Here is a 56,019-nt window from a genome sequence, read left to right on the forward strand (position 1 = left end):
GTTCAAGAAAGCCCCTCCGTGGGAGCGGGTCGCCGCGTACGCGAAGGCTTGCGTCGCCGTCGGGCGCCGTACAGGAGGTCTGCGACCAGGTTGGCGATCACCACGCTCGCCGCGATCACCACCAGCCAGCCCATCAGGACCTGGGGGTCGTTCTTGTTGACCGCCTCGACCAGCAGCGTTCCCATGCCGTGCCAGTTGAAGACCGTCTCGGTGATGATGGCGCCCGTCACCGTGGCGCCGAAGTTGACCGAAAACAGGGTCATCACCGGGATCAGGGCGTTGCGGAACGCGTGGCGCCAGATCACGCGGGTGTTCGACACGCCCTTGGCGCGCGCTGTGCGCACGTAATCCGCGCCCAGGACCTCCAGCATCGACGCCCTCTGAAACCGGCTGTACGCGGCGAACGTGATGGCCATGATCGACAGCGTCGGCAGCAGGAACGCGCCGACGTACTTCGCGAGTGCGTCACCCACTCCGGTGGCCGTGAGGCTCTCCGGGCTCGTCGTCCGGAGCCACGGGTCGCCGAGGACGTCGGACAGGCCGAGGTCGCGGACCCAGCTGTTGGCGCGGATCGCGTAGCCCTTGAGGACGATCGCCACGCAGAAGATGGGCATCGAGAACATCAGGAACGCCAGCGTCGTCGCCAGGTAGTCCCAGATCGAATACTGCTTCACCGCCGCCAGGACACCCACCAGGACGCCGAAGATCAGGGCCAGCACCGACGCCGTGAGCACCAGCTCCAACGTCACCTTGAACGCGGCCATCACCTTCGGCTGGACCGGGGTGAACGCGTTGCCCTGGGCGATCGAGATGCCCCAGTCGCCGGTCAGGAAGTGGCCGAGCCAGCTGAAGTAGCGGGCGATGACGCTCTGGTCCAGGCCCAGCTTGTGCTCGGTCTCGGCGATCGCGGACGCGCTGATCCCCGGTTTGCTGCGGAGCTCGCCGAGCGGGTCGCCGGTGTTGGCGACCATCACGAAGCAGAGGAACGTGCCGATCAGCAGGACCGGGATCGAAATGGCCAGCCGGCGGAGCACGTACAGCACGAGATTCATCCGAAACCCCCAGGTCCGGCGATCCTCCCGGAAAACGGACGCGGGGGCGACCGGAACCGGTCACCCCCGCGTCGCGCGTTCAGGCCTTCATTCTCCGCTGGCGCGGGTCGAAGGCGTCGCGAAGACCGTCACCGATGAAGTTGATCGTCAGTGAAATCAGCACGAGCACGATGAACGGCCCGAAGAACAACGCCGGCCGGGTCTGCAGCTGGGCGTAGTTCTCCAGGATGACGCGGCCGAGCGAGGTGTCCGGCAGCTGGACGCCCAGGCCGATGAACGACAGCGCGGCTTCCGCCAGCACGGCCTGCGCGACCGCGAGGGTCGCGTTGACCGTGATGCTGCCGACCATGTTCGGCACCAGGTGCTTGAAGATGATCCGGAACGTCCCGGCGCCCGACGCGCGGGCCGCGTCGACGAACTCGCGCTGGGACAGCGACATCGCCTCGGCGCGGGTGATCCGGGCGATCTGCATCCAGCCGAACGCCGCCAGCACCAGCGCGACGATGTACCAGGAACCGCCGCCGAACACCTTGGCGAGGATAGCCGCCGCGGCGATCTGCGGGATGATCAGGAACAGGTCCGTCACCCGCGAGATCGCCGAGTCGGAGAACCCGCGCAGGTAGCCGGCGACCGCACCGAACACGACGCCGATCACGGTGGCCAGGATCGACACGGTGAGCGCGATGAGGAGCGAGTACTGCGTACCGCGCAGCACCTGCGACACCATGTCCTTGCCGACCTGGGTCGTCCCGAGCGGGAAGTCGCCGCTGGGCTTGGCGAACGACGGGAACGAGCTGTCCTCGTAGTTGTGCTTCCAGAACAGCGGCATCAGGATGCTGATCAGCACGATCAGGATGAGCACGCCGGTCGACGCCATCGCCAGCTTGTGGTGCAGGAACTTCCGCAGGACCAGCTTGCCCTGGCTGCGCGGTTCCGGCAGCGCGTCCGGAGGCAGCGTGCCTTCGGCCGAAGCGGTTTCGCTCGCGAGAAGAGAGTTCAAGTCAGCCAACGCGAATCCTCGGGTCCAGGATGCCGTACATCAGGTCGGCGATCAGGTTGGCGACGATGACACTGCTGGCGATCACCACGAGCCAACCCATCATCACCTGAGTGTCGTTCTTCGTGACGGCTTCCACCAGCAATGTGCCCATACCGTGCCAGTTGAACACCGTCTCGGTGATGATCGCGCCGGCCAGGACCGAGCCGAAGTTGACCGAGAACAGCGTCGACACCGGGATCAGGGCGTTGCGGAACGCGTGCCGGAAGATGACCCGGCCGTTGCCGAGGCCCTTGGCGCGCGCGGTGCGCACGTAGTCCGAGCCCAGCACCTCGAGCATCGAGGCGCGCTGGAACCGGCTGTACGCGGCGAAGCTGATCGCCATGATCGACAGCGTCGGCAGCAGGTACGCACCGATGGTGCTGGTGATGAAGTCGCCGACGCCGTCGGTCTTCAGCTGCTCCGGGCTGGTCGTGCGCAGCCACGGGTTGCCGAGGACGTCGGACAGGCCGAGGTCGCGGACCCAGCCGTTGATCTCGATCGCGTAGCGCTTCAGCACGATCGCGACGCAGAAGATCGGCATCGAGAAGAGCAGGAAGGCGAGGGTGGTCGCGATGTAGTCGATGATCGAGTACTGCTTCACGGCGGCCAGCACGCCGACGATGATGCCGATGATCAGCGCGAGGATCTCGGCGCCGACGACCAGCTTGAGGGTGACGCCGAAGGCGGCCATCACCTTGGGGGCGACCGGCGCGAGGGCGTTGCCCTGCGCGATGGAGATGCCCCAGTTCCCGGTCAGGAAGTCACCCAGCCACGTGAAGTAGCGGGGGACGATGCCCTGGTCGAGACCGAGCTTGGCGGCCGTGGCGGCCAGCGCTTCCTTGCTGATCGTCGGGTTCTGCCGCAGCTCGCCCAGCGGGTCACCGGTGCCGGCGACCATGACGAAACACAAGAAAGTCCCGACCAGGAGGACGGGAATCGATATCGCCAGACGGCGAAGGATGTAGATCACCAGGTTCAACGAACTGCTCCTCATCCGGGCCTGGTCGTCAGAAGTGCGCTGGACCGCTACCCGGTTGTCTACCGTAGTGGCGGTAACCCTACGGTCAACAGCTACTTCCGGTGGGTACCGGGGCCCGGCTTGTGGCCGGACCCCGGTACCTCCCAGGTCATCTGGAGCGAGGGGAAAGAAGAGGCGGGGCGAGCCCTACTTCTTCTGCTCCCACTCGCCGACGTTCCACAGAACACCGTCGTACGACTGCATGTAGACGCGGTCGATGCCCTTGAACGCCCACATGCTCGGCGTCTGGAACAGCGGCAGGGTCGCGTAGTCGTCGGCGATGGCCTTGTCGGCCTCCTGGTACTTCTGCAGCTTGACCTGCTCGTCGGTCGCCTTCACCGCGGCGTTGTAGGCGTCGTCGATCTTCGGGTCGCAGAGGTTCTGGTAGTTCTGCTCGCCGCCCTTGTCCGGGCAGACGTAGATCGACTTCGACTCCGCCTTGAACGGCTGGGCGGACCAGCCGAACAGCGCCACGTCGTAGTCACCGGTCGAGACGCGGCCACCCTTGAGGAAGTTGGCGTCGGTCTCGTCCTTGACCTCGATGCCGGCCGCCTTGGCCTGCGAGATGATGATCTCGACGGTCTGGCTGCGGCGGGCGTTCTGGTTGTGCGTGATCTTGAACGAGGCGCGCTGGCCGTTCTTGGCGAAGATGCCGTCGGCACCCTTGGCCCAGCCGGCGTCGGTCAGCGTCTTGGCCGCCGCTTCGGCGCCCAGGCCGGCCTTGCTGCTGTACAGGTCGGTGTAACCGGGCTCACCCTGGAAGAACACCACGCTGTTCAGCGGCTCCGCGTCCGCCTGGACCTCCTTGAGCAGCTTGTCCGTGATCTCCTTGCGGTTGACCGACTCGAGGAACGCCTTGCGGAGGTCCTTGTCGGCGAACATGCGCTTGAAGTTCAGGTCGAGGTGCTCGTAGGTCAGCTGCGAGGCCGAACCGTAGGTCACGCCCTGCGCCGCGAGGCCCTTCATCGTCTGGGCCGCGGTGGCGTCCGGCTGGGTCGACGCCGCGACGTCGATCTCACCGTTCTGCAGCGCGGTCGCCATCGCCTTGGTGTCTTCCATGGCGCGGACGATGATCTTCGACGGGCCACCCTTGCCACCCGCCCACTGCGGGTTCTTCTCCAGGGTGACGGCCTTCTGGTTGGCGTCGAACGCGGTGATCTTGTACGGGCCCGACGACGGCATGATGTCCGCCTTGAAGCCCTTCCACTCGTTCGACCAGAAGTCACCGGCGGCCTTGATCTGGGCCGGGTCGCCGGTCGGGGCCAGCTTGGTGATGTCGGCGATGCCGGTCTTGGCCTCGAGGACGTGCGCGGGCATGATCGCCGGCGCGTTGAACAGGCCCTTGTAGTCCAGGTAGGGCTCGCTGTAGTCGGTGACGAAGGTCAGCGCGTCCTTGCAGGTGGCCTGCTTGATCAGCGAGTAACCGGTGGTCGACGCCGAGTTGAACGGGTTCTTGCCGTCCGGGCCCTTGGCCAGGCCGCTCTGCGACAGCCACGCCAGGTACATGTCCTTGCAGTCGTAGGCCTGACCGTCCGACCACTTGATGTTCGGCTTGATCTTGTACGTGACCTGCTGCGGGTCCTTCTGCGTGACGTCCCAGGACTCGAAGACGTCGTTGTTCAGCAGGATCTTGTTGTTGCCGTCGAGCTTCAACGTACCGGAGAGCACCGCGGTCAACACGTAGTTGTTGTACGAGCTGTTGGTGTCCGGGGTCTGGTTGTTGTACCCCGAGTACCCGTCGTCGATACCGATCGTGACCGTGCCGTCGTACCCCGGGGTGTCCGCGAGCTTGAACAGGTCGCCGGTCTCGGCCTTGCCGACAGCCATCGCCTTGACGTCGGTCGACGATCCGTTCTGATCGGTGTTGCCCGAACCCGAATCACCACCGCTGCAGGCGCTCAGCAGCAGCGAAGCGCCGGCGACGAGCGACAAAGCGGAGACTGCTTTGGATCTCCTCATGAAGTGTGCCCTCCTAGCACTGAGCCCTTGAATATCGGGACAAGGGCCCACACCGCTCCGGTTGGATGGGCCGGAGCCTACGACACGCCAAGCGACACTCAACTGGCGCACTGCGGGAGCACGCTAGAAAGGAAAAGCACCGACAGTCACCAGTTCCGGGTCGATCGTGACCAAAGGGTGACTTCCAGTCGACATCCAGAAATACGACGGTTACCTCATGGATTCACAACGTCCCACTCGAAGGCGTTGGTAAAGATCACCCGGTAGTACTGAATGCGTAGCCAACCGATTACTTCGGGCCGCGAGTCCAGTTCACCGCCGACCCGAACGGGCCCACCATGGGGGGACCTGGCGTGACGCCCGAGATGCCCGAACCGATCGCCAGGGTGTCAGCCAATTGGAACAGCGGAATCACCACGTTCTGACGCCAAAGTTCAGGCTCAAGAGTGGTGAGCGCTTCGCCCGTCGGAGTGGATCCGGACAGCGCCGCGTCGATCGACGGCTGCAGCGCCGGGTCGCAGAACCCGGCCGCGTTGCCCGGGACGACGGGCTTGGTCTTGTCGACGCCGGCGGCCGTCTGCTCCGGGCGGCAGCCGAAGGTCGACGCGAGCACCGATGCGGTGTCCCCGCCGACCGCCTGCGGGACGACGGCGATGTCGACCCCGACGTTGCCGGCCGAGTCGCCGGTCGGCTGCTGGACCCCGCCGACGACCGGCATCGCCAGCAGGCCGCTGAACAGGTCCCGTGGCGGCGGCGTGATCGCGTTGACCTCGATGCCCTGCGCGGAGAGCTGGCCGGCCAGCTCCTTGGCGATCGACGCGTACGGCTCCTGGGCGGCCGGCGAGGCGATGACCAGCGAGAGCGCCCGGCCGTTCTTGCGCCAGGTGCCCGCGGTCTTGGTGTAGCCCGCCGCCTGGAGCGACTGCTCGGCCCTGGCGACGTCGGGCGCGGTGGGCGGCCCGGGCGGGATGGTCGCCGCGTAGCCCTTCACCGACGGCGCGATCACCTGCGCGTCGGCGTGCAGCGTCGACGACGGCCCGCCGTTGACGCCCTCGGTGATCAGCTTGGTGCGGTCGATCAGCGCGGCGACACCGGCGCGGACCTGGGCGTCCTGCAGGGTCGCGCTGACCGGGCGCAGCAGCACGTCGGCCACCAGCGGGCGGGCCACCGTGTGCAGCTTGACCGCCGAGCCGAGCTCGCCGAGCAGCTTGAGCTCGTCGCCGCTCGTGCGGGCCAGCGCGAACTGGTCGTTGCCGCTGCGCAGCGCGGCCAGCAGCGTGTTCTGGTCCGACCGGCGGAGCACGATCCGGTCGATCGCGGCGGGCTTCTCCCAGTAGCGTTCGTTGCGCTCGAGGATGACCTCGCCGCGGGCGGTGTCCAGGCTCTTGATCGAGAACGGGCCGGCGACGGCCGGGAAGTTCGAGGCCAGCGCCCCGCGCCAGCCGTCGGGCGCGTCCTTGAGCAGGTGGGCGGGCAGCAGGTCGGAGAACAGCGTCTGCCAGCCCGGGTACGGCTTTGCGAAGGTGACCTCGACGCGCTTGCCGCCCTCTCGCGACTGCAGGTCGGTGATCTGCCGGTAGCCGGCGGGCTCGATCACGCCGGGCTGGTCGCGCAGCTGGGTGCGCAGGTAGTCGAAGTCCTCGGCGGCGATGGGCGCGCCGTCGGACCAGGAGGCGTCCGGCCGGATCTCGTAGGCCACCACGAACGGCTGCTGCGAGATCACCTCGGCGGACTTCATCAGGTTCTTGTCGAGCTGGGTGGTGCCGTCGTCCTTCTGGCGGAACACCGAGGGCAGCAGCAGCTGCGAGAGCGCGGAGGTCACCTGGGACGAGTCCGCGAGGTTGTGCGGGTTGTACCCGCCGAGCACGTCGTCGACCCCGACGACGATCTGCGACGGCGTCTTGCCGGTGGTGGACACGGGTGCGACCGACGACGACACGACCGGGGGTGGCGGGGTGTTGGAGCAGGCGGTGAGCAGCACGGCCGCGAGTGCCAGCACCGGCACCGCCTTGCGATTCACCCGCACGCCCCGTTCCTCCCCGTTTCCGCCGATCGGGTCAGTCATGCTCCCACGACCGCCTCCGCCGCCGGAACCGAGATTCCCACACCCGGATCGGGCGGCCTCGCCGCCCCTGGGTGCCACTACGGGAATGGACGCGCGGCACACCGTCCGGGTTCCCGGACCGTTCCGGAACGGCGGAACGAACACGGGCCGGACACGAAAAAGGTTCACGCCGGTGGTCGGCGCCAGGCGATGAGGCCGTCGCGACACCTATAAAGATATAAGGAGAAGAACGGCGGAATTCCTGACGCTGGGTTCGCCACCGACCGACCCAGCGTAAGGGATCGGGCACGAAAAAACCTCCCGATGACGAGCACCGGGAGGCTTTTCGAAGCGGCGGATCAGCCGTTGTCGCGGCTCTTGGCGCGCGAACGCTCCTTCGCGCGGGTGTTGACGTCCAGGGTCACCTTGCGGACCCGGACGACCTCGGGCGCGACCTCGACGCATTCGTCGACCGAGCAGAACTCCAGGGCCTCTTCCAGGCCCATTTTGCGCGGGCGGGCCAGCGTCTCCATCACGTCGGCGGAGGACTGACGCATGTTGGTCAGCTTCTTCTCCTTGGTGATGTTGATGTCGAGGTCCTCGAAGCGCGGGTTCTCGCCCACGACCATGCCCTCGTAGACGTCCGCGCCCGGCTCGACGAAGAACGTGCCGCGGTCGGCCAGCTGGATCATCGCGTACGCGGTGACCGGGCCCGAGCGGTCGGCGACCAAGGAGCCGCTGTGCCGGGTGCGGATCTCGCCCGCCCACGGGAAGTAGCCCTCGAACACGTGGTTCGCGATGCCGGTGCCGCGGGTCTCGGTGAGGAAGTCGGTGCGGAAGCTGATCAGGCCGCGCGACGGGAGCACGTACTCCAGCTTGATCCGGCCGGTGCCGTTGCCGCTCATGTCCTCCATGCGGCCCTTGCGGGCGGCCAGGAGCTGGGTGATCGCGCCGAGGTGCTCCTCCGGCGAGTCGATGTAGAGGCGCTCGAACGGCTCGTGCAGCTTGCCGTCGATCGTGCGCAGCACCACCTGCGGCTTGCCGACGGTCAGCTCGAAGCCCTCGCGCCGCATCTGCTCGACGAGGATGGCCAGCGCCAGCTCGCCACGGCCCTGGACCTCCCAGGTGTCGGGGCGCTCGGTCGGCAGGACGCGGATCGAGACGTTACCGATCAGCTCCTGGTCCAGGCGGGCCTTGACCAGCCGCGCGGTGACCTTGTCGCCGCCGTTGCGCCCGGCCAGCGGCGAGGTGTTGACGCCGATGGTCATCGAGATCGCGGGCTCGTCGACGGTGATCCGGGGCAGCGCCACCGGGTTGTCGGAGTCGGCGAGGGTGTCGCCGATCGTGATGTCCGGGATGCCGGCGATGGCGACGAGCTCGCCCGCGCTGGCCTCGGTCGCCGGGACGCGGGTGAGCGCCTCGGTGACCAGCAGCTCGGAGATGCGGACGTTCTGCGTCGTGCCGTCCGCGCGCATCCAGGCCACGGTCTGGCCCTTGCGCAGCTTGCCGGCGTGGATGCGGATCAGCGCGATGCGGCCGAGGAAGTTGGACGCGTCGAGGTTGGTGACCAGCGCCTGCAGCGGCGCGTCGAGGTCGGCGGCCGGCGGCGGCACGTGCCGGAGCAGCGTGTCGAACAGCGGGTCGAGGTTCTCGCTCTCGGGGACCTCGCCGTCGGCGGGCTGCTCCAGGCTGGCCTTGCCGGCGCGCGCGGAGGCGTAGACGACCGGGAGGTCGAGGATCGCGTCGTGGTCGGCGTCCTCGATGTCGCTGGCCAGCTCGAGCAGCAGGTCGTGGGTCTCCTCGACGACCTCGGCGATCCGGGCGTCCGGCCGGTCGGTCTTGTTGACCAGCAGGATCACCGGCAGGCCGGCTTCGAGGGTCTTGCGCAGCACGAACCGGGTCTGCGGGAGCGGGCCTTCGGACGCGTCGACCAGCAGGACGACCCCGTCGACCATGGCCAGGCCGCGCTCGACCTCGCCGCCGAAGTCGGCGTGGCCGGGGGTGTCGATGACGTTGATCGTCACCTGGCCCTCGGGGGTCTGGCGGTGGATCGAGGTGTTCTTCGCGAGGATCGTGATGCCCTTTTCGCGCTCCAGCTCGCCCGAGTCCATCACGCGGTCGACGACCTCGGCGCGCTCGGCGAAGGCGCCGGACTGGCGGAGCATCGCGTCCACCAGCGTGGTCTTGCCGTGGTCGACGTGGGCGACGATCGCGACGTTGCGCAGGTCGGGCCGGGTCTTACCGGTCGGCCGGCCGGTTTCGACGGTAGCGCTGGCTGCGGGCACGCGAGAACTCCTGAACTTCAAGGGTTGGATGGCCGCGCACGCCGTTCAGGCATCCCGTGACCGGCTCTGGTCACACGCGGACCTCACCCAGGATACCTGCCGCCCCATTGTGAGCGGCCCCACGCCCCCCTGGCGGTTAGGCTGACCTAACGTGGAAACCCGGTGGAGGTCGCCGATCCGGAAGGTGCGTGCGCGTGGGCAAGAAGCCGAAGGACCCGCGGAAGGTCGTGCGCAAGCTCATGAAGGCCGGCAAGGTCAAGAAGAAGTGCTGCCGGTCGAAGCCGCGCTGCAAGAAGTGCCCGGTATTGGCTCTGAAGAAGGCTAAAGAGGACCTGGCTGCTTAGTGGGGCACAGCCTCGTTGACCTGCCGCAGTTCGGGTGCGGTCTTCGTCGGCGAGAACTCGATGACCTCGTAACTCGCCAGGTGCTTCACGCAGAACGGGTCGGACGCCAGGATGGCGTCGAGCTTCCCGCGGGACATCGGCCGCGTGATGATCACGCCGCCGGTGCGCGGGTTCCGCCGCCCGGACGCCAGGAAGTGGCCGTGCTCGTACTGCTTGTTCAGCCACTCGGCGTGGTCCGGGAGCGCGTAGTCGATTTCCTCGATCGGGGCCGTGTAGTTCAACAGGACGACATACATGGTTAGACGGTAGACCCGCACGCCACTTCGCGCCTATGCTCGCCGCATGCACGCGCAGACGTCCAGCTGGTGGCCGCCCTCGGCGGCCGTTTAGACCTGCGCTGATCACCAGCGGCCGCCCCGGGACGGGCGGCCTTTTTCGTGCCTTCTCCGGGGTGGCCCCACCTCGGGAGGAACACATGAGCAAGCTGTCCGGCATCACCCCCTCCGGTCACGTCCACCTCGGCAACTACCTCGGCGCCGTCCGCCGCTGGGCCCTCGAGGGCGGCGCGGACGACCTGTACTTCGTCGCCGACCTGCACGGCATGACGACTCCGCACAACCCGGCGAAACTCCGATCCCTGGCGCGCGAACAGCTCGCCGTGCTGATCGCCGCCGGCATCGACCCCGAGCGGGTGTTCGTCCAGTCCGACCTGGCCCGGGAGCTGGGCGCGCTGACCTGGGTCCTGGAGTGCACCTGCAACTACGGCGAAGCGGCGCGGATGATCCAGTTCAAGGAGAAGTCGAAAGGCCAGGCCGGGGTCAGGCTGTCCCTGCTGACGTACCCGGCGCTGATGGCCGCGGACATCCTGCTGCAGGGCGCGGACGAGGTCCCGGTCGGCGAGGACCAGCGCCAGCACGTCGAACTGACGCGGACCCTGGCCAAGCGCTTCAACGGCACGTACGGCGAGGTGTTCACCATCCCGCGCGCGGTGCTGCCGCCGGCCGGCGCGCGGGTGAAGGACCTGGCCGACCCGACGCGCAAGATGTCGAAGTCGGCCCGGGACGCGGTGGGCGTGGTGTTCGCGCTCGACGAGCCCGACCAGATCCGCCGCAAGGTCCGCCGCGCGGTCACCGACGGCGGTTCGGTGCCGGTGCACGCCCCGGAGACCCGGCCGGGGATGGCGAACCTGCTGGAGATCCTGGCCGCGTGCCGGGGCGGGTCCCCGGCGGAGCTCGCCGACGAGTTCACCTCCTACGGCGCGGTGAAGGACGCCGTCGCCGACGCGGTGATCGAGGAGCTGCGGCCGGTGCGCTCAAGGGCGTTGGCGCTGCTGGACGACGTCGCCGAGCTGGATCGCGTGCGGAAAGCGGGTGCCGAGCGCGCCCGCGAGCGCGGTTCGCACCGGCTCGACGCGGCGCTGCGGATGATCGGGGCTAACTGAGCAGGGCGCGGAAGGCCGGGAGGAGGATCCGGTCCGCGGGCAGCCAGTCGACGTCGTCGAGGTCGTCGGGTCCGAGCCACCGAACGGCTCGGTGCTCGACGGCCCGCGGCTCCTCCCCGGGCGAAACGAGCGTCGCGGCGTAGATCCGGAGGACCTTGCCGCCGGGCAGCGGGATGTCGTCGCCGACCCGCGCGCCGACCTCGACGACGACGTCGAGTTCCTCGCTGCACTCGCGGGCCAGCGCGAAGGCTTCGGATTCCCCGTCTTCGACCCGGCCGCCGGGCAGTTCCCACTGCCCCGCGTGCTTCGGCGGCCAGGCCCGCTGCTGGGCCAGCAGCTTGCCGTCCCGCACCAGGGCGGCTCCCACGATCACAGCGTTCACAGTCCCGGAACTTACCCGGAAGCCCCGCCCGCGGCCGCACGCCAGACGACCACGAACCGCGCGCCCCCGTCCGGGGACTCGCCCACCTGGACGCGGCCGCCCCGGCGGCGGACCGTCTCCGCCACCATCGCCAGCCCCAGCCCCGTGCCGCCCGAGGACCGGGCCCGGTCGTCGGCGATCCGGTAGAACCGGTCGAACACCTTCTCCCGGTGCTCCGGGGCGATGCCCGGGCCGTCGTCGTCGACCACCACCCGCACCGACGACCGGGACGCCAGCACCGACACCACGATCTGCCCGCGCGCGTACCGGCACGCGTTGCGCAGCAGGTTGTCCAGCACCAGCTCGACCTCCGCGTGCGCCGAAGACGCCCACGCCTGCGCCACCGCCGTGCTCACCCGCGTCTCCGGCGCCCCCGCCGGCAGCCGCGCCACGGCCGACCGCACTTCGCTCACCAGCTCGACCGGTGACGCCGGGGGCACCTCGCCGGCGTCCGACCGAGCCAGGGACAGCAGCCCGTCCAGCAGCGACGACAGACGCTCGGCCTCGGTCAAGATGTCCGACAGCGTCTCCTGGGACAGCTCCGGATCCGGGTTCGTCACCGCGACCTCGGCCTGCACGCGGATCGACGCGACCGGCGACCGGAGCTCGTGCGCCGCGTCGCCGGTGAAGCGGCGGAGCCGTTCGGCCGCCTGCTCCTGCCGCTCCAGCAGCGCGTTGAACTCCTCCGCCAGCGCCCGCAGCTCGTCGTGCGAGTCCGGCAGGGCCAGGCGCGCGCCCGGTGGCAGCGAGCGCACCGACCCCCGCATGCGCGCGACCGGCCGCAGCGACAAGCGCACCACCAGCCACGTCGCGAACCCCGCCACCAGCGCCCCGACCGCCGCGACCACCACCAGCCACACGCCGCCGTAGTGCACCGCGGCCGCGAAGCCGACCAGGCCGGCCCCCGCGACCACCAAGCGCTGCGACCCGTCCGGCGCGCTGACGACCGTGCCGAGGTACCGCGCGCCGTCGCGCTGGACCGGCTGCCCGGCCTTGAGCGTCGAAACGTCGGCAGGGGAAAGACCCGCCGGGGTACCGCCGTCCACCGGCGTGCCCGCGATGTCCAGCACCCGCAGCGTCACCGGCGCCGCACCCGACAGCGGACGGCCGGCGCTCACCTCGGCGCCCGCCGGGCCGAGCGCGGACGTGAGCTCCCGGTCGACCGAGCCGATGAGCAGCGGCGAGAGGTTCGACGCGGCCAGCGTGGCCAGGCCGAGCAGGCAGGCCAGGGTGATCGTCGCGGCCAGCAGGGTGATCCGGACCTGCAGGGACCGGCCCCGCCACCAGGAGATCACGGCGTGATGACCTCGTCGAGCTGCGCGTCGGACGCCAGGTAGCCGTGCCCCCGCACGGTCCGCAGCAACGCGCCGGCCCCGACCGCGTCGAGCTTGCGGCGGACGTACCCGACGTAGACCTCGACGAGGTTGCGGGTCACCGCCTGCTCCTCGCCCCAGACCGCGCGCAGCAGCTCGTCCTTGGTGACGACCGTGCCCGCGCGGCCGACGAGCACCTCCAGCAGCGCGAACTCCCGCGGGCTCAGCCCGACCTCTTCGTCGTGCCAGTGCACCTGCCGCAGCCCGCGGTCGACGGCCAGCGCGCCGAGCCGCAGCGTCCCGCGGCCGGACTCCGGCCCGGCCCGGCGCAGCACCGCGCGGACCTGCGCGACCAGCACCACGAACGAGAACGGCTTGACGAGGTAGCCGTCGGCGCCGAGGTCGAGGCCGTCGGCCTGGTCGATCTCGCCGTCCTTGGCCGAGACGAGCAGCACCGGCGTGGTGACGCCGTCCTTGCGCAGCCGCTCCAGCACGCGGTAGCCGGACAGGCCCGGCAGCATGATGTCCAGGAGGATGACGTCGAACGAGCCCGTGCTTGCCAGCTGCAGGCCGGTGGGCCCGTCCGCGGCCGTGACCACGTCCATGTCCTCCGCGCGCAGCCCGCGCTGCAGGGCCTTGCGCACGCCCGGTTCGTCGTCGACCACCAGCACCCGAGGTTTCACGAGACTCATCATGGCCGGTTTCCGCAGGTCGTGCGTCAGCTCTCAGCACGATCTCAGCGTCGGGGAGAGAACCTTCAGGGGTATCTCAGCCTCGAGAGGGAAGCGTCGTGGCCAGGGAGCCGGGCACACTCGAGCCCGGGAACACCACAGGGAGAGACGCATGAAACCGAAGACGAAGGGCATCACGGCCGCGGTCCTCGGCACCGCGCTCGGTGCCGGCGGGCTCGCGTTCGTCGCGATGCCAGCCAGCGCGGACGACAAGCCGGCGCTGCCGCAGGTGAGTGCCGAGGACCTGGTGCAGTCGGTGGTCAAGGCGAAGCCGGGCGCGTTCGACGGCACGCTGAAGGTGAGCAACGACCTGGGCCTGCCCGCGGTGGGGAACGCGGTGCCGGGCGCCCAGGCGCTGAACATGGACTCGGCGCACATCTTCAGCGATGGCGCGGGCAAGAGCCGGCTCGCCGTCACGCAGGGCGCGAGCCAGGAGACCGTGGTCCACGACGGCACCACCGTCTGGGACTACAGCTCCAAGACGAACACCGCGACCAAGCTGACCATCCCGGCCGACGTGGCCCAGCGGAAGGGCGCGGGCAGCGACAAGACCGCCGACCCGCTGGCGGCGTCGACCGAACTGCTCACGAAGGTCCGCGAGAGCAGCACGGTGTCCGTCGACGGCACCGCGACCGTCGCCGGCCGCCCGGCCTACGAGCTGGTCCTGACGCCGAAGCCGACCGAGCGGACGCTCCTGCGCGAGATCCGCGTCGCGGTCGACTCGCAGACGCGGATGCCACTGCGGATGTCGGTGCTGAGCAACGGCACGGCGACCCCGGCGCTCGAGGTCGCGTTCACCGAGATCGAGTTCACCCAGCAGCCGGCCGACCTCTTCACCTTCACCCCGCCGAAGGGCGCCAAGGTGCAGGAGAAGACCCCGCAGGTCGACCAGCACGCGAAGGACCTGGCCGAGCAGGCCAAGCAGGACGTCAAGGTCGTCGGCGACGGCTGGGACACCGTCGTCACCGGCAAGGTCCCGGCGGACGCGCTGAACGCGGCGCCGAAGCAGCAGTCCGGGCGGGAAGGCCGCAACGCCGACCCGAAGGCGCTGCTCGAGCGGTTCGGCAAGAAGGTCAACGGCTCCTGGGGCAGCGGCTACCTGTTCACCACGAAGGTCGGCAGCGCGGTGCTGACCGACGACGGCCGCTTCGCCGCCGGTGCAGTGCCGGAGCAGGTCCTGTACGAAGCGCTGGGTCAGAAGTGACGAGCACGGCTGTCCAGTCCGGGGCGGAGGCTTCTGCGGAGGCCTCCGCCCCGGCGGTTCCGCTCGCCGCGCGGACCCGGGGATTGCGGAAGGTCTACGGCAGCACGGTCGCGGTGGACCACGTCGACCTCGACATCCCGGCCGGCGCGGTCGTGGGCATGCTCGGGCCGAACGGCTCGGGCAAGACGACCACGATCCGGATGCTGCTCGGCCTGGTCCGCCCGACCGAGGGCGAGGTCGAGCTGCTCGGCCGTCCGATGCCGGACGCCGCCGCGCACGCGCTGCCCGACGTCGGCGCGCTGGTCGAGGGTCCGGGTTTCCACCCGTTCCTCTCCGGCCGCGACAATCTGCTGCGCTTCGCCGCGGCCGAACCGCGGCTGTCCTCGGCCGGGATTCCGGCCGCGGTGGACTCGGCGCTGGAGCGCGTCGGGCTGACCGGGGCCGCACGACGGCGGTACAAGGGGTATTCGCTCGGCATGAAGCAGCGGCTCGGGCTCGCTTCGGCGTTGCTGGTGCCGCGGAAGATGGTCGTGCTCGACGAGCCGACCAACGGCCTCGACCCTGCGGGTACCAGGGAGATCCGCAGGATCGTCGCCGAGCTGCACGCCGAGGGCGTCACCGTGCTGGTGTCGTCGCACCTGCTGGCCGAGGTCGAGGCGACCTGCACGCACGTGGCCGTGCTGCAGAGCGGGAACGTCGTCGCGCAGGGCGAGCTGGCGGAGCTGCTGGAGTCCGGGAACGCGGCCCTGCTGGTCCGCACGCCGGACGCGGAGAAGGCCGTGGAAGTGCTGCGGGAGAACCGGATCGGCGCGCGGCTGACGCCGGAGGGCGTCCGCGCCGACCTCACGGCGGCCGAAGCGCCGCGGGTGCTGCAGGTCCTGGTGGGCGCGGGGGTCGCGGTCCACGAGGCGACGCGGGCCCGCACCGGGCTGGAAGACCTGTTCGCGCGGCTCACGGAGGGGGCGGAATGACGGCGGTCCTGGAGGCACCGGCGGCCCGCACGGGCCACGACACGGTGCCGTTGCCGCGGCTGCTGGCCGCGGAGCTGCGCTGGATCTTCCGGCGGCCGCGCACGCTGGCCGTGCTGGGGCTCCTGGCCTTGATCCCGGTGGTGATCGGCATCGGCCTGACGCTGGTGGACGACGCGGGTGCGCAGGGCGGCGGCCCGGACGACGGCGGCGGAGCACTGCTGGCCTCGGCGGTCAACAACGCGTTCGTGCTGCCGATCGCGGCGATCGTGATGTCCCTGGCCCTGCTGCTGCCGCTGGCGTCGGCGATGGCGGGCGCGGACGCGATCGCGGGCGAGACGTCCCACGGAACCCTGCGCGGCTGGCTGATCGCGCCGGTCGGGCGGGGGCGCCTGCTGGCGGTCAAGGCGTTCGGCGTCGCGACGGTGTCGGTGGTTTCGGTGCTGGCGATGTGCGTCACGGGTGTGGTCACGGGCCTGATCATCAACGGCACGGATTCGCTGTTCACGCTGTCGGGCACGACGTTGTCCCTCGGCGGCGCGCTGGCCCGGATCCTGCTGGTGGCGGGCTGGGTGGTGCTGCAGCTGTGGGCGGTCGGCGCGGTGGCGCTGGCCATCTCCAGCTGGACCGAGCACCCGATGCTGGTGGTGGCCTCCGTGCTGGCGGCGGACATCGTGTTCACCATCCTCGGGTTCCTGACGTCGCTGGACTGGCTGCACCCGTTCCTGCTGACGCAGAACTGGTCGATGGCGCCGGCGGAGGTGCTGCAGGACCCGATGGGCACGCAGATGCTGGGCGAGGGAGCACTGCGGGCGGCGTGCTACATCGTGATCGGGTTGTCGCTGGCGTACGCCCGCCTGTCGACCCGCGACGGCTGAGGTTCTTCCCGGACGGCTAGCCGACCAGCGCGACGCCGTCCGGGTCGAACTGCAGCTTCACCGCATCTCCGGCGCGCAGGTCCGCCGCCGCCGGGGCCACTGCGTCCACAGTGGACTCTTTGAGCCGGACCACCAGCCGCACGTGCTCGCGCCGGTGCACCGCCGCAACGACCTCGCCCGGCACACCTTCCGCGGCCACGCGCAGCGCGTGCGGCCGCAACCCCAGCCGCACCGGGCCGTCGCCGACGTCCGGGAGGTCCAGGTCGCCCAGGTGCGTGTGCACGTGCCCGGCCGCCGCGGTGCCGTCCACGAACGTCGTCACGCCCAGGAACCGGGCCACGTCGTCGTCCGCCGGGTTCCGCCACACGCGACGGACCGCGCCCTCCTGGCGGACCTCCCCCGCGTCCAGCACCGCGACCCGGTCGGCCAGCGTGAAGGCCTCCTCCTGGTCGTGCGTCACCAGGAGGGCAGTGATCTTGCTGCGGCGCAGCAGGTCCGCCAGGTCGATGGCCAGCTGCTCGCGCAATCCGGCGTCCAAACCGGACAGTGGCTCGTCCAGCAGCAGCAACCGCGGCTTCGGCGCCAACGCCCGGGCGAGCGCGACCCGCTGCGCCTGGCCGCCCGACAGCTCCGTCACCCGGCGCTTCTCGAAGCCGGAGAGCCCCACCAGCTCCAGCAACTCGGCCACGCGCGGCGCCCACTGCGCGCGCGGCACCCCGTGCATCCGCAGGCCGAACGCGATGTTCGCGGCGACGTCACGATGGGTGAACAGCTGGCCGTCCTGGAACACCAGGCCGAAGCCGCGACGGTGGACCGGGACCGCGCCGAGGTCCTCGCCGTCCCAGCTCACCGAGCCGCGGGCCGACGGCTCGAGCCCGGTGATCGCGCGCAACAGCGTCGACTTGCCCGACCCCGACGGGCCGAGCAGGGCCAGCACCTCGCCGTCGGCGATGTCCAGGCGGGCGTCGCGGACCGCCGCGAAGGTTCCGTAGTGGACGGTCAGGTCCCGTACCGACAACGCCATCAGAACTCTCCCACCCCGCCGCGCCCGAGCCGGTCGATCAGCGCGACCGCCAGCACCGTCACGAGCATCAGCAACGCGCACGCCGCATACGCCATCTGGTTGTTCAGCGCTCCCGGGCGCGCCATCAGCGTCGCCACCGCGACCGGCAGCGTCGGCGCCGTCGGCCGGGCGAGGAAGCTCGTCGCGCCGAATTCGCCCAGCGCCACGACGAAGCCGAAGCCCGCCGCCGCGACCAGCGGCCGCAGCGTCAGCGGCAGGTCGATCTCCCGCCACACCCGCAGCGGGCTCGCGCCGAGCGTCGACGCGGCCTGCCGCAGCCGGACGTCGACCGAACGCAGCACCGGCAGCACCATCCGCACGACCAGCGGGATGATCACCAGCGCCTGGGCCAGCGGCACCAGGTAGGGCGACGTCCGGAGGTCGCCGGGCAGCGCGTCGAGCGTCACCAGGTAGCCGAAGCCGACGGTCACCGCGGACACCCCGAGCGGCAGCATCAGGACGGCGTCCATCGTCTCGCCCAGCCCGCGCGCGGCTCTCGCGGGCGACCGGCGCAGCGCCACCAGCACCACCGACGCGAGCACGCCGACGACCATCGCGAGCAGCGTCGCGTCGATGGCCACCTTCAGCGAGTTCAGCGCGGCGTCCCAGCCGGACACCTGGAGCGCGCCCTTCTCGCCGGTGCTCGTCAAGGCGCGGTACCCGGCGAGGCTCCAGCCGTCCTCAGTGGACACCGACTCGGCGAGGAGCGCGACGATCGGCGTCACCAGCAGCGCGAGCACGACGCCCGCGGCGCCGACGACCCACCATTCGCCGCCCCTCGGCCGGCGCGCCCCGCCGGACCCGGTCCGCGCGCCCTCCTTGCGCCGCCGCGCCAGCCCGCCGACCACCAGCGCGGCGACCACGGCCGCGAACTGGACCAGCGAGAGCGCGGCCGCGCCGGAGAGGTCGAGGAGGTCGACGGTCCGCAGGTAGATCTCGGTTTCCAGGGTCCGGTAGCGGGCGCCGCCGAGGATCAGGACGACGCCGAAGCTGGTGGCGCAGAACAGGAACACGACGGCCGCGGCGGACGCGACCGCCGGGGCGAGCGCGGGCAGCGTCACCGACCGGAACGCCCGCCACGGCGACGCGCCGAGCGCCCGGGCGGCGTCGGCCGTCCGCGAATCCAGCCGCGCCCACAGCCCGGCGACGGTCCGCGCGACGACGGCGACGTTGAAGAAGGCGTTGGCCAGCACGATCGGCAGGACACCGCCGTCCGGCCAGAGCGCCCGGAACGCGAGGCCGACGACCACGGTCGGCAGCACGAACGGCACGAGCACGAGCGTCCGCGCCAGGCCGACGCCCGGCAGGCGCACCCGGGCCAGCAGGAACGCCACCGGGAGGCCGGCCAGCACCGCGACGACCGTCGACGCGGCCGCGCTGGCGACGGTGAACAGTGCCAGCTGCCAGGTCCGCGGGTCGCCGAGGACGACGTCGAGGCCGCCCGCGGCGAACCCGCGGCCGATGATCGCCAGCACCGGCCAGGCGAAGAACACGACGAGGAAGCCGATCGGGGCCAGGCCGAGAAGGGCCAGGCCGAAGCCGCGGGCGGTCCGGGGTGGGGCTAGCACTGGTGCTTTTCGGGGGTTCCGGGTGGCGGAGCCCCCGGCCCGAGGCGGAGCCTCGGATGTCACTGCACGAGCGTGCGCCATTCGCCGATCCACTTCTCGCGTCCGGCCTGCACCTGGTCCGCGGGCAGCGTCTGCGGCTTCTGCGGCAGCGGTGCGGCCTGCGCCCAGCCCTGCGGCAGGTCGACGCCCTGGCGGGCCGGGTAGACGTACATGTTGGCCGCGACCGTGGCCTGGAACTGCTGGGAGAGCAGGAAGTCCACGACCTTGCGGGCGTTATCGACCTGCTTGCCGTTCGCCAGCACGCCGGCGTACTCGACCTGCCGGTAGCAGGTGTCGAGCAGCGCCTTGGTGCGCGGCTTGCCGTCGTCGCCGATCTCCGCGGCGGGCGACGACGCGTACGAGACGACGATCGGCCGCGGGCCCTTGCCGGACGAGCCGGAGAACTGCTTGGTGTAGGCCTCTTCCCAGCCGCTGACCACCTTGACGCCGTTGGCCTTCAGCTTCGCCCAGTAGTCCTTCCACCCGGCGTCGCCGTACTTGGCGATGGTGCCGAGGAGGAACGCCAGGCCGGGGGACGCGGTCGCCGGGTCCTCGGCGACCAGCAGGTCCTTGTACTTCGGGTCGGCCAGGTCGTCGTAGCTCGACGGCGCCGGGATCCCCTTGGCGGTGAAGTAGTTCGTGTCGACGTTGACGCAGACGTCGCCGACGTCGACCGCGGAGAGCCGGTGCTCGGGGTCGACGGCGTAGCGCTGCGGCCCGCGGTCGGCCTCGGGGCTGGTGTAGGGCTCGAAGACGCCCTCGGTCAGCGCCCGGGACGCGAAGGTGGAGTCGACGCCGTACGCGACGTCGCCGATCGGGTTCGCCTTCGTCAGCACGAGCTTGTTGGTCAGCGAGCCGGCGTCGCCCTGCATGAGCACGGAGATCTTGATGCCCGACTGCTTCTGGAAGGCGTCGAGCACCTCCTGCGGCGCCAGGAAGGAGGCGTGCGTCACGAGGGTGACGGTGGGCGTCTGCTGCGTGCCACCGTCACCGTCCGACAGCGAGCACCCGGCGGCGACCACGCCGACGACGGCAACGGCCGTCGCAGCCCTGCGTTTCATCTACCCTCCTGCACTTCGCCGGACGCGGAGGGAAGCCCTCCCGTCGCCGGCATGATCCGGTCAGGTGCGAACGGTCGCGGGTGACCCGCCTCTCAGCCCGGCTCCCCGGACTCCCGTGGCAACCGTGCAGCGTAGTCCAGGACGCAGGACGATGGAGACATGACGGAAATCTTGAGCGACTCCGAGGCCGACGCACGATTGGGCGCGGGCTGGACGCGGTCCGGCGCGGTGATCTCCCGCGAGGTGGAGCTGGCGAGCTTCCCCCGGGCGATCGAGGTGGTGAACCGGGTGGCGGAGCTGGCCGAAGCCGCCGACCACCACCCGGACATCGACATCCGCTGGCGCACGCTGACGTTCCGGCTCTCCACGCATTCGGCGGGCGGCCTGACGGCGAAGGACTTTTCTCTCGCGGCCCAGATCGACGCCGTCCTGGTGTGACCCTGGTTACGCTCAGTGCACCTTTGCCTGCTTCCGACGTCTCTCGGTTACCGGAACCTTCAGGAGGGAGAACAGAGATGACGCAGGCAATCGTGGTCGGAACGGCAGCTTTCGCAACGATGGTGGCGGCGGCCGGCGGGGTGCTCTGGTTCACCGTCCGCAACCGCCGTCACCTGGACAGCTGAGAGTTCGATCACAGCGGCTAACGCGGAGCATGATCGAGGCGCTGTTCCTGCGGAAGCATCGGTTTTCGCCCGTAGGGAACGCCATGAACAGCACCGCTCTCACCGCCGCCCAGCGCGCTTGGATCAACGCCCTCGCCCCCGCGGTGGTGCTGATCGCGATCGCCCTGCTGGGCCTGCTCGGCTAGTCCGCTCCGAGCTCGATCTGCCCGGGCGGCGGGAACTCGGCCGGCGGCTCGTCTTCCGTGCCCCAGTACTCGAGGCACGACAACCGGCCGTCGGCGACGAACACGATGAGACCGCCACCGGGCACGCCGGCTTCGACCGCGACCGGGGTGTCGGCGACCTCCGCGAGCGGGAGCGTCCGGTCGACCTCCAGGTTGATGCTCGGGCACCCGCAGCCGCACCGCCCGGTCACCCGGGCGGTGGCGGCCTGCGCCCGCAGTTCCACCGCCCCCGGGAAGTCCGCCGCGAGCAGCGTGTCCAGCGTCGTGCGCTCGGTGGCGGTCAGCGGGCGGGCCGCCATCAGTAGCGGGCCATGTTCGGGATCGTCTTTTCGGCGACCCCGATGAGGTCTTCGACCTTCGCCACGTCGGCCGTCACGTCCTCGGCCGTCACCGCAGGCGCCTCGGAAGAGCGGTAGGCGACCTCGTTGCGCCGCACCCGCATCCGGTTGAAGGGACGCAGAAGCGGCCCCAGCGGCGGATCGAGCTGCGCGAGAACCGCTTCGTAGACGGCGATGTGGCCACCCCGGCTCGTCGCGCGCAGGCCTTGGTTCTGCAGGACCGCCGCCAACGCCCTCCGGGCGCCGTCGTACGCCAGGGTGTAGGCACCTTCGGGGTCCGAGTTCAGCAGCTGCCGCGCCGAAACGACGTGGGTGCGGGCCCGGGCGATCTCCGCCTCGGCGGCCTCCCGCGAAGCCGGGACGCGTTCGAGGGAGCCGCGCGCGAGGAGGGCGTCGATCGTGGCGCGGCCCTGGTTCCAGCGGGTCATCCTGCCTCCTGAGCGAGCGGCAGCGGGACCAGCGGACGCTCGCGCACGCTGGTGAGGAACGGATCGGTGCCGCTCTCCGCCGCCCACGCCGACGGCGAGAGCCGATGGACGTTGACCTCCCGGTCCAGCCGCCGGGACACGCCCTCGGCCAGGTCGAACAGCGCATCCGGGTCGGGTGAGCCGACGACCAGGACATCGACGTCACCGGGCGGCGGCCCCGGTTCACCGCTGTAGCGTGCGGCCCAGGACCCGTAGATGTAGGCCTCGCGCACGCCGGCCAAGCCGGACAGCGCCTCGGCCAGCAGCGGCAGCGGCCCGAAGGTGACCGAGATGACGTCGCTGAGCGGCCGGTAGAGCGGGGTGTCCGTACGGGCTTTGACGAGCCGACTCCGGCCCACCCGCCGGTCTTCCAGGATGCCGCCGCCGACGAGCCGTTCGACCTCACGCAGCACGGTGGTCGCCGAGACCCCGAACGCCCTGGCGAGCTCGGTGATGCTGTACTCGCGCTCCGGGTGCAGGAGGACCAGCGCGAGCAGCTCGCCCTGCATGCGCGAACGCAGTAGGGGCAGCAAGCTCGGCGAAGCTTTCATTGGACGCAGTATATCCTGCGTCCAACGAAAACAACAGTCAGTAGCTGACGCTCACACGTTGAAGCGGAACTCGACCACGTCGCCGTCGGCCATGACGTAGTCCTTGCCCTCCATGCGGACCTTGCCCGCCGCGCGGGCGGCCGCCATCGAGCCCGCCTCCATCAGGTCGTCGTAGGAGACGATTTCCGCCTTGATGAAGCCGCGCTCGAAGTCCGTGTGGATGACGCCCGCCGCCTGGGGGGCCGTGGCGCCTTGGGGGATCGTCCAGGCGCGGGATTCCTTCGGGCCCGCCGTCAGGTACGTCTGCAGGCCGAGCGTGTGGAAACCCGCGCGGGCCAGGGAGTACAGGCCCGGCTCCGGCTGGCCGACCGACTCCAGCAGCTCGCGCACCGACTCCTCGTCGTCGAGTTCCAGCAGCTCCGCCTCGACCTTCGCGTCGAGGAACACCGCGTCCGCCGGCGCGACCAGCTTGGTCAGCTCCTCGCGGCGGGCTTCGTCGGTGAGCACCGACTCGTCGGCGTTGAAGACGTACAGGAACGGCTTCGTCGTGAGCAGGCTCAGCTCGCGCAGCGCGTCGAAGTCGACTTCTTTCTGCGCCTGGAAGAGCGTGCGCCCGGCGTCGAGGATCTCCTTCGCCTTCTGGGCGTTGTCCAGCGCGGGCTTGTTCTCCTTCTTCGTCCGCGCTTCCTTCTCCAGCCTCGGCAGCGCCTTGTCGAGCGTCTGCAGGTCGGCGAGGATCAGCTCGGTGTTGATCGTCTCGATGTCGCTCGACGGGTCGATCCGGCCGTCGACGTGCACCACGTCGGGGTCGTCGAACACGCGGATGACCTGGCAGATCGCGTTGGCCTCACGGATGTTCGCCAGGAACTTGTTGCCCAGCCCGGCACCCTCGGACGCGCCCTTCACGATGCCCGCGATGTCCACAAAGGACACCACGGCCGGGACGATCTTCTCCGACTTGTGCAGCTCGGCCAGCTTGTCCAGCCGGGGGTCCGGCAGCGGCACGACACCGACGTTCGGCTCGATCGTCGCGAACGGGTAGTTCGCGGCGAGCACGTCGTTGCGGGTCAGCGCGTTGAACAGGGTGGACTTGCCGACGTTGGGCAGGCCGACGATACCGAGGGTGAGGCTCACGACCCCGCAGTCTACGTGGCTCCCCCGGCCGGGCCCCACGCACCCAACGCCGTGGCGGATTTCCGCCAGCGACCACGCTGACCTGCTGTCATGCTCGGATCCATGGTCACCGAGACGCTCTCACTCTGGCGCGACGCCGAGCGCTGCTACCGCGTGGTCACCGCCCGCGACTCGCGCTTCGACGGCCAGTTCATCATGGCGGTCCGCACCACCGGGATCTACTGCCGCCCGTCCTGCCCGGCGTCGACGCCGAAGGTGCAGAACGTCCGCTTCTTCCCGACGTCGGCGGCGGCGCAGGCCAACGGCTTCCGCGCCTGCCGCCGCTGCCTGCCGGACGCCGTGCCCGGCTCGCCGGACTGGAACGTGCGCGCCGACCTGGCCGCGCGGGCGATGCGGCTGATCTCCGACGGGACGGTCGAGCGCGAAGGCGTTCCCGGGCTCGCCCGGCGGCTCGGGTACTCGGAACGCCAGCTCGGCCGGGTGCTGACCGCCGAGCTGGGCGCGGGCCCGCTCGCGCTGGCCCGGGCACACCGCGCGCATTCGGCGCGGCTGCTGATCGAGATGTCGGAGCTGCCGCTGACGGACGTCGCCTTCGCGGCGGGTTTCTCCAGCGTGCGGCAGTTCAACGAGACGATCCGCGAAGTGTTCGCGACGACGCCTTCGCAGCTTCGCGCCTTCGCGGCGTCCCGGCGCGGACGACAGAGCAACGTCACCGGAACCCGGCTCAGCCTGCGGTTGCCGTTCCGGCCGCCCTTCGACGCTTCGGGGCTGCTTCGCTTCTTCGCAGACAACGCGGTGCCGGGCGTCGAGGAAGTGACTTCGGAGGCCTACGCCCGCACGCTGCGGCTCTCCTATGGCACCGGTGTCGTGCGGCTGACGCCTTTGGCTGACCACGTGCGCTGCGAGTTGATGCTCACCGACCTGCGCGACCTCGGCAGCGCGGTCAGCCGGGTGCGCCGGCTGCTCGATCTCGACGCCGACCCCGCGGCCGTCACCCGCGTGCTCGGCGCGGACCCGGCGCTGGCCCCGGTGGTCGGGGCCGCGGCGGGGATGCGCGTGCCGGGCACGGTGGACGGCGAAGAACTGCTGCTCCGCGCGGTGCTCGACGTCGTGCCGCCGCTCGGCGACGAGGTGCCGGGCGAATGGGGCGTGACGCGGCTGTTCCCGACGGCCGCCCAGGTCGCGGCCACCGGGCACCCCGTCGCCGCCGCTCTGGCCGAGGGACGACTGGACGTGCACGTCGGCCGCGACGCCGCCGACCTGCGGGCCGAACTGCTGAGCCATGTCGACCCGTCGACCGCGGACTACGTGCTGATGCGGGTCCTCGGCGCTCCGGACGTCCTGCTCGCCGACGACGCGGAAGTCCGCCGCGGCGCCGAGTCGCTCGGGATCTCGCCCGATTCGCTCGCCGAACGGGCGCGCGCGTGGACGCCGTGGTGCTCCTACGCCGGGATGTACCTCCGGCGCGCGGCGACCGTCCCGCTCGCCTGATCCGGCCGGCGCCCGGCCGGTGTCAGCTCTGTTCGCCCTGCCACAGCACGGCCTGGGCGACGATGACCTGCTCGCCGTCGTAGGTCGCGGCCGGCGAGCCGTACAGGCGGTAGCCCAGCTCCAGCGCCTCGCTGACCCGGTGGCAGAACTTGGCGTCGTCCGGGCCGGTGAGCATGCGGTAGCGGGGCAGGCCGTTCGGCGGCTGGTCGGTCATGGCTTCATCTTGGCTCAGTGCTCAGCCCGCGCGCACCTCCAAGGTGGAGCCCGTGCGGGACTTGCGGACGCGCAGCCGGGTCGGGATGCGCTGCCGCAGTTCCTCGACGTGCGACACGAGCCCGACCACCCGCCCGCCGGCCCGCAGTTCGTCGAGGATGTTCATCACGACGTCGAGGGTTTCGGCGTCCAGCGTGCCGAAGCCTTCGTCGACGAACAGCGTGTCCAGGAGCGCGCCGCCGGTCTCCCCGGCGACGACGTCGGCCAGCCCCAGCGCGAGGGCCAGCGATGCGAGGAACGACTCGCCGCCGGACAGGGTTTTCGCCGGTCGGATGGTGCCCGAGTAGTCGTCGAGCACGTCGATGCCCAGCCCGCCGCGGGTGCCGCGCGCGCCGGCCGCGTCCGAGTGCACGAACGAGTACCGGCCCTGGCTCATCGTGCGCAGCCGGTGCGTGGCCGCGACCGCGACTTCCTCGAGGCGTGCCGCCAGGACGTACGACCGCAACGACATCTTGCGGCTGTTCTGCCCGCGCCCGTTGACGACCTCCGCGAGCGCCCGCAGCTCGGCGTACTGCGCTTCGGCCGGAGCCAGCCCGGCCAACGCCTTGCGCAGCAGCCCGGCCAGCCGGGTCAGCTGCTCGTGCTGCGCGGTGGCCACCCGCAGCGCCGCGTACGCGGAATCGGCGCGGGCCCGGGCCAGCTGGGCGGCGTCGGCCGCGCGGCCGACGTCCGCCACGTCGTCCGGCGAGATCCCGAACAGGTCCGGCTCGGCCAGCAGCGCCCGCGCGCCCGCGGCGGCCGCCTCGGCCTCGGCGATGCCCTGCTCCAGCTTCTCGATCTGCTCGTCCGGCAGCATCGCGGCCCGCGCCTTCTTCAGCGACGTGAACCCCTTCGCCTGCACCGCCGCCTCGACCAGCGTTTTCTGCTGGGCAACGCGTTCCCGGGCGCCGGCCACCGCCGTCCGCGCCTCCGCGACGGCCTCCAGGGCCTCGGCCAGGCCGAGGAGGTGCTTCCGCCGCGCGCCGACGTCCGCGAACTCACCCCGCCCGGCGACCAACCGGCGTTCCCGCTCGGCCAGCCGCTCCTCCAAGGCCCGGACGTCGGTGGTGGCTTCGGTGGCCGCCTGTTCGGCTCGGCGCAGCCGTTCGCTCCGGGCTTCCAGGTCGCGTTCCAGCAGCACCACCTGCTGGCCCAGCTTCGCCTTGGCGGCGGCCTGCTCGGTCAGCGCGGCGACGGTGGCGCGGGCTTCCGCCAGCTCGGCGGTGATCGACTCGGCGGTGCGCCCGGCCAGCCGCTCGATCAGCCCGGCCAGCCGCGCCTTCGCCTCCTCTAGCGCGACGACGACCCGCTGCCGCATCACGTCCGCGGCCTGCTCGGCTTCCTCGGCCGCGCGTTCCTCGGCCGGGTCGACCAGCTCGACGTCCCGGCTCGCCTTCGCCGGGTGCTCGGCCGACCCGCACACCGGGCACGGCGCGCCGTCGGCCAACGCGGCGGCCAGCTCGGCCGCCATCCCGTCCAGCCGCCGCTCGCGCAGGTCGAGCCGGCGCTGCCGGGCCGCCTGGTGCGCGTCGACGACTTCGCGCAGTTTCGCTTCGCCTCGCTGGACTTTCGCCTCGGCCTCGGGCAGCTCGGCCGCGTCCCGGGCGAAGGCGCGCAGCTCGTCCACCTTCGCTTTGGCGCCGTCGAGCTTCGCCTCGGCTTCGGCCGCGGTCAGGGCGTCCGCGCGCAGTTTCGCCAGCTGGCCGGGGATCGCCGCCAGTTCACCGGTCAGGTCCTCGACCTGTTGCTGCGCCGTGACGGCGGCGAGCTTCCGGTCGTCCCGCCGCATGACGTCGAGCGCCTGCTGTTCGGCCTCGGCGACCAGCTCGGCGACCGCGCCCGCCTCTTCGTGGGCCGTGGCCGCCCGGGCCTTCAGATCACCGGTCGCCCGGGTGCCGAACTCCCGCAGCCGGGCGCCACGGGCCTTCTCTTCCTGCTCGGCTTCGGCCAGTTCGGCCGCCCGCCTGTCCAGCAGGTCCGCCTCGACAGCGACACCCGTCGCCCGCCGCGCGGCCGCGACTTCCTGCGCCCACTCGGCCCGCTGTGGCGCCTGCTCGGTGATTTCGAGCAGCCGCAGGTGCGCGTTGCGGACCCGCCGGATCTTCTCCGCGCCCGCGCGTTCTTCCTGCAGGTAGACGTCCGCGCGCTGGGCGGCCGAGCGGGCCCGCTCCTCCTCGGCCGTCACCTGCCCGACGCGGGCTTCCGACGCGGCGAGCACGGCGTCGACCCACTCGGCCACGTCCGTCTCGGGCGGGTCCTGCTGGGCCTCCTGCGCGTAGCGGGCCAGCAGCTCCCGGACGTCCCGCTGCCGCGCGTCCAGCTCGCGACCGCGCTCGGCACGCAGGTCGGCAAACCAGCGTTCGACGTCGGCGAAGCGTTCGGTGCCGAACAGCCGCTCCAGGAGTTTCTCGCGCTCGGCGGTGTCCGAACGCAGGAAGCGGGCGAACTCGCCCTGGGGCAGCAGCACCACCTGGAAGAACTGGGCCGCGGTCATCCCGAGCAGCCGCTCGACGGTGCGCGCGACCTCTTCGATCCGGATCAGGCCTTCGGGCGCCAGCCCGGCGGGCGCGGTGCCGATCCAGCTCAGCGACACCCGGGCCTGCTGGGTGGTCGTGCCTTCGCCGCGCCGCTTCGGCCGCTGGTACTCGGGGTTGCGCACGATCTTCAGCCGGTGCCCCTGCACGGTGAGCTCGAGCGCGACCTCGGTGATCTGGTCGGGCTCCGCGAGGTCGCAGCGGAGGCGCTTGGCCTCGTTTCGGGCGCCGGGGACCACGCCGAACAACGCGAACGCGATCGCGTCGAGCAGCGTCGTCTTGCCCGCGCCGGTTTCGCCGTGCAGGAGGAAGAGACCGTCGGCGCCGAGCACGTCGAAGTCGACCACTTCGCGTGCGCAGTACGGCCCGAAGGCTTCGACCTCCAGCCTGTGCAGCCTCATTTCGCGAGGGCCCCCCGGTCGGCCGCTTCCAGGGCCTGGAACAGGAGCTGCTCTTCGCTCTCGGTCGGCGGGGCGCCGCGGCAGTCGTCGAGGAAGCTGCGCGAGACCTCGATGTCGGACCGGCCGCGGACGGCGTCGGAGTAGCGCAGCGGGGCGCCGGCGTGCCCGCCCGCGGGCTCCCACTCCAGGTGCACCGCGTACGGGAACCGCTCGCGCAGCCGCCGCATCGCGTCGACCGGGCGCACGCGGTCGGTGACGGTGACCGACAGGAAGTGGTCTCGGTAGGCGTCGTGCTCCGGGGCTGTCAAGAGGTCCTCGATTTCGCCTTCGAGGGTGGCGAGCCTTCTCGGCACGGGCAGTTCGTGCCGCCGGACCTCGTGCAGGCCGTGCTCGTCCAGGTCGACCAGCCAGACGGATTTGCGTTGGCGCGTTTCGGAAAACGAGTACGCCAGCGGGCTGCCGGAGTACCGCAGGTGCTCGGCGAGCGTCTGCGGGCCGTGGAGGTGGCCCAGTGCCACGTAGTCGACGCCGTCGAAGACCGAGCCGGGCACCTGCTCGACGCCGCCGACCGCGATGGTCCGTTCGCTGTCGGTGGGTTCGCCGCCGGTGACGAAGGCGTGCGCGAGCACGACCGAGCGGACGCCGGGCCGGGTTCCGAGGTCCGCGCGGATCCGGCGCATGGCCTCGGTGAGCACGCCGGTGTGGCCGCGCGCGTCCGGTACGCCGAGTGCGTGACGCGCCGGTTCCGGTTCCAGGTAAGGGATGCCGTAGACGGCGACGGTTCCACGAGCGTCTTCGAGCAGGACCGGTTCGGCCAGCCCGGCGACGGTGGTGCGCAGGTGGAGGCCGCCGGCCGCGGCGAATTCGGCGAAGGCGCCGAGGCGGGGCGCCGAATCGTGGTTTCCGGGCGTGACAACCAGTTGTGCGCCGGCCGCGCGGATCCGGGCGACGGCCCTGGTGGCCACCCGCACGGCTTCGGCGGAGGGGACCGCGCGGTCGTAGATGTCGCCTGCCACCAGGACAGCGTCGATCGCCTCGCCGGCCACGAGGTCGGCGAGGTGCCCGAGCACCGCTTCCTGTTCCGCGAACAGGTCGGCGCCGTGGAACGTGCGGCCGACGTGCCAGTCGGAGGTGTGCAGGAATCTCACGAGGGGCAACGGTACGACCCCGCTCCGACGAAATCGCGCAGGCACGCCGCCTTCTCACTCGAACGTGTGTACTAACACGAGCGGGCAAGATCGGACACGCCCTTCGCGGAATCGATGTGTTCGCAGGTCAGCTACCCAGAGCGACGGATCGGGTGCGGTTTTTGTCGGTGGGGTCCGCCATGATGTCTGCGAGCTCGGAGTCGGGAGCTCGGAGCTCGGAGTTCGGATGGAGGAGGCGAAGTGGCGACAGTGCTGACGACGGCGGCGATCGTGCTGGCGGTCCTGCTGCTGTTCGCCGTCGCGCTGTTGTGGCGGCTGTACCAGGACGGGATGCGCCGGGCGGACGCGGCGGCCCGGCTGGTGGCGGCCGAGCGGGCCAAGGCGGACCAGCAGCAGCTGGCGCTGCGGCGGTACGAGGTGGCGTTCGCCTCGATCAGCGGCCGGGGTGAGCTGGGCGAGCAGGTCCTGGTCGAGACGGCCCGGGCGCTGGGCCTGCGCGAGGACCTGCACTTCACGCTCCAGACGGACTTGGGTGGCGGCGGCTCGGCCAAGCCGGACATGGTCCTGCGCGTGGGCGGCGACCGGACGGTCCCGGTGGACGCGAAGGCGAGCATGGCGACGTGGTCCGAGGCGGTGGAGACGGACGACCCGGACGAGCGGCTGGACGCGTTGCGCGCGCACGTCCGCCAGATCCGCTCCCGCGCGGCCGAGCTGGCGGGCAAGGGCTACCAGCGCTGGGCGGACGCGATCTACGGAACGATCATGTTCGTCCCCTCGGACGCGGCGGTGGTCGCGGCGCTGGACACGGACCCGGAGCTGCTGCGCTGGTTGATCGACCGCCGGGTGTTCCTGTGCGGCCCGACCGGCTTCGGTGTGCTGGCCTCGGCGGCCCTGTTCGCGGCGAGCGACAGAACGCTGGAGGCGGACGTGGAGCAGGTCCGAGCCGGAGCGGCGGCCGCCCACCGCGCAGCGGGTGGCGCGGTGGAGGCGTTGAACCTGTCGAGCACGCACTTGCAGCGGTTCCTGTCGGCGCGACGGCGGGAGCTGGAGGCGCTGGAGACGTTCCGGTCGACGGTGGCGCCGTTGACGGAGGCGTCGGGAAGCCCGGCGGCCGTGCCGACGGTGCGGAAGGGGGACGAGCTGGCGGCTAGTTGAGGGGCGGCGCGGGCGGGGTTGTCCGGCCGGGGTTTCCGGCGGCTGGTCTGGCTTGCGTGCCGGTCGGCGGGTCAGGCAAGCGCGGCCGGGGTTCGGCGAGGCCGATGCCTGCGGTGCGGGCCCAAGCGGCGGTGAGCCGGCCGGAGTTTCGGGCGGCCGGTCCGGGTTGCGAGCAGACCGGCGGGTCGGCGAGCGCGGCCGGGGGTTCGGCGAGGTCATGCCTACGGGTGCGGGCAAGCCGAGCGTGGGTCGGGCGAGAGCGGCCGAGCCTACGGGCGCGCGCAAGCCGAGCGCCGGTCCGACTTGCGAGCCAGCCGACGGGTCGGCGAGCGCGGCCGCGGATCCGGTGAGGCCAGGCCTGCGGGTGCGGGCAACCGAGCGCGGGTCCGGCCGGAGGCACGAAGGCGGGCCAATCGGCGGGGTCCGGCAAGCCCGAGCGCGGGCCCGGCCACGGCCGGTCGGCAGTTTCAGCGGCGTCGATCGGCCAAGGTCGGCGAGCAAGCCACGCCGGGCATGCCACAGCTACTTGCGGCGGCAGCCATCGAGCGGGGCGCAGCCCCAACCCGCCGCCGAGCCGAGTGCGGCCGCCCGGTCGGCGAGCAAGCCAGGCCAAGCGCACACGAGGCGGCAGCCCGGCGGGCCATCGAGCCGGGCGCAACCCCAACCCGCCGCCGAGCCGAGCGCGGTCGCGGCCGCCTGACCAGGCGTAATCGCGGACCCGCCCACCACCACCGGCCCCTCCACCAACCGGCCGGCCCGGCCACCCCTCCGCCCGTGAGTTGTCGTCGGCGACCCGCCCGGGGCACCCTTGCTTCAGCGGGCCGCCGGCTCGCTCGCCAGCGCTGTCGCACGCCGCCGGGGCTTCTCCACCTGAGGCTGTCGGCCCACGTCGGCGGCGGTGCTGGCAAGATCTTCACAACCACGAGATACGGTGTTGCCCTGTGACCGCGATTCGCGATCGCCAGAGCGATCCAGATGCCGACGACGTCCCCGTTGCGTGGGATGAGCGTCCTGTCGTCGGTTCGAGGCGCGGACTGCCCTGGTGGGCGGCTGTCCTGGTCGGCCTCGGCCTGGCGATCGTTGGCGCCCTCCTGGGCAAACCCAGTCAGGGCAGCATCCCGGTGGTCTTCACCGTCTGCTACATCGCCGGGGCCGTGATCGCGGTCTGCGCGGTGAAGCGCCGCGGCCTGTTCGGGCCCATGGTGATGCCGCCGCTGGTGCTGGCCGTGACCGTGCCCGGCGTGATCCTGCTGACGTCCGGCTCGCAGGGCGACGACATGCTGTCGAAGGCGCTAAACATCGGCACCCCGCTGATCAACGGCTTCCCCACCATGGCCATCACCACCGGTATCACGCTGCTGATCGGCTTCGTCCGCATCTTCCGCGAGCGCGACCCGGACGCCCCGAAAAAGGGCAAGAAGACCGACGAGCGGCCGCGGCCGGCCGGTTCGAACCGGACCGGGCAGACGCCGCTCCCGCAAGGCGCCCGCCGGGGCCGGGAAGGCGAACCGCCGCCGCGACGTCCGCGGCCCCCGGCGGACGGCGAACGCCGCACGCCCCGCCAAGGTGCCCCCGCCGAACGCGACCGCGGCACCCGCAAGCCGCCGCCCGCCGGCCGGCGCACGCCGCGTCCGGACGAAGGCGACCCTCGTCGGCGCGAGCCGCGCGGGGACGCTCCGCGGCGGCGTCCGCGCCCGCCCGAGGACGGCCGTGACGCCCCGCCGCCCCGGCGCCCCGCCGGTGGGCGGAGCACTCCGCCGCGCCGGAACCGGCCCTGGGACGAAGAAGAACGCTGACCGACGCGCGCCAAGTGGCATACGCGCGCGATCGGAGGGGGCAGCGACAGGCCCACCAAGGGGCATCACACGTGATCGGAAGGACGACACGCGCGCGCCGAGGGGGCATCGCGCGTGATCAGAGAGCCATCACGCGTGATTGGGAAGCCGACACGCGTGATTGGAGGGACGACACGCGTGATTGGGAGGACGACACGCGTGATTGGGAGGACGACACGCGCACCTCGCCGGACGACACGCGTACTCAGGTGGACGACACGCGTACCTGGTTGGACGACACGGTGGCGGGCCGCGGGGGCGACCCGCCACCGGGCGTGCCTCAGACCTTGCGGAGTTCCTTCGGCGGCGCGAAGGTGATCTTCTCGTTGGCCGTCGTGACCTCGTTTACGTCGGCGTAGCCGCGGTCGGCCAGCCAGGCCAGCAGGTCCATCACCAGCTCGTCCGGGACCGACGCGCCCGAGGTGACACCGACCGTCGTCACGCCCGAAAGCCACGCCTCGTCGACCTCGTGGGCGAAGTCGACCAGGTACGACGCCCGCGCCCCCGCCTTCAGGGCCACCTCGACCAGGCGCTTCGAGTTGGACGAGTTCGTCGACCCGACCACCAGCACCAGGTCGCACTCCGCGGCCATGGCCTTGACCGCGACCTGGCGGTTCGTCGTCGCGTAGCAGATGTCGTCGCTCGGCGGGTCCGCCAGACCCGGGAAGCGCTCGCGGAGCTGGTCGACGCGCTCCATCGTCTCGTCGACCGACAGCGTCGTCTGGGACAGCCAGATCACCTTCGACGGGTCGCGCACCTGGACCTTGTCGACGTCCTCGGCCTTGTCGACCAGCTGGACCTTGTCCGGCGCCTCGCCGGCGGTGCCCTCGACCTCTTCGTGCCCCTCGTGGCCGATCAGCAGGATGTCGTAGTCGTCCTTCGCGAACCGGTTGACCTCCTTGTGCACCTTCGTCACCAGGGGGCAGGTCGCGTCGATCGTGCGCAGGTTCCGGTCCGCGGCCTCCTGGTGCACCATCGGCGAGACGCCGTGGGCGGAGAACACCACCAGCGCACCCTCGGGCACCTCGGACGTCTCGTCGACGAAGATCGCGCCGCGCTCGCGCAGCGTCTCGACGACGTGCTTGTTGTGCACGATCTCCTTGCGGACGTACACCGGCGCGCCGTAGACCTCGAGGGCCTTCTCCACGGCGATCACCGCGCGGTCGACGCCGGCGCAGTAACCACGGGGTTTGGCGAGCAGGACCCGCTTGCCGGAAGCGGTTCCGGTGATCGTCGGGGTACCCGCGGGCTCGATTCCGGGACTCGCTGCACTCATGCCCCCAGGGTACGGGCAGCCACGAGACGACCTCGAAGTCCCTTTCGGGTGAGCTTCGTCCCCCTACCGAGCTGTGCCGGGCGTCACGCGCTGCGCCCGTCCGGTTGGGCAGGAGCGGCGGTCATGCGGCAGGCTGGACCCCATGAAGCCATTCCCGCTCCCCCTCCGGGTCGCCGCGGGCCTCGCCGTCTCCACCGCCGAGCGGGTTCGCGAACTTCCCCGGCAGCTGGCCGGGCTCCCGGTGACCGTGGTCAGCCAGGTGCTGCAGGCCTCCATGCGGGTGCAGCAGCACGTCACCGAGCTGGCGATCAAGGGCGACAGCGCCCTGTCGAGCCTGCGCCCGATCGAGGACACCCCCAGCTGGGCGACGTTCGACGAGGACGCCGAACCGGACGTCCCGCCGGCCCGGCCGAAGTTCGCCGACGTGCCCGAGCCGCGCACGGAGATCAACGGCCGCGTGCCGTCGGCCTCCGAGCTCGAGGCCGAGCTCGGCGATCCGTGGGCCGACGAGGAACGCGCCCTCGCCGAGGACCACGCCGACGGCGAGAACGACAGCGAGGACGAGCCGCCGAAGACGCCCAAGCCCGGCACGCCCAAGATCGACAAGAAGACCAAGAGCGAGACGCCGAGGACCAGCGCCGCGGGGTACGAGGGTCCGGCCGGGCTGACCGGCTACGACCAGCTCACCCTCCCGCAGCTGCGGGCCCGGCTGCGCCAGCTGTCGATCGAGCAGCTCGAGACGATCCTCGAGTACGAACGCGCCCACGCCGACCGCGCGTCGTTCACCGGCATGCTGTCCCGCCGGATCGCCAACGCCCGCAAGACGGAACAGGCCGGGGAAGACGGCGCGGACGGCCAGTGAGCACCGAGTCCGCACAGGCTCCCGCGAGCACCGCGGAAGCGCCGTGGCCGGTCCGGACCGTCGCGCGCAAGATCGGCGACTGGATCCACCGGCTCGGCGCGGTCTGGGTCGAAGGCCAGGTCACGCAGGTCAGCTCGCGCCCGAACACGCAGACGGCGTTCCTGACCTTGCGCGACCCCTCGGCGGACGTCTCGATGTCCGTCACCTGCCCGAACTGGCTGATCCGCGAGATGGAGCCGCCGCTGCGGGAGGGCGCGAGCGTCGTCGTGCACGCGAAGCCGTCGTACTTCTTCGGCCGCGGCACGATCAGCCTGCGCGCCGACCAGATCCGCGCCGTCGGCATCGGTGAGCTGCTGGCCCGGATCGAACGGCTGCGCAAGCTGCTGGCCGCCGAAGGCCTGTTCTCGCCGCAGCGCAAGCGGCCGATCCCGTTCCTGCCGAAGGGCGTCGGGCTGATCACCGGCCGCGCGTCGGCGGCGGAGCGGGACGTGCTGGCCAACGCCCAGCGCCGGTGGCCGCACGTGCGGATCAAGGTGCTCAACACGGCCGTCCAGGGCTCGCAGGCCGTCCCGCAGGTCATGCGGGCGCTGCGGATCTTCGACGCCGACCCCGAGATCGACGTGATCGTCATCGCCCGCGGCGGCGGCAGCGTCGAGGACCTGCTGCCGTTCTCGGACGAAGCGCTCTGCCGCGCGGTGTCGGCCGCCGGCACGCCCGTGGTCAGCGCGATCGGGCACGAGCCCGACACCCCGCTGCTCGACCACGTCGCCGACCTGCGCTGCTCGACGCCGACCGACGCCGGCAAGCGGATCGTGCCGGACGTCCGCGAGGAGACCGAGCGCGTCCGGCAGATGCGCGACCGCGGGCGCCGCGCCCTGCACGGCTGGGTCGACACCCAGGCGCGGCTGCTCAACCAGATCCGCAGCCGCCCGGCGCTGGCCGACCCACTGGGCCCGATCCAGCGGCGGCAGGACGACGTCGACGTCCACCGCGAACGCGCTCGCCGCGCCATGCTGGGCCTGCTGGCCAAGGACCAGGCCGAAATCGCGAACGCGCGGGCCCGGCTCACCGCGCTCGGCCCGGCGGCGACGCTGGCCCGCGGGTACGCGGTCGTGCAGTTCGTCGACGCCGAAGGCAACCTCCAGGTACTCCGCTCCGTCTCCGAAGTCGAGGCCGGTGCCCAGCTGCGCGTGCGCGTGGGCGACGGCGCGATCAAGGCGGTGGCGGAAGGAGAGCAGGAGTGAAGGTGACGTTCCTCCCGCTCACCGTGGACGCCGCCCGTCGGCTGGGCGCGCGTCCGCTGCTGGACCAGGCGGTCCGCACGGACCGGGCCGCCGCCGAGTGCTGGACGGCGCTGCTCGCGGGCTGCGGCACGGCGGCCCGCCGCGACCTCGGCCCGCAGTTGCGCAGGCTGTCCGAGGTGACGTCGATGCAGGTCGGCTCGCGCTGGTGGTTCGCCGAGGGTGCGGGGCACCGCAAGCGGGTGGCCGGGGCGCAGGAGAACCTCGAAGAGGCGATCGCGGACGGTGACGGGCAGGAGTTCGCTCTCGCCTTCGTGGGTTACGACCACGCGATGGCCAGCGCGGTAGTGTGCGCGAACAGCGCCAACCCGTCAGCCCGGAAGGTCGGAGAACACCGAGCGTGAGTGAAACAGCCAGCGAGGAACTCGGCTACGAGCAGGCGCGCGACAGGCTCGTCGAGGTCGTCCGCGAGCTCGAAGCGGGCGGACTGTCGCTCGAGCAGTCGCTCGCGTTGTGGGAGAAGGGCGAGAAGCTCGCGAAGGTCTGTGAGCGGCATCTCGAAGGCGCGCGCGAACGCATCGAAGCTGCTCTCGCGTCCGTGGAGGACGACTCCGAGCAGTGAGGTAGGCCATGCCGACGGTATCTGGAAACACGGCGGGTATCTGACAGACTGAACGCCCGCCAGTTCCACGATCCGGGAGGCACAGATGCCCGCCGCAGACAGTCGTCGTGAAGCGCCCGACCGCAACCTCGCGATGGAGCTGGTCCGGGTCACCGAAGCGGCCGCGATGGCCGCCGGCCGGTGGGTCGGCCGCGGGGACAAGATCGGCGGGGACGGCGCGGCCGTCGACGCGATGCGCCAGCTCGTCTCGACCGTGTCGATGCGCGGGGTCGTCGTGATCGGCGAGGGCGAGAAGGACGAAGCGCCCATGCTGTTCAACGGCGAAGAGGTCGGCAACGGCGACGGCCCGGACTGCGACGTCGCGGTCGACCCGGTCGACGGCACCACGCTGATGGCCAAGGGCATGCCCAACGCCCTCGCCGTGCTCGCGGTGGCCGAGCGCGGCGCGATGTTCGACCCGTCCGCGGTGTTCTACATGGAGAAGCTGGCCGTCGGGCCGGACGCGGCCGGCAAGGTCGAGCTCGGCGCGCCGATCGTGGAGAACATCCGCCGGGTCGCCAAGGCCAAGCACAGCAGCGTCAGCGACGTCACCGTCTGCATCCTCGACCGCCCGCGCCACGAGCAGATCATCAAGGAGGTCCGCGACGCCGGCGCGCGGATCCGGTTCATCTCCGACGGCGACGTCGCGGGCGCGATCGCCGCGGCCCGCCCGACCACCGGCGTCGACATGCTGATCGGCATCGGCGGCACTCCCGAGGGCATCATCGCGGCCTGCGCGATGAAGTGCCTCGGCGGCGAGCTGCAGGGCCGGCTGTGGCCGAAGGACGACGCCGAGCGCGAGAAGGCCCTCGCCGCCGGGCACGACCTGGACCGGATCCTGCTGAACGACGACCTCGTGCGCGGCGACAACGTCTTCTTCTGCGCCACCGGCGTCACCGACGGCGACCTGCTGCGCGGCGTCCACTACCGCGAGGGCGGGGCGACCACGCAGTCCATCGTGATGCGGTCCAAGTCCGGGACCGTCAGAATGATCGACGGCTACCACCGGCTGAACAAGCTGCGGGCGTACTCCTCGGTCAACTTCGACGGCCACCTGGACGCGCCCGACGACGACGTCGTGCCCCCGCTGCCCTAAGGAGATCCGTGACCAGGCGACTGCTGGTTCTGCTGGCCCTGCTGCCGGTCCTGGTCCCGGGCACCGCCGCGGCCGCCCCCGCGATCGTCGGGGGCGTCGCGGCGGACCAGCCGTACCCGTTCACGGTGTCGCTGCACACCGCGTCGGGCAAGTTCTACTGCGCGGGCGCGCTGATCGCGCCCACCTGGGTGGTCACGGCCGCGCACTGCGCGTACGGCAAGGCGCCTGCCGACATCTCGCTGCGGACCGGGTCCAACGACTCGAACCAGGGCGGCGAAGTCACTCCGCCCGCCGAAATCATCGTCAACCCGGCGTTCAACACCCAGAGCCCGGCGGGCGACATCGCGCTGCTGCGGCTGCCCAAGCCGGTTTCGGCGGCGCCGATCGGCCTGGCGGCGGCCGCGTCGCCGGGCACCGCCACCCGGATCCTCGGCTGGGGCCAGACGTGCCCCAAGGTCAACTGCGGTGCAGTTCCCACGACGCTGCAGCAACTCGACACGCGGATCGTCGAAGGCACCAAGTGCACGTCGGTGTTCGACGGCACGGCCGAGCTGTGCACCGACAACCCCGGCGGCAAGTCCGGGGCGTGCTTCGGCGACTCCGGCGGCCCGGAGATCGTGCGCGACGGCGACCACTGGCAGCTCGTCGGCGTCACCAGCCGGCCGGGCAACAACGAACCGGAATGCGCGACGGCGCCGTCGATCTACACCTCCGTCGTCGCCTACGCACCCTGGATCGCGGACAAGACGAAGGCCTGAATCACTCGGCGTTGCTCGAGTGGCCCGGGAACAGGTGCGCGTCCGGGTCGAGCGCGACGGCGATGTTGTTGACGGCCGTCGCGGCCTCGCCGAAGCCGGTCGCGATCAGCTTCACCTTCCCCGGGTACGCGGCGACATCGCCCGCCGCGTAGACGCGTTCGCGCGCGGTCGCCATCGTCGAGTCCACGGCGATGGCGCGGTGGTGGATCTCCAGGCCCCAGCTCTCGATCGGACCCAGGTCGGCGGTGAACCCGAGCGCCGCGACGACGGCGTTGGCCGGGAGCCGCTCTTCGCCGCTGCCCTTGATCGAGACGTCGACGGCTTCGAGCGAGCCGTCCGGCGCTTCGACGAACCGGGTGACCTCGGCGTCGGTGATGATCCGGGTGCCGAGCTCGCGCGCCTGCCGGACGATCGACTCGGCGGCGCGGAACTTCGCGCGCCGGTGCACCAGCGTCACGCTCGCCGCGACCGGGTGCAGCGCGAGGATCCAGTCGAACGCCGAGTCTCCGCCGCCGACGACCACGACGTGCTGCCCCGCGTGCGCCTGCAGGGAGGGGACGAAGTGGACCATGCCGCGGCCCAGCCAGCCGTCGCCGGCCGGCAGCGGGCGCGGGGTGAACTCGCCGATGCCCGCGGTGATCAGCACCGCGCGGGCACGCAGCGTCTCGCCGCCGTCGAGGGTCAGCTCGACGCCGTCGGCGGCCGGCTCCAGCTTTTCGGCCTTGCGCCCCAGCAGGTACTTCGGCTTGAACGGCGCGGCCTGCTGCACCAGGCCCTCGATCAGATCGCGGCCGCGGACCTCGGCGAACCCGCCGACGTCGTAGATCATCTTCTCCGGGTACATCGCGGTCACCTGGCCACCGGGCTCGGGCAGCGAGTCGACCACCGCCATCGAGAGGCCGCGGAACCCGGCGTAGTAGGCGGCGAACAGGCCCGTCGGGCCCGCGCCGATGATCACGATGTCGTAGGAGTCCCCAGGGACTTCAGTCATGCTCGCTCCAGCCAGTGGTGGATGGCGGTGATCGAGAACACAGCCGATCCTAGCCGGATTGCGCGGGGATGTTCCGGTGTCCGTGGAGGCCGAGCAGCCAGGTGTGCCGGATGGCTTCGCGGGCGCGGTCGTAGACGTCGTCGGTGGCGAGCCAGATGGCCTGGGTGAGCAGCTCGATCGTCGCGGCGACGACGGTCCGCGCCGTGAACGGCGGCGGCAGCGGCCAGCCCGGCTCGGTCGTCCGCAGCCACACCGCCGTCCGGTCGAACACCGCTTCGCTCGCGCGCAGCATCTCCTCGCGCGCCTCGAGGCCCGCGTCGCCGAGGGCGTAGATCTCCAGCAGGACCGCGCGGGCCACCACCGGACGGCGGCGCACGTAGCCGACGACGACGTCGCCGCACGCGGTGACGGCGTCGAGCGGGCTCGGTGCCTCGACGGCCGCCGCGACGCCCTGGTCGAGGAATTCTGCGGTCACCGCCCGGTAGGCGGCGAGGAACGCGGCCTGCTTGCCGGTGAACTGCTCGTAGAACGACGTGCGGGAGACACCCGCCGACGCCGTGATGTGGCCGACCGTGGTGGCCGCGTAGCCGCGTTCGCCGACGTTGACCAGGACCGCCTCGACCAGCCGGGCGCGCTGGACCTGCGCCACCTCTTCCCGGCTGAGGCTGTGCGGCCCTTTGGGGAGACGGGTCTGCATCGCGGCACCGTACCCGGCGGGCGGCCCCGCCGGGTACGGCCGCGGTCAGGCGGGCTGTTCCGGGTCGAGCGCGTTGCCCGCGGGGATGTGCCCGCAGCTCGACGGCACCGCCTTCCCGGCGAACCGGTCGGCCAGCCAGGCGATCGCGGCGGGCGCCCACGCCGCGGCTCCGCCGACGTGGCTGAGCGCGTCGTACTGCGTGTACTTGATCGACCGGTTGCCGGTGGCGCAGTACTGGCGGGCCAGCGCCCGGACGTCGCCGGCCACCATCACGCCGTCGCCGGTGCCGATGCCCGGCAGGTTGCTCGTGGTCCCTTCCAGGAACCCGGCGTTGCCCTGCGCGATGAACCCGGGCACCGACGGGGTCGGCGCGGACCCGAGGTTGACCTTGTTCACCGCGGCGACGAACGGCGGCACGGAGTTCGGGTTCGCGTACGCGGGCTTCGCGATCTTCTGCCACGTCAGGCCCGGGTACCGGCCCAGGGCGGTGATGATCGACGCGTGCTCCAGCTCGTCGAGCACCTTCAGCCCGTACTCGCTCGCGTACGGCCGCAGGTCGATGTCGTAGCTGCGCGCGACGCCGATCAGCGCCATCGGGATGACGCCGGACCAGACCGGGCTGCCGCCGACGTACTTCAGGTTGTGCGCGGGGTCGACGAGCACGCCGCCTTCGGTGAAACCGACGAGATTTTCGTTGACGTCGGGGGCATAGCTCGGTGCCAGCGCGGCCGCCCAGCCGGTCGCGATCGCCCCGCCCGAGTAGCCGAGGAGACCGAACTTCGTGCTCTTGGTCATCCCCGTCGCGGCCGAGCTCGTCACGGCCCGGATCGAGTCGAGGGTGTTCGTGCCGTACTCCGGCCCGGCGGCGAAGTCCGCGGTCTGCCCTTCGGTGTCGGGCACGACGACGTTGTAGCCCAGCAGGAGCGACGGCAGGAGCAGCAGCGACTCGCCGTTGGGCAGGAGACCGCCGAGGGTGACGTCACCGGCGATCGCCCGCGAGGGCGCGTCCGCGGGGTCGAGCGAGTCGTAGGCCGACTGGTACGACACGGCTTTCGTGGTGTCGCCGGTGATGCTGCGGACGACCGAGGTGACGTTCGCGGCCGGGCGGCCCTGCGCGTCGGTGGTCCGGTAGAGCAGCTGGACGGCCCGCACCGGCGTCGCGAGCCCGACGACGTGGTAGGCCAGCGTCCGGGTTTTGAGGACGGTCCCGGGCGCATAGGACGACAGCGGCGCGCTGCCGTCGTAGGAGTAGAAGGAATCGGACGTCGCGGCGGCGGCCGGAGTGGCCGGGGCGGCGGCGAAGGTCAGCGCGAGCGCGGCGGCGAACGCGACGGTGCGAACGGTCATGACTCCCCTTTGAATCATGAAGCTGATCACGCGGATCGCCGTAACCTACCAGCGAGTAGGTGTCATGTACAGCCGCGTACACGATCTAGGCGCCCCGCACCACCGGGACGTGCCGCACCGGGAAGTTCACCGAATTCGCGATGAAGCACTGCTCGTGGGCGTCGTGGTGCAGCGCGGTCGCCTTCGCGGCCATGCTCGCGTCGGCCACCGTCACCTCCGGACGCAGGACCACTTCGGCGAAGCGGCCGCCGTGGGCACCGTCCTCGCGCATGACGCCGCTCGCGCGGTCGACGTAGCCGGTGACCACCACGCCCGCGCGGGCGCACACCGACAGGTACGTCAGCAGGTGGCACTGCGACAGCGTCGCGACGAGCAGGTCTTCGGGGTTCCAGCGGTCGGCCGCGCCCAGGAAACCCGGGTCGGCGGAGGCCGCCAGCGTGGGTTTGCCCGTCGCCTCGACGTCGTGGTCGCGGGCGTACCCGCGGTAGTGCGTGGTGCCGGGGTCGCCGGTCCAGCGCACCGTGACCGCGTAGTGGTGTTCCCTGCTCATGCTCCGGCTCCTCCCAGTGCGGACATCGTCGACAGGACGTGGGCGCGGGCCAGGGCGGCGGCGTCTTCGGGCCGCCCCTCGGTGATGGCGGCGACCAGGTACCGGTGCTCCGCGTCGACCTGCGCGGTCCGGGCGGGCGCGGCCAGCGAGGCCCGGGTGGAGACGGTGATCCGGTCCCAGAGCCGGTCGAGCGCCTCGGCCGCCGGCGGGTTGCCGGCGAGCACCGCGATGTGGCCGTGGAACGCCCGGTTGTGCCGGACGCCTTCGGCGAGATCGCCGCTCCGGGTCGCGCGGTCCGCTTCGTCGGCGAGGTCCCCGAGGCGGGCCAGGTCGGCCGGCGCGAGCTCGCCCGCTCGGCAGCGTTCCGCCGCGAGTTCCGCGGTCAACGCCTCCAGCGCGGCCCGCACGAGGTAGGCGTCCCGCAGGGCCTTCTCCCCCAGTTCGACCACGGTCACCCCGCGGCGGGCGGGCTGCACCAGGCCGTCGCTTTCCAAGCGCCGCAACGCTTCCCGCACCGGCGTGCGGCTGACGCCGAGCCGGTCGCACAGCTCCTGCTCGGTCACCGGCCGCCCCGCCGGGTAGGTCCCCAGCACGATCAGGCCGCGGACCTCGTCGTAGACCGAGTTCACCGACCACCTCCCGTTCCGCATCCAATGTATACAATGGATACGGTTACCGGCAACAGGGTGGTCGACGCCACCACGCGCCGACCGGCGATCAGGGCCAGAATCGGTGTCATGGCTGATCAGGAATACCGGATCGAACACGACACCATGGGCGAGGTCCGCGTGCCTGCCGACGCGCTCTACCGCGCGCAGACCCAGCGGGCCGTGGAGAACTTCCCCATCTCCGGCCGGGGCCTGGAACGCGCCCAGATCCGCGCGCTCGGCCTGCTCAAGGCGGCCGCCGCGCGGGTGAACCTCAAGCTGGGCGTGCTCGACGCCGACGTCGCCGAGGCCATCGCGGCCGCCGCCGACGAGGTCGCCGCCGGGGCGCACGACGCGCACTTCCCGATCGACGTCTTCCAGACCGGGTCCGGGACGTCGTCGAACATGAACGCCAACGAGGTCATCGCCACCCTCGCTTCGCGGGCCCTCGGGCGGGACGTGCACCCGAACGACCACGTCAACGCCTCGCAGTCGTCGAACGACACTTTCCCGACGACGATCCACGTCGCCGCGACCGAAGCCGTGCTCAAGGACGTCATCCCGGCGCTGGAGTACCTGGCCGGCGCGATCGAGGTCCGCGCCGCGGAGTGGGCCGACGTGGTGAAGTCCGGCCGCACGCACCTGATGGACGCCGTCCCGATCACGCTCGGCCAGGAGGCCGGCGCGTGGGCGTCGCAGATCCGCTTCGGCGTCGAACGGCTGAAGTCCGGCCTGCCGCGGCTGGGCGAGCTGCCGATCGGCGGCACGGCCGTCGGTTCGGGCCTGAACGCGCCGGACGGCTTCGGCCCGTCGGTCGCCGCGGAACTCGCCACGGTCACCGGGCTGCCGCTGACCGAGGCCCGCGACCACTTCGAGGCGCAGGCGACGCAGGACAGCGTCGTCGAGACGTCCGGGCACCTGCGCACGATCGCCGTGTCGCTCAACAAGATCGCCAACGACCTGCGCTGGCTGGGTTCCGGCCCGCGCACCGGCCTGGCCGAGCTGGCGCTGCCGGACCTGCAGCCGGGTTCGTCGATCATGCCGGGCAAGGTGAACCCGGTGATCCCGGAGGCGACGCTGCAGGTGGTCGCCCAGGTGATCGGCAACGACGCCGCCGTCGCGTTCGCCGGCGCGGCGGGCAACTTCCAGCTCAACGTGAACCTGCCGGTGATCGCCCGGAACGTCCTCGAATCCGCGCGGCTGCTCGCGGCGGTGTCCCGGCTGCTGGCGGACAAGGTGTTCGCGGGCATCACGGTGAACACCGAACGCACGCGGACCTACGCCGAGGGTTCGCCGTCGATCGTGACGCCGTTGAACAAGTACATCGGCTACGAAGAGGCGGCCGCGGTCGCGAAGCAAGCGCTGAAGGAGCTCAAGACGATCCGCGAGGTCGTCATCGAGCGCGGGTACGTCCGCGACGGGAAACTCACCGAGGAGCAGCTGGACGAGGCGCTCGACGTCCTGCGCATGGCCCGCGGCGGGAAGTGATGGGTGACGCCGCCGGGCTGGGCGCCTTCCTGAAGGCCCGTCGCGCCGCCCTCGACCCCGCCGACCTCGGCCTGCCGCCCGGGGTCACCCACCGGCGGGTCAAGGGCCTGCGCCGCGAGGAACTGGCGCAGCTGGCCGGCATCAGCGTCGACTACTACACGCGGCTGGAGCAGGGCCGCGCGAAGAACGTCTCGGACGCGGTCCTCGACGCCCTCGCGCGGGCCCTGCGGCTCGACCCGGGCGAGGAGTCCTACCTGCACAACCTCGCCGCCCCGACGCGCCGGGAAAAGCCCGCACCGCAGCGGGTCCGGCCGGAGCTGCAGCACCTGCTGGACGCCATCCAGGCACCGGCGTTCGTCTTCGGCCGGTACCTGGACGTGCTGGCCTGGAACGCGCTCGGCGGCGCGGTCGCGTTCGACTTCGCCCACCTCGAAGAGCGCAGCATGCCGAAGCTCGTCTTCACCGACGAACGCGCGAAGGAGCTGCACCCGGAGTACGACGCGGTGTGCCGCGAGCTCGTCGCGAACCTGCGCGCGGAGAGCGGCCGGCACCCCGGCGACCCGCGGTTCGCGCAGCTGGTCGACGAGCTTTCGCTGGCCAGCGCCCAGTTCCGCCGGCTGTGGGCCGAGCACGCCGTCCAGGAGAAGGCGCAGGGCTGGAAGCTGTTCGCGAACCCCGTGGCCGGCGAGCTGCGGCTGCACTACCAGACATTGCGCCTGCCGGACGACCCCGACCAGGGCCTGGTCGTCTACCACGCCGAACCGGGGTCGGCTTCCGAACGCGCGCTCGGCCTGCTGGCCAGCTGGATCGCCGCCGGTGAACGACCGGTGAACACTCACCCGTAGCCGTCCCGCGCCGCCGTTTTTGCTGCCTACGCTGCTTCTCCTGGGGGAGTTCGGGGCAGAGGAGCGGCACGGTGGGCGTCGGCGCGACGATGCATCCGGCGGCGGATGGGCTGTCCCGTGCGCGCGCTGCTGCCGAAGCGGTTCGCCGGGGCTCGCCGCGGCCGAAGCACCACTTGGAGCACCCGAGTGGCCACGCTTACGGGCGCCTTGCTGGCGACGCTGCTCGTCTCGTGGTCGCGGCCGGCCGAGTCCGCCCAGTGCGCGCATCGCCGCCGACTACCACGGCCAGTGCGACGGCGCCGCGATCACCACGCGCGCGACCGGACAAGGACGGGCTGGCGGTGCTCTCCGACGGCCGGTCCGCCGAAGCCGGGGCCGTCGGTGCCGATCGGGATCGTCGGGCGCGGGCAGGTGCAAGACGTTCGAGCAGAAGGTGCTCGGCGGCGCGGAGGAACCCCCGGCGTGACCAAGGACGGCCTGCTCGACCCCCTCTGCACCAGGCCGGACATCTGACCATCCGGAAATTGTCGGTGGTTCGGGTCATGATGTTCGGGTGTTGCTGAGCGAGTTGGTCCGGGCGTCCGCCGAGCTGGCGGCGACGAGGTCCAGGAAGGCGAAGATCGCCCTCCTGGCCGCGGTGCTGCGCGCCGCCGAGATCGCCGAGCTGCCCGTGGTGATCGCCTACCTGACCGGGCAGACGGCGCAGGACAGGCTGGGTGCGGGCTGGCGCACCCTGGCCGGGCTGGGCGCCGGGGCGCTGCCGGAGCCCGTCGTCACGGTCACCGAGGTCGACGCGGCGCTCACCGCCGCGGCCGGCGTCGCGGCGGGCACGGGCTCCGCGACGCGGCGGCAAGAGGTGCTGCGGGCGTTGTTCGAGCGACTCACGAAGGACGAGCAGCAGTTCATGTTCCGGCTGGTCACCGGCGAGCTGCGGCAGGGCGCGCTGGAGGGCGTGATGGTCGACGCCGTCGCGGCCGCGGCCGAGGTGCCGGCCGAGGACGTGCGGCGGGCGTTCATGCTGTCCGGGAAACTGGGCGTCACCGGGGTCGCGGCGATGACCGGCGGGCAGGCCGCGCTGGCGGACTTCCGGCTGACCCTGGGCACGCCGATCAAGCCGATGCTCGCGTCGCCGGCCGAGTCGCTGGACGAAGCCGTCGCCGAGCACGCCGAGGCGATCGTCGAGTACAAGATGGACGGTGCGCGGATCCAGGTGCACCGCCAGGGCGACGAGGTGCACGTCTGGACGCGGACGCTGCGGGAGATCACCGGGAGCGTGCAGGAACTGGTCGAGCTCGTGCGGGCGCTGCCGTGCGAGTCGGTGGTGCTCGACGGCGAAACCCTGGCCCTGACCGACGCCGGGCGGCCGCGGCCGTTCCAGGACACCATGAGCCGGTTCGGCAGCACCCGCGAGGAACAGGTCAAGGCGCTGCTGCTGCGGCCGTACTTCTTCGACTGCCTGCACCTCGACGGCGTCGACCTGCTGGACGCGCCGCTGTCGGAGCGCAACGCGGCCCTGCGCAAGGTCGCCGGGGCGCACGTGATCCCCGGTGAAGTGGGGGTGGCGGGGGCGGCCGCCGTGCTGGAGGCGGCGATGGAAGCCGGCCACGAAGGGGTGATGGTCAAGGACCTGGCGTCGCCGTACGCGGCCGGGCGGCGCGGGCGGGCGTGGCTGAAGGTCAAGCCGGTGCACACGATCGACCTCGTGGTGCTGGCGGCGGAGTGGGGGCACGGCCGGCGCACCGGCACGCTGTCGAACCTCCACCTGGGCGCCCGCGATCCGGACGGCGGCCCGCCGATCATGGTGGGCAAGACGTTCAAGGGAATGACCGACGAGCTGCTGGCGTGGCAGACGAGGACGTTCCAGGAGATCGAAACCCACCGCGACGACTGGACGGTGTACGTCCGGCCGGAGGTCGTGGTCGAGATCGAGCTGGACAGCGCGCAGGTCTCGACGCGCTACCCCGGCGGCCTGGCGCTGCGGTTCGCCCGGGTGGTCCGCTACCGGCCGGACAAGGACCCGGCCGAGGCGGACACGATCGACACGGTCCGCGGCCTGCTGCACGGCGACCGGTCGGAAGGGAGCTGACAGACGACAGACGAAAGTCGGTGGTGCCCCATGGTCGTTCCAGACCACAGTGGAGGTTGGTCGAGCCGGAGCCGGCGTTCGACTGATTCGACGTGCGCCGGACGGGATTTGACGAGAATTTTCCCGACACCGCCCGCGGCGAAGAATCCCTAAAGTGCGCTCCTTCACAAGGTTCCCGCTCACTTCCCGAGCGGTCATGGAGGAGCAACCAGTGGTCAGCAAGGAACAGATGAAGGCGGCCATCCACGCGGCCTTCGACGGCGCCGTCGAAGACGGGGCGAGCTACACGAAGGTGTACGCCGCGGAGATCCGGCAGAAGAACTACCTGGTTTTCCGGACCACCTCGGTGGCCAACTTCGCGCTGGGCTTCAAGCCGGGGCAGACCGATCTCGTCCTCGTCCCGCTCGAGGAGAAGAACGGCACCGTCACGGCGGGCACCCCGCTGACGATCAACGACGCCAACCGGGCGTCGGTCAAGAAGCGCGACCTCCAGGGCCGGTTCGTCATCAAGACGACCGACGGCCGGACGTTCCGGCTGAGCATCATCCCGTCGGTGGCGAAGCTCCTGGCCGTCTCGTACCAGCTGCCGGTCGAGCAGAAGGCGGAGTACGAGGCGTTCGTCGCGCTCCGGGACTCGCTGCTCGCGGCCTGACGACCGGCGCCCCGGTGCGGACGTCGCCGGGGCGCACCCCTCCACGGTGGTCGATATGTCCACAGTGGAGCTAAGCTCCGGCGATGCGCAGCGAGAAGCTCACCCGCGCCTGGTTCGCGGTCACCGCCGTGGTCGCCGGGGCCGGCCTGGTCACCCAGGTGGTCGCGACCGCCTCCGCCGACGGCCGCGTCGCGAACCTGCTCTGCTTCTTCACGATCGACTCGAACCTGCTGGTCCTGCTGACGTCGGCGCTGGTCGCGCTGGGCCGCGCCCGCGGGCGGCTGTTCACCGTCCTCTGGCTCGACGCGCTGGCCGGCATCATCGTGACGGGGATCGTCTACCAGGTCGCCCTCGCCGGCCTGTACGAGCTACACGGGCTGTCGCTGGTCTCCGACACGATGCTGCACAAGGTGACCCCGCTGCTGTTCGTGCTCGGCTGGCTCCTCGTCGGCCCCCGGGGCGCCGTGACGTGGCGAACGGTCTGGTGGTCGCTGCTGTACCCGCTGGCGTGGCTGGCGTTCACGCTGCCGCGCGGAGCAATCGACGGCTTCTACCCGTACCCGTTCGTCGACGCGGCCACCCTCGGCTACGGCCAGGTGGCGCTGAACTGCGTGTTCATCGGCCTGTTCTTCACCGCCCTCGCCGCGGGCGCCTTCATGTACGACCGCCGCTTGACGCCCGCCTAGCCTCGGACGCGGCGAAACGCGTTAAGCCCGTCCGTCAGCCCCGCCTGCACCAACGTCGGCACCGCACCACGCCGGTCGACCGGCTTGCCCGCCGCGATCCGGTGCATCTGCCGGGTGTGCCACTGGATCTCCAGGAGGCTGTCCACCAGCCGGATGCCCGTCTTCGGGCAGAGCCGCTCCGCCCGGACGTCCGGGCCCTCCAGCAGTCGGGACGGCAAGGCCGGGTCGACGATCAGCGGGCGGCCGAGCCCGATCACGTCCACCTCGCCCGAGCGCAGCGCCGCTTCCATCCCGTCCGGTGTCGCGAAGCCGCCGGTGACCATCAGCGCGACGTCGGAGACCGCCCGCGCTTTCGCCGCGTAGTCCAGGAAATACGCCTCACGCGCCTGAGTGCTTGCGCCGCCCATCATGGCGGCCTTCTCGTACGTGCCGCCCGATACCTCCAGTAGGTCGATGCCGGCGTCGCCGAGTTCCCGCACGACCTCCAGGGACTCCTCCTCCGTGAAGCCGCCGCGCTGGAAGTCCGCGCTGTTGAGCTTGACCGACACCGGCACGGCGTCCCCGACCTCCGCGCGCACGCGCCGGACCAGCTCGAGCAGGAACCGGCGGCGGCGGACGGCGTCGCCGCCCCAGGCGTCGGTTCGCCGGTTCGTCAGCGGGGACAGGAATTGCGAGACCAGGTAGCCGTGGGCGCCGTGGATCTGCACGCCTGTGAAGCCCGCTTCGACGAACGTCCGCGCCGCGACGCCGAAGCGTTCGATGATCGCTTCGATCTCTTCCCCGGTCAGAGCCCGTGGGACGGCGAAGGCCGTACGGACACCTCGATTGCCGAAGGGCACCACGGACGGCGCGACCGGCTGACGCGAGAGGTACCGCGGGCTCTGCCGTCCGGGGTGGTTCAGCTGCACCCACAGCCGCGTGTCCGTGCCCTCGACCGCGCCGGCCCACAGCCGGTAGACGGCCGGATCCGGGGTCGCGGCGACGTTGCGCGGCTCGCCGAGCGCGGCCGGGTCGACCATGACGTTCCCGGTGATCAGCGCGCCCGCGCCGCCGGCGGCCCAGGTGCGGTACAGCTCGGCCAGCTCGCGGGTGGGCGCGTTGCGGCGGTCGCCGAGCTGCTCGCTCAGCGCCGACTTGACCAGGCGGTTGGGCAGCAGCGCGCCGCACCGGAGTTTCAACGGCTCGGCCAGGAGGGTCATCGCGCCACCTCTCGAACTTACTCGCAGTAAGATGACTCGACGGTAGCATACCGTCGGTATGTCATCTACCCGGCGAATGACCACTAGGGTCGGGCGCATGACGGCGATCGTGCAGAACCTGGTGACTTCCGGCGTGTTCCAGCTCGACGGGGGCAGCTGGGACGTCGACAACAACGTCTGGCTCCTGGGCGACGACGCGGAAGTGATCGTGATCGACGCCGCGCACGACGCGAAGGCGATCGAGAACGTCGTGGGCGACCGGAAGCTGGCCGCGATCGTCTGCACCCACGCGCACAACGACCACGTCAACGCCGCCCCGGAGCTCGCCGCCGCGACCGGTGCGCCGATCCTGCTGCACCCGGACGACCGGGTCGTCTGGGACCTCACCCACCCGGACCGCGCCCCGGACGGCGAGCTGGCCGACGGCCAGGTGCTCACCATCGCGGGCACGGACCTGCGGGTCATCCACACGCCGGGGCACGCGCCCGGCGCGGTCTGCCTGTACGCGGCGGAGCTGGGCGTCCTGTTCACCGGCGACACCCTGTTCCACGGCGGGCCGGGCGCCACCGGACGGTCCTATTCGGACTACCCGACCATCGTGCACTCCATCCGCGAGAAGCTCTTCACGCTCCCCGAGGCGACGAAGGTCCACACCGGACACGGCGAAGGCACGACGATCGGCGCCGAGAAAGCCGCTTCGGACGGCTGGGACCAGCCTTAGGACGTGTGCTTCCGGGCGACCAGAGCGAACGCTTCGATCGCCCGGTCCAGCTCGACCACGGCGTCCCGGACGGCCTTCGGCAGCACGACCTTGGTGAATTCGCCGCCGTCGTCCGGCTCGTGCCGCACGTGGTGCAGGTCCATGTCCTTCCGCCGCACCTCCCTGGCCGCCTCCACGAGCTCCTCCGGCCCGCTCATCACCAGGAGCCCGAGCAGGGACCGCATCTCCGCCCGCACGGTGTAGTACTCGTCCTCGTAGGCCGCGAGCCGCTCGGAGCCGGCGTCCTGCCGGTAGGTGACGTTGATGCTGACCAGGTGCTGCCGGGCCCGCGCCCCGGCCTCGATGAACCGGCCGCAGCGGTCGGCCCGGTCCTGTCGCAGCTTCGACCGCCGCGCCGCGTTCAGTTTCAACGGCTCGACCAGCGCGCCCAGCGTGACGCCGACCAGCGAAGCGACCGCGGCGATGACCGCGGCACCGAGGGCCGTCAGCACGTCAGCCGCGGCGCGCTCGGCGACACCCGGACTCGCGACTTCGCTTCCTCCGCGAGGGTCAGCGCCCAACCCTGCAGCCCGGCCACGTCGATGCCGTGCGGCGGCTCGCCCCGGAACGGCTCGATGTTCGCCGCGCCGCGCTCCAGCAGCGACACCGCGCCGACGTTGTTGCCGCGTGCCGCGTGCGTCAGCCCGACGGCGAGCTGGGCCAAGCCTCGCCAGAGTTCGCGATCGGGCCCGTCGGTCGTCTTCCAGGCGTCTTCGAACACCTCGTGCGCGTGGAACGGCTTGCCGTCGTCCAGCAGCCGCTGCGCCTCCGCAAGCGTTTGCGCCGGGGTGCGTTCGATGCCTTCGGGCTGCCTCTCGACGCCGTCCGCGCCGTACGGCAGCGGCCGGCCGAGGCCGTCACGAGGCCGTGCGTTGCGTGCCCGTCCCTCGGCGTCCCGGTCGCGGCGGCTCATGCCCTCGATCCTGCCACGGGCCCGGCAGGTAGTCTGGTGACTCGTGCGTTTCCTCGACGGCCACCGGCCCGCCCACGACCTGACCTACGACGACGTGTTCCTGCTGCCGAACCGCTCGGACGTGGAGTCCCGCTTCGACGTCGACCTCGCCACCGCGGACGGTACCGGCGCCACCATCCCGATCGTGGTCGCCAACATGACCGCGGTCGCCGGCCGCCGGATGGCCGAGACCGTCGCCCGCCGCGGCGGGCTGGTCGTGTTGCCGCAGGACGTCGACAGCACCGCCGTCGCCGAGATCGTCGGCTGGGTGAAGAGCCGCCACACGGTGTGGGACACGCCACTGGTGCTCACTGGCGGTGACGCGGTCGCCGACGCCCTCAACTTGGTCCACAAGCGCGCTCACGGCGCTGTCGTCGTCGTGGACGGCGAAGGCCGCCCGGTCGGCATCGTCGACGAAGCGGCTTGCGCGGGCGTCGACCGCTTCGCACGGCTCGCCGACGTCGCACAGCCGCCGACCGTCACGGTTCCTCTCACCACGCCGGCGCGTGAGGTCTTCGAGCTGCTGAACAGCCACGGCGCCCACCTGGCGCTCGGCCTCGACGCCGACGGCCGGCTCGCGGGCGTCCTGACCGCCGTCGGCGCCCTGCGCGCGGAGATCTACACGCCGGCCGTCGACGACGCGGGCAAGCTGCGCGTCGCCGCCGCGGTCGGCGTCAACGGCGACGTCGCGGCGAAGGCGTCGGCCGTGCTGGAGGCCGGGGTCGACGTGCTGGTCGTCGACACCGCGCACGGGCACCAGGAGAAGATGATCGCCGCGCTGAAGGCCGTCCGGTCGGTGTCGCCGCAGGTCCCGGTGGTCGCCGGGAACGTCGTCACCGCGGAGGGCACGCGCGACCTGATCCAGGCCGGCGCCGACGTCGTCAAGGTCGGCGTCGGGCCGGGCGCGATGTGCACGACCCGGATGATGACCGGCGTGGGCCGCCCGCAGTTCTCCGCGGTCGCCGACTGCGCGGCCGCCGCGCGCGAGCTGGGCAAGCACGTCTGGGCCGACGGCGGCGTGCGCCACCCGCGTGACGTCGCGCTGGCGCTGGCCGCGGGCGCGTCCGCGGCGATGGTCGGCTCGTGGTTCGCCGGCACCTACGAATCCCCCGGCGACCTGCGCTTCGACGAGCAGGGCCGGCCGTACAAGGAGTCGTTCGGCATGGCGTCGAAGCGCGCGGTCGGCGCGCGGACCCGGACGGACGGCTCGTTCGACCGGGCCCGGAAGGCGCTGTTCGAGGAGGGCATCTCGTCGTCGCGGATGTCGCTGGACCCGCAGCGCCCGGGCGTCGAGGACCTCCTGGACTCGATCGGCTCCGGCGTGCGCTCGTCGTGCACCTACGCGGGCGCGCGCACGCTCGAGGAGTTCCACGAGCGCGCGCTGCTGGGCGTGCAGTCGGCGGCCGGGTTCGCCGAAGGCCGCCCGCTTCCTTCGGGCTGGTAAGTCAGCCCGCGCAGCACACGTGTTCCGACCACTCCGGAACGTGCCACCAGTGCTGCTTCGCGGCCGAGGGGGCGGCGGGCACCACTTCGGTGGCCGCCCGTTGCCCCGGCTGGTTCCGGTAGGGCGCCAGCAGTTCGCCGACCGTCCGCAGCACGCCGCCGACCAGCACGCTGCGGACGTTCGCGGCCGCCTTGATGTCCTGCAGCGGATTGCCGGACACGAGGGACAGATCGGCGTAGGCACCTCGCTTGAGCACCCCGATCCGGTCTTCGAGCCCCAGCCAACGCGCCGGGTTGCGGGTGGCGGTGGTGAGCGCCTCGTGGGGCGTGAACCCGAACGCGACCATGGCCCGCAGGTTCTGGTGGGTGGAGACGGCCACGTTGTCCAGCGGGGAGTCCGTGCCGGTGACCACGAACCCGCCCGCCCGGTGGATCCGCAGCACCATGCCGACGTTCCCGGCGAGGACCTGGCGGAGGTAGGCGTTCTCCGGGTTGCCCGCGGCGTCCGCCGCCGCCTTGAGCTGCTGGTACTCCCACGGCGGGAAGAGGACTTCGGTGCGCTCGTCGGTCACGAGGGACTTGTCGTCCGCGTACAGCGCCCGCGAGGTGAACAACGTCGGCGTGAGCGACATCCCCGAGCGGGTGAACAACGCGATCGCGTCCTGGTACGACCGGCCGATCCGGCTGACGGTGTGCGAGTACCCGAGCCGGTTGGTGGCGCCGGTGTGCTCCATCGCGTCCATGCCGATGTTCGCCGCCGGGTACAGGTAGTGCGACGACAGCGGGATGCCCGCCCGGTGCGCGGCCCGGACCACCGCCTGCTGGGAGGCCACGGGGAGCCGGACGTAGGTCTTGATCAGGTCGTACTCGAGCTCGACCGCGCGGGACAGCTCCAGGTTCAGCTGCCCGGGCGAGAGCGTCGGCCGCATGAAGTTGTAGTAGATCCGGGAGCCATCGATGGCTTCCCCGGTGCCGAAGTACCTTGGCCCGACCCGGTTCCCGGATTCCAGGGCCTCGCGGGTCTCCAGCATCTGGTACACCGGGTCGCCCGGCGAGCGGGTCGTCGTGATGCCGTAGGACAGCCACAGCCGGCCCTGCCGGTCACCCCACTGCCGGCCGCGCAGGTGCCAGTGGTTGTGGAGGTCGACGAGCCCGGGCAGGGCGGTCAGGTCGTGCGCGTCGACGGTGCCGGGCGCGTCCCGGTGCGGCCGGACGTCGGCGATCCGGCCGCCTTCGACGACGATGTCGACGTTCCGCTGCAGCGTCCGGGCGACGCCGTCCCAGGCCGCGCCGACGTGGATGACGGTCCGCCGCGGCGGGCGTGGCCGGGCCCAGATGAAGTCGAGCCGGATCGTGCGCGGCTCGCCGCCGCTGAGCTTCTGGGCCTTGAGCTGCCCCTTCGACAGGTACACGAGCGTGTCGTTCCCCTGCCAGGCCAGGGAATCCGTGACGTCGTGGGTGATCTGCCGCGGCGCCCCGATCAGCCGTCCGGCGCCGTCGACCGGGGCGATCCAGGCGACGCTTTCGACCGTGAACGCCAGGTACCGGCCGCCGGGTGACCACAGTGGACCGTCGTCGCCGCGGGTGGCGAGCGAGCGGAACGGCATCGGCTCGGCGTAGCGGAGTTCGTTCGTCTTCAGGTCGACCGTGAGAATCTGGCTGGTGCCTTCGCGGTACCGCCGCGAGTACGGCTTCACCGCGGCCAGCGCGAGGACCGTCCCGTCGGGCGACCAGGTCGGCCGGCCCGGCATGAACAGCGCCGGCGTCACCTGCTGGGCCGTGTTCGTGGCCACGTCGTGGATCCAGGTGGCGCCGTCCTGGTCGGCGTAGGCCACCCGGCCGCCGTCCGGCGACCACCGCGGCGCGACCTGCGCGCCCGCCAGCTCGGTGAGGACGGTGTCCCGGCCGGTGCCGAGGTCACGCACCCACAGGTCGGCGGTGCCGAGCCGGTCGCTCGTGTAGAGCAGCTTCGTCCCGTCCGGGTGGAAGTCCGGGTCGGAGTTGAAGTAGCCGTCGGCGATCAGCCGCTGTGGCCTCCCCCCGCTCGCCGCGACGACGTAGATCGCGTTGAGCGCCCGGAAGGCGATCCGCTTGCCGTCCTTGGACACCACCGGACCGGCGATGCCCCGGACCGGCTTCGGCGCGGCCGAGTCCAGGTCACGGACCCGCCTCCGGTAGTCGCGCGAGGCCGTGGACACGCTCGCTTCGAACGGGATGTCCTCGACCGCGCCGGACGGTTCGCGGCGCCGGAGGTGCCCGTCGGCGGTGTAGAGCGCGGTGGACCCGGACCAGTTCGCGGCGAATCCGAAGACGTCCTCGCCCCGGGTCAGCTGCTCGTCGCCGAGCATCAGGTCCGCGTCGGCGCCGCGCAGCCGCAGGTAACTGGGCCGGCCGCCGGGGCCGAACGCGGGGCCGTAGACCTTGTCGGTGCCGGTCGCGGTGACCAGGCGCGTGCGGGCGCCGGTGGCCAGGGTGACGACGTCGATGGCGACGTCGTTCACCGTGAAGACGAGCTGTGTGCCGTCGGCCGACCATCGCGGCGACGCCTCTTCGTCGGCCGTCGACACGACCGTGCTGATCGCCCCGGAGGCGACGTCCAGCAGGTGGATGCCGTAGCTGCCGTCGCGGTCGCTGCTGAAGGCGAGCTTGGTGCCGTCCGGCGAGAACACGGGCTCGCGGTGGTCGAACTGCCCGCTGGTCAGCTTGCGGGGCGCACCGCCGGCGACCTCGATGACGTACAGGTGGAAGTTGCCGTCGCGGTACGACTGGAACGCGATCCGGCGGCCGTCCGGCGACCAGCTGGGGAGGGTGGCGTCCTGCAGGTCGTCGGTGAGCCGCCGGGCGCGGCCGCCGCCGGCGGGCAGCACCCAGATCCCGGTGACCAGGTCGACCGCGATCCACCGGCCGTCCGGGGACAGCGCGGCCGACATGTTGGTGCCTTCCCGGAGCACCACGCCACCCGGCGCGACCTCCGGTTCGGCCTCGGCCACCCCCGCCCCGGCCACGGTCAGCGCGGCAGCGGCGGCACCACTTCGGACGAGAAGCTCACGACGAGAGAGATTTTCCGGCCCCATCCGGCCCACTATGCCCAGCCCCGGATCGACCGCATAGCGGCCGAGCGGGTTTTTCACCGGGTGCCCGGCAAACGCGGAAACGTTTGCCGGGCATCCGGGAGACCGCGGGTCAGCCGTGGTCCTCCAG

At 71.6% G+C, this 56,019-nt stretch carries 53 protein-coding genes (1 of these 53 only partly in view); 22 read left to right on the forward strand and 31 right to left on the reverse strand.

Annotated elements, in window-relative coordinates; translation table 11 throughout:
* Window positions 1-2: 2 nt before the first annotated feature.
* From ACWDN5_RS21620 to typA, 6 genes are all read right to left on the reverse strand, one after another.
* Window positions 3-1,052: an ABC transporter permease gene (locus ACWDN5_RS21620; RefSeq protein WP_449677547.1), complete on the reverse strand. Its 1,050-nt coding sequence runs from the start codon at window positions 1,050-1,052 to the stop codon at window positions 3-5.
* 79 nt (window positions 1,053-1,131) lie between these two features.
* Window positions 1,132-2,061: an ABC transporter permease gene (locus ACWDN5_RS21625; protein WP_310973507.1), complete on the reverse strand. Its 930-nt coding sequence runs from the start codon at window positions 2,059-2,061 to the stop codon at window positions 1,132-1,134.
* Window positions 2,054-3,070: an ABC transporter permease gene (locus ACWDN5_RS21630; protein ID WP_310973508.1), complete on the reverse strand. Its 1,017-nt coding sequence runs from the start codon at window positions 3,068-3,070 to the stop codon at window positions 2,054-2,056. Before ACWDN5_RS21630 ends, ACWDN5_RS21625 begins: the two co-directional genes overlap by 8 nt.
* Window positions 3,071-3,256: 186 nt before the next feature.
* Window positions 3,257-5,068 (reverse strand): ABC transporter family substrate-binding protein, encoded by a 1,812-nt coding sequence (locus ACWDN5_RS21635; protein ID WP_310973509.1) that lies wholly within the window; start codon window positions 5,066-5,068, stop codon window positions 3,257-3,259.
* A gap of 289 nt (window positions 5,069-5,357) precedes the next feature.
* Window positions 5,358-7,094: an ABC transporter family substrate-binding protein gene (locus ACWDN5_RS21640; RefSeq protein WP_449677548.1), complete on the reverse strand. Its 1,737-nt coding sequence runs from the start codon at window positions 7,092-7,094 to the stop codon at window positions 5,358-5,360.
* Between the two features lie 377 nt (window positions 7,095-7,471).
* Entirely contained in the window at window positions 7,472-9,397 is a 1,926-nt protein-coding gene (typA, locus tag ACWDN5_RS21645) for a translational GTPase TypA (protein ID WP_176174984.1), read from the reverse strand.
* A 194-nt stretch (window positions 9,398-9,591) separates the two neighbouring features.
* On the opposite strand from typA, the gene ACWDN5_RS21650 reads away from it, so the two are divergent.
* Window positions 9,592-9,741 carry a hypothetical protein gene (locus ACWDN5_RS21650; RefSeq protein ID WP_003090169.1) on the forward strand — a complete coding sequence of 50 codons (150 nt, stop codon included), beginning with the start codon at window positions 9,592-9,594 and terminating at the stop codon, window positions 9,739-9,741.
* Here the strand turns inward: ACWDN5_RS21650 and ACWDN5_RS21655 are convergent.
* On the reverse strand, window positions 9,738-10,037 hold the full coding sequence (locus tag ACWDN5_RS21655; RefSeq protein WP_449677549.1) for a YciI family protein: 300 nt from the start codon (window positions 10,035-10,037) through the stop codon (window positions 9,738-9,740). The two genes, ACWDN5_RS21650 and ACWDN5_RS21655, sit on opposite strands and share 4 nt — an antisense overlap.
* Before the next feature lie 179 nt (window positions 10,038-10,216).
* Here ACWDN5_RS21655 and trpS point away from each other — a divergent pair, with 179 nt between their 5' ends.
* Complete coding sequence (gene trpS, locus ACWDN5_RS21660) at window positions 10,217-11,182, forward strand: tryptophan--tRNA ligase (RefSeq protein ID WP_310973514.1); 966 nt, start codon at window positions 10,217-10,219, stop codon at window positions 11,180-11,182.
* Here trpS and ACWDN5_RS21665 read toward each other — a convergent pair.
* From ACWDN5_RS21665 to ACWDN5_RS21675, 3 genes are read right to left on the reverse strand one after another with little or no spacing between them, the layout of a single operon-like run.
* Window positions 11,175-11,564: a (deoxy)nucleoside triphosphate pyrophosphohydrolase gene (locus ACWDN5_RS21665; RefSeq protein WP_310973515.1), complete on the reverse strand. Its 390-nt coding sequence runs from the start codon at window positions 11,562-11,564 to the stop codon at window positions 11,175-11,177. The two genes, trpS and ACWDN5_RS21665, sit on opposite strands and share 8 nt — an antisense overlap.
* Window positions 11,565-11,575: 11 nt before the next feature.
* Entirely contained in the window at window positions 11,576-12,898 is a 1,323-nt protein-coding gene (locus ACWDN5_RS21670; protein WP_310973516.1) for a sensor histidine kinase, read from the reverse strand.
* Complete coding sequence (locus tag ACWDN5_RS21675) at window positions 12,895-13,611, reverse strand: response regulator transcription factor (protein WP_310973518.1); 717 nt, start codon at window positions 13,609-13,611, stop codon at window positions 12,895-12,897. Before ACWDN5_RS21675 ends, ACWDN5_RS21670 begins: the two co-directional genes overlap by 4 nt.
* Before the next feature lie 148 nt (window positions 13,612-13,759).
* Between ACWDN5_RS21675 and ACWDN5_RS21680 the strand changes: the two genes are divergently transcribed.
* Genes ACWDN5_RS21680 through ACWDN5_RS21690 form a run of 3 tightly spaced genes read left to right on the forward strand, consistent with a single transcriptional unit; the run spans window position 13,760 to window position 16,697 of the window.
* Complete coding sequence (locus tag ACWDN5_RS21680) at window positions 13,760-14,851, forward strand: LolA family protein (protein ID WP_449677550.1); 1,092 nt, start codon at window positions 13,760-13,762, stop codon at window positions 14,849-14,851.
* Entirely contained in the window at window positions 14,848-15,822 is a 975-nt protein-coding gene (locus ACWDN5_RS21685; RefSeq protein WP_449677551.1) for an ABC transporter ATP-binding protein, read from the forward strand. Before ACWDN5_RS21680 ends, ACWDN5_RS21685 begins: the two co-directional genes overlap by 4 nt.
* Entirely contained in the window at window positions 15,819-16,697 is an 879-nt protein-coding gene (locus tag ACWDN5_RS21690; protein WP_449677552.1) for an ABC transporter permease, read from the forward strand. Before ACWDN5_RS21685 ends, ACWDN5_RS21690 begins: the two co-directional genes overlap by 4 nt.
* 16 nt (window positions 16,698-16,713) lie before the next feature.
* Here ACWDN5_RS21690 and ACWDN5_RS21695 read toward each other — a convergent pair whose 3' ends face one another.
* From ACWDN5_RS21695 to ACWDN5_RS21705, 3 genes are all read right to left on the reverse strand, one after another.
* Window positions 16,714-17,721, reverse strand: coding sequence for an ABC transporter ATP-binding protein (locus ACWDN5_RS21695; RefSeq protein WP_449677553.1), 1,008 nt, complete (start codon window positions 17,719-17,721; stop codon window positions 16,714-16,716).
* Complete coding sequence (locus tag ACWDN5_RS21700; protein WP_310974170.1) at window positions 17,721-19,277, reverse strand: ABC transporter permease; 1,557 nt, start codon at window positions 19,275-19,277, stop codon at window positions 17,721-17,723. Before ACWDN5_RS21700 ends, ACWDN5_RS21695 begins: the two co-directional genes overlap by 1 nt.
* 110 nt (window positions 19,278-19,387) lie before the next feature.
* On the reverse strand, window positions 19,388-20,428 hold the full coding sequence (locus ACWDN5_RS21705) for a thiamine ABC transporter substrate-binding protein (RefSeq protein ID WP_449677554.1): 1,041 nt from the start codon (window positions 20,426-20,428) through the stop codon (window positions 19,388-19,390).
* Between the two features lie 159 nt (window positions 20,429-20,587).
* Here ACWDN5_RS21705 and ACWDN5_RS21710 point away from each other — a divergent pair, with 159 nt between their 5' ends.
* Window positions 20,588-20,866, forward strand: coding sequence for a 4a-hydroxytetrahydrobiopterin dehydratase (locus ACWDN5_RS21710; protein WP_310973527.1), 279 nt, complete (start codon window positions 20,588-20,590; stop codon window positions 20,864-20,866).
* 366 nt (window positions 20,867-21,232) lie between these two features.
* Here the strand turns inward: ACWDN5_RS21710 and ACWDN5_RS21715 are convergent, their stop codons facing one another.
* Genes ACWDN5_RS21715 through ychF form a run of 4 tightly spaced genes read right to left on the reverse strand, consistent with a single transcriptional unit; the run spans window position 21,233 to window position 23,765 of the window.
* A complete protein-coding gene (locus tag ACWDN5_RS21715; protein ID WP_449677555.1) occupies window positions 21,233-21,574 on the reverse strand; it encodes a hypothetical protein in 342 nt (113 codons plus the stop codon).
* Entirely contained in the window at window positions 21,574-22,041 is a 468-nt protein-coding gene (locus ACWDN5_RS21720; RefSeq protein ID WP_449677556.1) for a hypothetical protein, read from the reverse strand. The genes ACWDN5_RS21715 and ACWDN5_RS21720 overlap by 1 nt, the downstream gene beginning before the upstream one ends.
* Window positions 22,038-22,631: an ArsR family transcriptional regulator gene (locus ACWDN5_RS21725; RefSeq protein ID WP_449677557.1), complete on the reverse strand. Its 594-nt coding sequence runs from the start codon at window positions 22,629-22,631 to the stop codon at window positions 22,038-22,040. The genes ACWDN5_RS21720 and ACWDN5_RS21725 overlap by 4 nt, the downstream gene beginning before the upstream one ends.
* 51 nt (window positions 22,632-22,682) lie before the next feature.
* Window positions 22,683-23,765, reverse strand: coding sequence for a redox-regulated ATPase YchF (gene ychF / locus ACWDN5_RS21730; protein ID WP_310973533.1), 1,083 nt, complete (start codon window positions 23,763-23,765; stop codon window positions 22,683-22,685).
* 102 nt (window positions 23,766-23,867) lie between these two features.
* On the opposite strand from ychF, the gene ACWDN5_RS21735 reads away from it, so the two are divergent.
* The gene (locus tag ACWDN5_RS21735) at window positions 23,868-25,256 is read left to right on the forward strand and encodes a DNA-3-methyladenine glycosylase 2 family protein (RefSeq protein ID WP_449677579.1); all 1,389 of its coding nucleotides are present in this window, start codon (window positions 23,868-23,870) and stop codon (window positions 25,254-25,256) included.
* 22 nt (window positions 25,257-25,278) lie between these two features.
* On the opposite strand, the gene ACWDN5_RS21740 is transcribed toward ACWDN5_RS21735, so the two are convergent.
* From ACWDN5_RS21740 to ACWDN5_RS21750, 3 genes are read right to left on the reverse strand one after another with little or no spacing between them, the layout of a single operon-like run.
* Window positions 25,279-25,470, reverse strand: a complete 192-nt coding sequence (locus ACWDN5_RS21740) for a DUF1737 domain-containing protein (protein ID WP_310973534.1) — start codon at window positions 25,468-25,470, stop codon at window positions 25,279-25,281.
* 21 nt (window positions 25,471-25,491) lie between these two features.
* Window positions 25,492-28,443: an AAA family ATPase gene (locus ACWDN5_RS21745; RefSeq protein WP_449677558.1), complete on the reverse strand. Its 2,952-nt coding sequence runs from the start codon at window positions 28,441-28,443 to the stop codon at window positions 25,492-25,494.
* Window positions 28,440-29,591, reverse strand: coding sequence for an exonuclease SbcCD subunit D (locus tag ACWDN5_RS21750; protein ID WP_449677559.1), 1,152 nt, complete (start codon window positions 29,589-29,591; stop codon window positions 28,440-28,442). Before ACWDN5_RS21750 ends, ACWDN5_RS21745 begins: the two co-directional genes overlap by 4 nt.
* 240 nt (window positions 29,592-29,831) lie before the next feature.
* On the opposite strand from ACWDN5_RS21750, the gene ACWDN5_RS21755 reads away from it, so the two are divergent.
* Window positions 29,832-30,746 carry a DNA recombination protein RmuC gene (locus ACWDN5_RS21755; RefSeq protein ID WP_091317766.1) on the forward strand — a complete coding sequence of 305 codons (915 nt, stop codon included), beginning with the start codon at window positions 29,832-29,834 and terminating at the stop codon, window positions 30,744-30,746.
* A 941-nt stretch (window positions 30,747-31,687) separates the two neighbouring features.
* Window positions 31,688-32,542 carry a DUF6542 domain-containing protein gene (locus tag ACWDN5_RS21760; protein WP_449677560.1) on the forward strand — a complete coding sequence of 285 codons (855 nt, stop codon included), beginning with the start codon at window positions 31,688-31,690 and terminating at the stop codon, window positions 32,540-32,542.
* 319 nt (window positions 32,543-32,861) lie between these two features.
* Here the strand turns inward: ACWDN5_RS21760 and ACWDN5_RS21765 are convergent, their stop codons facing one another.
* Window positions 32,862-33,857, reverse strand: a complete 996-nt coding sequence (locus ACWDN5_RS21765; protein ID WP_449677561.1) for a 4-hydroxy-3-methylbut-2-enyl diphosphate reductase — start codon at window positions 33,855-33,857, stop codon at window positions 32,862-32,864.
* Window positions 33,858-33,999: 142 nt separating this feature from the next.
* On the opposite strand from ACWDN5_RS21765, the gene ACWDN5_RS21770 reads away from it, so the two are divergent.
* The 6 genes from ACWDN5_RS21770 (at window position 34,000) to ACWDN5_RS21795 (ending at window position 38,475) form a co-directional block, all read left to right on the forward strand.
* On the forward strand, window positions 34,000-34,719 hold the full coding sequence (locus ACWDN5_RS21770; protein WP_449677562.1) for a lipid droplet-associated protein: 720 nt from the start codon (window positions 34,000-34,002) through the stop codon (window positions 34,717-34,719).
* On the forward strand, window positions 34,716-35,963 hold the full coding sequence (gene xseA / locus ACWDN5_RS21775; protein ID WP_449677563.1) for an exodeoxyribonuclease VII large subunit: 1,248 nt from the start codon (window positions 34,716-34,718) through the stop codon (window positions 35,961-35,963). The genes ACWDN5_RS21770 and xseA overlap by 4 nt, the downstream gene beginning before the upstream one ends.
* Entirely contained in the window at window positions 35,960-36,364 is a 405-nt protein-coding gene (locus ACWDN5_RS21780; RefSeq protein ID WP_310973545.1) for a hypothetical protein, read from the forward strand. Before xseA ends, ACWDN5_RS21780 begins: the two co-directional genes overlap by 4 nt.
* Window positions 36,361-36,582: an exodeoxyribonuclease VII small subunit gene (locus ACWDN5_RS21785; RefSeq protein WP_308673846.1), complete on the forward strand. Its 222-nt coding sequence runs from the start codon at window positions 36,361-36,363 to the stop codon at window positions 36,580-36,582. The genes ACWDN5_RS21780 and ACWDN5_RS21785 overlap by 4 nt, the downstream gene beginning before the upstream one ends.
* An 85-nt stretch (window positions 36,583-36,667) precedes the next feature.
* Window positions 36,668-37,717, forward strand: a complete 1,050-nt coding sequence (gene glpX / locus ACWDN5_RS21790) for a class II fructose-bisphosphatase (RefSeq protein WP_449677564.1) — start codon at window positions 36,668-36,670, stop codon at window positions 37,715-37,717.
* An 8-nt stretch (window positions 37,718-37,725) separates the two neighbouring features.
* The gene (locus tag ACWDN5_RS21795; protein WP_449677565.1) at window positions 37,726-38,475 is read left to right on the forward strand and encodes a S1 family peptidase; all 750 of its coding nucleotides are present in this window, start codon (window positions 37,726-37,728) and stop codon (window positions 38,473-38,475) included.
* Window position 38,476: 1 nt separating this feature from the next.
* Here the strand turns inward: ACWDN5_RS21795 and ACWDN5_RS21800 are convergent, their stop codons facing one another.
* The 5 genes from ACWDN5_RS21800 to ACWDN5_RS21820 form a co-directional block, all read right to left on the reverse strand.
* Window positions 38,477-39,466 (reverse strand): NAD(P)/FAD-dependent oxidoreductase, encoded by a 990-nt coding sequence (locus ACWDN5_RS21800; RefSeq protein ID WP_449677566.1) that lies wholly within the window; start codon window positions 39,464-39,466, stop codon window positions 38,477-38,479.
* Window positions 39,467-39,515: 49 nt separating this feature from the next.
* Complete coding sequence (locus ACWDN5_RS21805; RefSeq protein ID WP_449677567.1) at window positions 39,516-40,163, reverse strand: TetR/AcrR family transcriptional regulator; 648 nt, start codon at window positions 40,161-40,163, stop codon at window positions 39,516-39,518.
* A 45-nt stretch (window positions 40,164-40,208) separates the two neighbouring features.
* Window positions 40,209-41,510: a lipase family protein gene (locus ACWDN5_RS21810; RefSeq protein WP_310973555.1), complete on the reverse strand. Its 1,302-nt coding sequence runs from the start codon at window positions 41,508-41,510 to the stop codon at window positions 40,209-40,211.
* Window positions 41,511-41,595: 85 nt separating this feature from the next.
* Entirely contained in the window at window positions 41,596-42,060 is a 465-nt protein-coding gene (locus tag ACWDN5_RS21815; RefSeq protein ID WP_449677568.1) for an OsmC family protein, read from the reverse strand.
* Window positions 42,057-42,689, reverse strand: coding sequence for a GntR family transcriptional regulator (locus ACWDN5_RS21820; RefSeq protein WP_449677569.1), 633 nt, complete (start codon window positions 42,687-42,689; stop codon window positions 42,057-42,059). The genes ACWDN5_RS21815 and ACWDN5_RS21820 overlap by 4 nt, the downstream gene beginning before the upstream one ends.
* Window positions 42,690-42,797: 108 nt before the next feature.
* On the opposite strand from ACWDN5_RS21820, the gene ACWDN5_RS21825 reads away from it, so the two are divergent.
* From ACWDN5_RS21825 to ACWDN5_RS21845, 5 genes are all read left to right on the forward strand, one after another.
* Entirely contained in the window at window positions 42,798-44,195 is a 1,398-nt protein-coding gene (locus ACWDN5_RS21825; protein ID WP_449677570.1) for a class II fumarate hydratase, read from the forward strand.
* Window positions 44,195-45,040 (forward strand): helix-turn-helix domain-containing protein, encoded by an 846-nt coding sequence (locus ACWDN5_RS21830; RefSeq protein WP_449677571.1) that lies wholly within the window; start codon window positions 44,195-44,197, stop codon window positions 45,038-45,040. The genes ACWDN5_RS21825 and ACWDN5_RS21830 overlap by 1 nt, the downstream gene beginning before the upstream one ends.
* A 553-nt stretch (window positions 45,041-45,593) precedes the next feature.
* Entirely contained in the window at window positions 45,594-47,126 is a 1,533-nt protein-coding gene (locus tag ACWDN5_RS21835; RefSeq protein WP_449677572.1) for an ATP-dependent DNA ligase, read from the forward strand.
* A gap of 211 nt (window positions 47,127-47,337) precedes the next feature.
* On the forward strand, window positions 47,338-47,778 hold the full coding sequence (locus ACWDN5_RS21840) for a hypothetical protein (protein WP_310973565.1): 441 nt from the start codon (window positions 47,338-47,340) through the stop codon (window positions 47,776-47,778).
* Window positions 47,779-47,861: 83 nt separating this feature from the next.
* Entirely contained in the window at window positions 47,862-48,464 is a 603-nt protein-coding gene (locus tag ACWDN5_RS21845) for a Pr6Pr family membrane protein (RefSeq protein WP_449677573.1), read from the forward strand.
* On the opposite strand, the gene ACWDN5_RS21850 is transcribed toward ACWDN5_RS21845, so the two are convergent.
* Entirely contained in the window at window positions 48,461-49,663 is a 1,203-nt protein-coding gene (locus ACWDN5_RS21850) for an NADH:flavin oxidoreductase/NADH oxidase family protein (protein ID WP_449677574.1), read from the reverse strand. The genes ACWDN5_RS21845 and ACWDN5_RS21850 overlap by 4 nt on opposite strands.
* A gap of 97 nt (window positions 49,664-49,760) precedes the next feature.
* On the opposite strand from ACWDN5_RS21850, the gene ACWDN5_RS21855 reads away from it, so the two are divergent.
* Window positions 49,761-50,384 (forward strand): MBL fold metallo-hydrolase, encoded by a 624-nt coding sequence (locus tag ACWDN5_RS21855; RefSeq protein WP_449677575.1) that lies wholly within the window; start codon window positions 49,761-49,763, stop codon window positions 50,382-50,384.
* On the opposite strand, the gene ACWDN5_RS21860 is transcribed toward ACWDN5_RS21855, so the two are convergent.
* Both ACWDN5_RS21860 and ACWDN5_RS21865 read right to left on the reverse strand, forming a co-directional pair.
* Entirely contained in the window at window positions 50,381-50,875 is a 495-nt protein-coding gene (locus ACWDN5_RS21860) for a hypothetical protein (protein WP_310973571.1), read from the reverse strand. The two genes, ACWDN5_RS21855 and ACWDN5_RS21860, sit on opposite strands and share 4 nt — an antisense overlap.
* On the reverse strand, window positions 50,869-51,336 hold the full coding sequence (locus ACWDN5_RS21865) for a DUF309 domain-containing protein (RefSeq protein ID WP_449677576.1): 468 nt from the start codon (window positions 51,334-51,336) through the stop codon (window positions 50,869-50,871). Before ACWDN5_RS21865 ends, ACWDN5_RS21860 begins: the two co-directional genes overlap by 7 nt.
* Window positions 51,337-51,379: 43 nt before the next feature.
* On the opposite strand from ACWDN5_RS21865, the gene guaB1 reads away from it, so the two are divergent.
* Window positions 51,380-52,819 carry a GMP reductase gene (gene guaB1, locus ACWDN5_RS21870; RefSeq protein ID WP_449677577.1) on the forward strand — a complete coding sequence of 480 codons (1,440 nt, stop codon included), beginning with the start codon at window positions 51,380-51,382 and terminating at the stop codon, window positions 52,817-52,819.
* 1 nt (window position 52,820) lies between these two features.
* On the opposite strand, the gene ACWDN5_RS21875 is transcribed toward guaB1, so the two are convergent.
* The gene (locus tag ACWDN5_RS21875; protein ID WP_449677578.1) at window positions 52,821-55,892 is read right to left on the reverse strand and encodes an amidohydrolase family protein; all 3,072 of its coding nucleotides are present in this window, start codon (window positions 55,890-55,892) and stop codon (window positions 52,821-52,823) included.
* Between the two features lie 109 nt (window positions 55,893-56,001).
* On the reverse strand, window positions 56,002-56,019 hold the end of the coding sequence (locus ACWDN5_RS21880; RefSeq protein ID WP_003080241.1) for a PhoH family protein. Its footprint extends 1,275 nt past the window's final position; only the last 18 of its 1,293 coding nucleotides appear in the window; its start codon lies beyond the right edge, outside the window; it ends in the stop codon at window positions 56,002-56,004.

Source organism: Amycolatopsis sp. NPDC003731 (genome assembly GCF_053586895.1).

What these genes read in the sequence shown, in the direction of transcription:
- ACWDN5_RS21800 (WP_449677566.1), bottom strand. Translation starts at nt 39,466, where the DNA reads ATGACTGAAGTCCCTGGGGACTCCTACGACATCGTGATCATCGGCGCG.
- trpS (WP_310973514.1), top strand. Translation starts at nt 10,217, where the DNA reads ATGAGCAAGCTGTCCGGCATCACCCCCTCCGGTCACGTCCACCTCGGC.
- ACWDN5_RS21865 (WP_449677576.1), bottom strand. Translation starts at nt 51,336, where the DNA reads ATGAGCCGCCGCGACCGGGACGCCGAGGGACGGGCACGCAACGCACGG.
- ACWDN5_RS21855 (WP_449677575.1), top strand. Translation starts at nt 49,761, where the DNA reads ATGACGGCGATCGTGCAGAACCTGGTGACTTCCGGCGTGTTCCAGCTC.
- ACWDN5_RS21720 (WP_449677556.1), bottom strand. Translation starts at nt 22,041, where the DNA reads ATGACCCGCTGGAACCAGGGCCGCGCCACGATCGACGCCCTCCTCGCG.
- ACWDN5_RS21655 (WP_449677549.1), bottom strand. Translation starts at nt 10,037, where the DNA reads ATGTATGTCGTCCTGTTGAACTACACGGCCCCGATCGAGGAAATCGAC.
- ACWDN5_RS21805 (WP_449677567.1), bottom strand. Translation starts at nt 40,163, where the DNA reads ATGCAGACCCGTCTCCCCAAAGGGCCGCACAGCCTCAGCCGGGAAGAG.
- ACWDN5_RS21830 (WP_449677571.1), top strand. Translation starts at nt 44,195, where the DNA reads ATGGGTGACGCCGCCGGGCTGGGCGCCTTCCTGAAGGCCCGTCGCGCC.
- ACWDN5_RS21675 (WP_310973518.1), bottom strand. Translation starts at nt 13,611, where the DNA reads ATGATGAGTCTCGTGAAACCTCGGGTGCTGGTGGTCGACGACGAACCG.
- ACWDN5_RS21745 (WP_449677558.1), bottom strand. Translation starts at nt 28,443, where the DNA reads ATGAGGCTGCACAGGCTGGAGGTCGAAGCCTTCGGGCCGTACTGCGCA.
- ACWDN5_RS21740 (WP_310973534.1), bottom strand. Translation starts at nt 25,470, where the DNA reads ATGACCGACCAGCCGCCGAACGGCCTGCCCCGCTACCGCATGCTCACC.
- ACWDN5_RS21690 (WP_449677552.1), top strand. Translation starts at nt 15,819, where the DNA reads ATGACGGCGGTCCTGGAGGCACCGGCGGCCCGCACGGGCCACGACACG.
- ACWDN5_RS21875 (WP_449677578.1), bottom strand. Translation starts at nt 55,892, where the DNA reads ATGGGGCCGGAAAATCTCTCTCGTCGTGAGCTTCTCGTCCGAAGTGGT.
- ACWDN5_RS21620 (WP_449677547.1), bottom strand. Translation starts at nt 1,052, where the DNA reads ATGAATCTCGTGCTGTACGTGCTCCGCCGGCTGGCCATTTCGATCCCG.
- ACWDN5_RS21770 (WP_449677562.1), top strand. Translation starts at nt 34,000, where the DNA reads ATGAAGCCATTCCCGCTCCCCCTCCGGGTCGCCGCGGGCCTCGCCGTC.
- ACWDN5_RS21705 (WP_449677554.1), bottom strand. Translation starts at nt 20,428, where the DNA reads ATGAAACGCAGGGCTGCGACGGCCGTTGCCGTCGTCGGCGTGGTCGCC.
- ACWDN5_RS21825 (WP_449677570.1), top strand. Translation starts at nt 42,798, where the DNA reads ATGGCTGATCAGGAATACCGGATCGAACACGACACCATGGGCGAGGTC.
- ACWDN5_RS21810 (WP_310973555.1), bottom strand. Translation starts at nt 41,510, where the DNA reads ATGACCGTTCGCACCGTCGCGTTCGCCGCCGCGCTCGCGCTGACCTTC.
- ACWDN5_RS21815 (WP_449677568.1), bottom strand. Translation starts at nt 42,060, where the DNA reads ATGAGCAGGGAACACCACTACGCGGTCACGGTGCGCTGGACCGGCGAC.
- ACWDN5_RS21735 (WP_449677579.1), top strand. Translation starts at nt 23,868, where the DNA reads ATGGTCACCGAGACGCTCTCACTCTGGCGCGACGCCGAGCGCTGCTAC.
- ACWDN5_RS21710 (WP_310973527.1), top strand. Translation starts at nt 20,588, where the DNA reads ATGACGGAAATCTTGAGCGACTCCGAGGCCGACGCACGATTGGGCGCG.
- ACWDN5_RS21845 (WP_449677573.1), top strand. Translation starts at nt 47,862, where the DNA reads ATGCGCAGCGAGAAGCTCACCCGCGCCTGGTTCGCGGTCACCGCCGTG.
- ACWDN5_RS21635 (WP_310973509.1), bottom strand. Translation starts at nt 5,068, where the DNA reads ATGAGGAGATCCAAAGCAGTCTCCGCTTTGTCGCTCGTCGCCGGCGCT.
- ACWDN5_RS21765 (WP_449677561.1), bottom strand. Translation starts at nt 33,857, where the DNA reads ATGAGTGCAGCGAGTCCCGGAATCGAGCCCGCGGGTACCCCGACGATC.
- ACWDN5_RS21715 (WP_449677555.1), bottom strand. Translation starts at nt 21,574, where the DNA reads ATGGCGGCCCGCCCGCTGACCGCCACCGAGCGCACGACGCTGGACACG.
- glpX (WP_449677564.1), top strand. Translation starts at nt 36,668, where the DNA reads ATGCCCGCCGCAGACAGTCGTCGTGAAGCGCCCGACCGCAACCTCGCG.
- ACWDN5_RS21695 (WP_449677553.1), bottom strand. Translation starts at nt 17,721, where the DNA reads ATGGCGTTGTCGGTACGGGACCTGACCGTCCACTACGGAACCTTCGCG.
- ACWDN5_RS21680 (WP_449677550.1), top strand. Translation starts at nt 13,760, where the DNA reads ATGAAACCGAAGACGAAGGGCATCACGGCCGCGGTCCTCGGCACCGCG.
- ACWDN5_RS21725 (WP_449677557.1), bottom strand. Translation starts at nt 22,631, where the DNA reads ATGAAAGCTTCGCCGAGCTTGCTGCCCCTACTGCGTTCGCGCATGCAG.
- ACWDN5_RS21850 (WP_449677574.1), bottom strand. Translation starts at nt 49,663, where the DNA reads ATGACCCTCCTGGCCGAGCCGTTGAAACTCCGGTGCGGCGCGCTGCTG.